Here is a 57,671-nt window from a genome sequence, read left to right on the forward strand (position 1 = left end):
ATCCTGGCCGTCGCGGACCGCCTTCACCCCCGCCGGCCCCGATTCCCCGCGGATCCGCTCACTTCCGCCGCTTTTCGTCCCCTTGACGACAAGCAGCCCCTCCCATTATCGTCGTACTGACGAAATCCGGTGCGAGGCACGACGTCCAGGGGGGACCCTTTTCATGGCCGACATCACCCGGCGCCTGGGCTGGCGCCACCTGCGGGGCGCCCCGACGGCCCACATCCGCCACCACCGCTCCGGCAAGCTCGCGCACGACGGGCCGGGCCTCAGCTTCTGGTACCGCTCGCTGACCGCCGCGCTCTCCGAGATACCGGTCGACGACCGGGAACTGGCGATGACCTTCCACGCCCGCACCGCGGACTTCCAGGACGTGACCGTGCAGGCGACGGTGACCTACCGCGTCAGCGACCCCGCCGTCGCCGCCGCCCGCCTCGACTTCTCGATCGACCCCGACACCGGCGGCTGGCGCGGCGCGCCCCTGGAGCAGCTCGGCACCCTGCTGACGGAGACGGCCCAGCAGCACGCGCTGGACGTCCTCGCCCGTACGCCGCTGTCGGCGGCCCTGGTGGACGGGGTGGCGTCGGTGCGGGAACGCGTCGCGGCGGGACTGGCGGCCGAGCCCCGGCTGCCGGCCACGGGCATCGAGGTGGTCGCCGTGCGGGTCGTCGCGCTGCGGCCGGAGCCCGAGGTGGAGCGGGCGCTGCGCACCCCGGCCCGCGAGCAGATCCAGCAGGAGGCCGACCGGGCGACGTACGAGCGGCGGGCGGTGGCCGTCGAGCGGGAGCGGACCATCGCCGAGAACGAGCTCGCCAGCAAGATCGAACTGGCTCGGCGCGAGGAGCAGCTGGTCGAGCAGCGCGGCACCAACACCCGGCGGGAGGCGGAGGAGAGCGCCGCCGCGGACAGGGTCCGGGCGGACGCGGAGGCGTCCCGAACCGTGCGGCTGGCGGAGGCGGAGGCCGCGCGCTCGGTGAAGCTCGCGGAGGCGGAGGCGGCGCGGGCCGTGAAGCTCGCGGAGGCGGAGGCCTCCCGGGCCGTGAAGCTGGCCGAGGCGGAGGCCGACAAGCAGGTCCGGCTGGGCGACGCCGAGGCCCGGCGCACGGAGCGGCTGGCCGAGTCGGAGGCGGCCCGCGCGGTACGGCTCGCCCGCGCGGAGGCGGAGGCGGCGCGCGAGGTGGGCGAGGCGCGGGCCCAGGCCCAGGCGGCGTGGCTGCGGGTGCACGCCGACGTCGACGTGGCCACGCTGCACGCCCTCACCGGGACCCGGCTCGCGGAGAACCTGCCGCACATCGACAGCGTGACCGTCTCGCCGGACGTGCTGACCGGGCTGCTGGCCCGGCTCGGCGCCGGGGGCCGGGAGTGAGCCTGGCCCCGCGGGCCGTGGTCGTCCACCGCACCACGGAGTACGAGGAACTGGTGGCCCGGCACGGCACGCACGGCCAGGCCGCCTTCTTCCTCGCCTCGCGCGGCCGGGACATCGAGGAGGTGGCCGAACGGCACCGCGGCACCCGGCGGGCGCTGGCCGAGGTGACCGCCGCCATTCCGCTGACGTGGCGGCAGACGCGGGTGGAGCGGGCCGACCTGGACCGCTTCCTGTTCGGGCCCGAGGACGTGGTGGTCGTGGTCGGCCAGGACGGGCTGGTGGCGAACGCCGCCAAGTACCTGACCGGGCAGCCGGTGGTGGGCATCGACACCGACCCCGGGCGCAACCCGGGCGTGCTGGTCCGCCACCGGGCGCGGGACGCCGGTGCGCTCCTGCCGGCCGCGCTCGCGGCGGCCGGCCCGCGGGTGGACGAGCTGACCATGGTCGAGGCCGTCGCCGACGACACGCAGCGGCTGGTGGCCCTGAACGAGATCTATCTCGGCGCGGCCGGCCACCAGACCGCCCGGTACCGCCTGGGCCTCGAGGGCGACGGGGGTGTCGTCGAGGCCCAGGCCTCCTCCGGAGTGCTGGTGGGGACCGGCACGGGGGCGACCGGATGGCTCCGGTCGGTGTGGCGGGAGCGGGGCGGCGGGCTGCGCCTGCCCGCGCCCACGGACGAACGCCTGCTGTGGTTCGTCCGCGAGGCCTGGCCGTCCCCGGCCACCGGGACCTCCCTGGTGGCCGGGGAACTCGCCCCGTCGGCCCACCTCCGCCTCACCGTCGAGTCCGAACGCCTGATCGCCTTCGGGGACGGCGTGGAGACCGACGCCCTGGAACTGACCTGGGGCCAGACGGTCCGGGTGGGCGTGTGCGAGCGGCGCCTCCGGCTGGTGGGCTGAGGACCGGCTCCGCGGGCTGCACCGGCTCCGCGGGCCGGGCCTCAGGGCGGCAGGCGAGTGAGCCTTCGGCTCCGGGCCGTCAGGCTTTCAGGTGCCGGGCAGCCGTGGTGGCCGGGGGTCAGGAGCCGGGGCCGGGCCTGAGGCCAGGAGCCGGGGCCGGAGGCCGGGGACCTGGGAGCGGGCCCAAGGCCTGGGCGCGAGGGCCGGGGCCCGGGGTGGGGCCGGACCCGAGGCCTGGGCCGGTGGGGCACAGTCTCAGGTCCACCGGTTCCGGCTCCAGGGCCAGCACCTTCAAAGGCCGGGGGCCTGAGGGCCGGGGTCCAAAGGCTTGGTGGCCGCAGGCCTGGGACCTGGGGGCAGGACCGAGGGCCGGGGCCGACGGCCTGGCCCAAAGCCCGAGGCGGGGATCCGAGGCCCGAGGCCGAGGCCCCAAGCCCGAGACCGGAACCCCAAGCCAAAGCCCGAGACCTGGGCCCCTGGCCCGAGACCTGGGCTCCTGGCCCGGCCCGGCCCGGTGGGTCACAGTCTTGGGTCCACCGGTTCCGATTCCAGGGCCAGGACGCCGAACACCGCCTCGTGGACGCGCCACAGGGGCTCGCCCTCGGCCAGGCGGTCCAGGGCCTCCAGGCCGAGGGTGTACTCGCGGATCGCGAGGGAGCGCTTGTGGTTGAGGAAGCGCTGCCGCAGGCGGGCGAGGTTGTCGGGGCGGGTGTACTCCGGGCCGTAGATGATGCGGAGGTACTCGCGGCCCCGGCACTTGATGCCCGGCTGGACCAGGCGGCCCTGGTCGCCGCGGACCACGGCGCCGAGCGGCTTGACGACCATGCCCTCGCCGCCGCGGCCCGTCATCTCCAGCCACCAGTCGACGCCGGCCCGCACCGACTCGGGGTCCGCCGGGTCGACGTACAGGCGCCGTGTCGTCCGGAGGAGCCCGGTGCCGTCGTGTTCCACCATCCGGTCCAGCAGGGCGAGTTGCTCGTCGTGGGGCAGGCCGGCGAGGCTGCGGCCCTGGACGGCGAGGATCTGGAACGGTGCCAGGCGGACGCCGTCGAGGCCGTCCGTGGTCCAGCAGTAGCGCCGGTAGGCCTCGGTGAACGCGGCCGCGTCGGCGGCCCGTTCGCGCTGGCGGGCCAGGAGGCCGGCGACGTCCACCCCGCGGGCGGCGGCGCCCTCCAGTGCGGCGAGGGCGCCCGGGAAGACGGCTCCCGAGGCGGCGCCCACGGCCGCGTACTGCGAACGCAGCAGCCCGGCCGCCTTCAGCGACCACGGCATCAACTCGGCGTCCAGCAGCAGCCAGTCGGTGTCGAGTCCGTCCCACAGTCCGGCCGCGCCGACCGCCGTGCGGACGCGGTCGAGGATCCGCTCCGTCACCGACGCGTCGTCGAAGAACGGACGTCCGGTCCGCGTGTACAGCGAGCCGGTCGGCCCGTCGACGCCGAACCGCCTGCGGGCCGCCTCCGCGTCCCGGCACACCAGCGCCACCGCCCGCGAGCCCATGTGCTTCTCCTCGCACACGACCCGCGCCACCCCGTCCTCGGCGTACTGCGCGAACGCCTCCGCCGGGTGCTCCAGGTACCCGTCCACCCTGCTGGTGGCCGTCGGCGCCATGGTCGGCGGGAGGTAGGGCAGCAGACGCGGGTCGACGGCGAAGCGGCTCATGACCTCCAGGGCCGCCGCCGCGTTCTCCTCGCGGATCGAGATACGGCCCTGGTGCCGGGTCTCGACGACCCGCCGCCCGTGCACGTCGGACAGGGCCAGCGGCCGCCCGTCGTGCCCGCCGGGCGCCTCCGACCGCAGCGGCCTGGCCGGCTCGTACCAGACCCGCTCGGCCGGTACGTCGACCAGTTCCCGCTCCGGCCAGCGCAGCGCGGTCAGCTTGCCGCCGAAGACGGCGCCGGTGTCCAGGCAGATGGTGTTGTTCAGCCAGGTCGCCTCCGGAACGGGGGTGTGGCCGTAGACGACGGCCGCGCGGCCCCGGTAGTCCTCCGCCCACGGGTAGCGCACCGGCAGGCCGAACTCGTCGGTCTCGCCGGTGGTGTCGCCGTACAGGGCGTGCGAGCGGACGCGGCCGGAGGTGCGGCCGTGGTACTTCTCCGGCAGGCCGGCGTGGCAGACGACGAGCCGGCCGCCGTCGAGGACGTAGTGGCTGACCAGTCCGTCGATGAACTCCCGCACCTCGGCGCGGAACTCCTCGCTCTCCCCCGCCATCTGCTCGATGGTCTCGGCGAGGCCGTGGGTGGGCTGCACCGCGCGGCCGCGCAGGTGGCGGCCGTACTTGTTCTCGTGGTTGCCGGGCACGCAGAGGGCGTTGCCCGACTTGACCATCGCCATCACGCGGCGCAGCACGCCGGGGCTGTCGGGGCCGCGGTCGACGAGGTCGCCGACGAAGACGGCCTGCCGGCCGTCCGGGTGCACGCCGTCGGCGTACCCCAGCTTGCCGAGCAGCGCCTCCAGTTCGGCGGCGCAGCCGTGGACGTCGCCGATGATGTCGAAGGGGCCGGTGAGGTGGGTCAGGTCGTTGAAGCGCTTCTCGGTGACGACGGTGGCGTGCTCGATCTCCTCCACGCCCCGCAGCACGTGCACCTTGCGGAAGCCCTCGCGCTCCAGGCCCCGCAGGGACCTGCGGAGTTCGCGGGTGTGGCGCTGGACGACCCGGCGCGGCATGTCGGCGCGGTCGGCGCGGGCCGCGTTGCGCTCGGCGCACACCTGCTCCGGCACGTCCAGCACGATCGCTATGGGCAGCACGTCGTACCGCTTGGCCAGGTCGATCAGCTGGCGGCGGGCGTCCTGCTGCACGCTGGTGGCGTCGACGACCGTGCGCCGGCCGGCCGCGAGCCGCTTGCCCGCGATGTAGTGCAGGACGTCGAAGGCGTCCCGGGTGGCGCTCTGGTCGTTCTCGTCGTCGGAGACCAGACCTCGGCAGAAGTCGGAGGAGATGACCTCGGTGGGCCGGAAGTGCCGGCGGGCGAAGGTGGACTTGCCCGAGCCGGAGGCGCCGATCAGCACGACGAGGGAGAGGTCGGTGACGGGCAGGACGCGGCCCTGCCGCGGGGTGGTGGCCGGGGTGTCGGTCATGCCGCCTCCGCCTCCTTCTTCTCGTCCGGTGTGCCGGTCTGCGCGGGTGTGCCCTTCTGGGGCGGTGTGCCCTTCTGGGGCGGTGTGCCCTTCTGGGCCGGTGTGCCCTTCTGGGCCGGTGTGTGCTTCGGGGCCGGTGTGTCGTTCGGGGTGCTCAGGGTGAACACGGCCATCTGGGTCGGCGGTCCCACCTCGGGGTCGTCCGGTCCGACGGGCGCGTGGCGCACGTCGTAGCCGTGCCGCGCGGCGACGGTCTCCGCCCAGGTCCGGAACTCCTCGCGGGTCCACTCGAAGCGGTGGTCGCCGTGCCGGACGTGACCGGCCGGGAGAGACTCCCAGCGGACGTTGTACTCGACGTTCGGGGTGGTCACCAGGACCGTGCGCGGACGGGCCGCGCCGAACACCGCGTACTCCAGGGCGGGCAGCCTGGGCAGGTCGACGTGCTCGATCACCTCGCTGAGCACGGCGGCGTCGTACCCCTTGAGCCGGTCGTCGGTGTAGGCGAGGGACCCCTGGCGGAGGGTGACGCGGGAGGCCTGGCGCTCGCCCATGCGGTCCAGCCCCAGCCGGCGGGAGGCGATGGCGAGCGCGCGCATCGACACGTCGAGGCCGACGATCTCCGTGAACCGGGCGTCCTTCAGCAGCGCCTGCACCAACTGGCCCTGGCCGCAGCCGAGGTCGAGCACCCGGGCGGCTCCGGCCGCCTGGAGCGCCGCGACGATCGCGTCCCGGCGCCGCACCGCGAGCGGGGTCGGCCGTTCCTCCGTCTCCGCCTCCGCCGCGACCGCGTTGTCGATCTCCTCGACCTCGGTGTCGTCGGCCTCGGCGAGCCGCACCAGTTCCAGCCGCTCCCTCGCCTGCCGGGTCAGCGACCAGCGGCGCGACAGATAGCGGCTGGTGATCAGGTTCTGCTCCGGGTGACCGGGCAGCCAGCCCTCACCGGCGCGCAGCAGCTTGTCGACCTCGTCGGGGGCGACCCAGTAGTGCTTGGCGTCGTCGAGCACGGGCAGCAGCACGTACAGGTGGCGCAGGGCCGCGGCGAGCGTCAGCGCCTCGGACTCCAGCACGAGACGGACGTACCGCGAGTCGCCCCACTCCGGGAACCGCGTGTCCAGCGCGACCGGTTCGGCGGTCACCGTCCAGCCGAGCGGCTCGAACAGACGCCGTACGAGGCCGGGGCCGCCGCGGGCGGGCAGCGCGGGCACCTCGACGCGCAGGGGGCGCGCCCGGTCGGGCAGTTCGGGCCGGGCGGCGCAGACTCCGCGCATCGCGCTGGAGAACACGCCGCTGAGCGCGACCGCGAGCAGCGAGGAGGCCGCGTACGGGCGGTCGTTGACGTACTGCGCGAGGGCGGCGTCGGGTGCGCCGCCGCGGCCCTTCCCCTTGCCGCGCCGGACCAGCGCCATGGGATCCACCTCCAGCAGCAGCGCCGCCGTGCAGCGCTCGGTGTCCGCCTCGGGGTAGAGGACGTGCGCCGTGCCGTAGGAGGTGGAGAACGCCTGCGCCCGGTCGGGATGCTTGTGCAGCAGGAAGCCCAGGTCGGTGGCGGGGCGTTCGGGGGTGCCGGTGGTGGTGACGGTCAGGAACACGGTGGGCTGCCTCGAAGGGCTCGAAGGGCTCGAAGGGCTCGGAAGGGGCCGGACGGAGGGTGCGAAGGGGGTGGAGGAAGGGGTCGGGGGACACGAATGCGCTGGTGGTGTGCCCGCGGCACACCGTCAACGTACCGAGAAAGGGTGCGGGAGCACCCGGCATTTTCCGCGCCGCCCGGTCGCCCGCTTCCAGGGTCCGGCCCCGAGCTTTCCGATGCCGAGGTGACGGGCCGGGCGGTACCCGGCGGGAGGGGTGTCCGACGGGCCGGACAACGATGTCCGGCCCGTCGGACCGGGCGTCACGACAGCTGCGACTGCACCTGGGCGGAGATCAGCTCCAGGTGGTCCAGGTCGTGCAGGTCGAGGACCTGGAGGTAGATGCGCCGGGAGCCGACCTCGGCGTAACGGCCGATCTTGTCGACGACCTCGCCCGGGGTGCCCGCCAGGCCGTTCTCCTTCAGCTCGTCGACCTCGCGGCCGATCGCGGCGGCGCGGCGGGCGACCTCCTGGTCGTCCTTGCCGACGCAGACCACCAGGGCGTTGGAGTAGGTGATCGCGTCGGCCGGGCGGCCGGCCGCCTCGGCGGCGGCCCGGACCCGGCCGAACTGCCGCTCGGTGTCCTCGACCGAGCTGAACGGCATGTTGAACTCGTCGGCGTACCGTGCCGCCAGGCGGGGCGTGCGGCTCGCGCCGTGCCCGCCGATCAGCACCGGGATCCTCGCCTGGGCGGGCTTGGGCAGCGCGGGCGAGCCCTTCAGCTCGTAGTAGGTGCCCTGGAAGTCGAAGGTCTTGCCGGTCTCCGTGCCCCACAGGCCGGTGACGATCTCCAGCTGCTCCTCCAGGCGGCCGAACTTCTCCTTCGGGAAGGGGATGCCGTACGCCGTGTGCTCCTCCCCGAACCAGCCCGCGCCCAGGCCGAGCTCGACGCGGCCGCCGGACATCTGGTCCACCTGCGCGACCTGGATCGCGAGGACGCCGGGCAGCCGGAAGGTGGCGGCGGTCATCAGCGTGCCGAGGCGGATGCGCTTGGTCTCCCGGGCGAGGCCGGCGAGGGTGATCCAGGCGTCGGTGGGGCCGGGCAGGCCGTCCACGTCGCCCATCTTGAGGTAGTGGTCGGAGCGGAAGAAGGCGTCGAAGCCGAGCTCCTCGGTGGCCTTCGCCACGGTGAGGAGGGTGTCGTACGTCGCCCCCTGCTGGGGCTCGGTGAAGATGCGGAGGTCCATGCCCCCATCCTGCACTCCGGACGACCGGTCGCCCCCACCGGTCCCGTCCTGCACTCCGGACGACGACCCGTCGCCCCCCACCGGTCCCCCGCCCGCGCAGCCCGCGCCCGGACGGGGCGTCACCGCTCCGGGAGCGCCCCCTCCCGCGCCGCCAGTTTCCGCAGCATCTCCATGACCCGGTCCCGGGCCTCGTCCGCCGCGTCGATGGCCTCCATGCACTGCCAGTACGTGCCCTCTCCGTCCGCCGCGCTGGCGAGGCCGACGAGCGCGATGCCGACCTCGCCGAGCAGACCGCCGAGGCAGAGCAGCGCCTCGCGGGCGTCGTCCAACTCGGTGAGCTGGGCGGCCCGCAGGTCCCCGGGGTCCAGGACCGGCGCGTCCAGCACCCCGCAGCCCCGGCCCGCCAGCTCGGTCAACCCCAGTGCCTCACCGCGCAGTTCGGGCGGTCCGGAGACGGCGAGGCGACTGCCGATCGCCTGGGCCAGGGCCTGCGCCTGCCACACCTCCGTCAGGGTCCGAGGCCCGTCGTCGCTGCTCGCGAGAGCGCGCCTGCTCGTCAGGATGAGCCGCACCGCGTCCATGCGCCGCCCCCGTCCGTCCCGGACGTGCTCCTCGCACATCCGTCACCCGAACTCGATTGTCCACTACCCAGAGTGAGGGTCTGTGGGACGAAAAGCCAGAGGAAGACGGAAATCTGTGGACAACAAATCGGTTTCGATCGTCCGAACAACTCCGGAGAGTGATAGCGGATGATCGTGCTCCTGTGGCGTCGCCCCGCGGCCTCACGGCCCCGCGGCCCCGCCTCACGGCGCCGGGAACCTGCCCTCGTTGCGGTCGATCTTCGCGTCCAGCGCCGCGAGGGGGTCGACCCCGAGCACCTCGCACAGTTGCAGCAGGTACGCGAGGACGTCGGCGATCTCGTCCGTCACCCGGTGCGCGCTGTCCGGGTCGTCCATCACCCGGGCCGACTCCTCCGGTGTCAGCCACTGGAAGATCTCGACCAGTTCGGAGGCCTCCACGCTGAGCGCGGAGGCGAGGTTCTTCGGGGTGTGGAACGGCTGCCAGTTCCGCGCGGCCGCGAACTCGGCCAGCCTGCGCTGCAACTTCGCCACGTCGAGGTGTTCTGTCACGGGTCAAGGTGTACCACCGTGACGCCGTCGGTCCCGGCGGCCCAGGAGGCGTCGCTCACCGCCCCCACGCAGCGGAGGTGCCCGCGCCGGCCCGCGCGGACCGCGAGCCGCAGCAGTTCCCGGCGCTGGCGTACGTCCAGCGCGCGGTCGAAGCCGTCGGCGAGGACGGTGAGGGCGCGCATCGCGTCGGGCACCTCGCCGGGCGGGTCCACGTCCAGCACGCCGGGGCCGGTCAGCAGCACCAGGGCGAGCGCCAGGTAGCGCAGTTCGCCGTCGCCGAGGCGGGCCAGCTCGGTACGCCGGGCGGTACCGCGGTCGAGCACGGCGCGGACCGTGCCGTCGCCGAGAGGTTCGGCCCGCACGTCGGTCACCGGCCCGGCACAGCCGCCCCGGACGGCGGCGACGAGCTGCGCGTGCCGTCGGGCGCACTCCGCGCGGGTGCGCCCGACGACGTCGGCGAGGTTGTCGCAGCCGCCGAGCAGCCGCCCGGAGCCGGCGGGCACGGGACCGCGCATCCGTTCGGGCCGCGGGTCGCAGGCGAAGACGGAACGCAGGGCCACCAGCATCTGTTCGGCGGCGGCGAGGACACGGCGCTGCCCGTCGGTCCGGCCGGCCACGCGCAGCGGGAGCAGGGCGGTGCCCAGGCGGTCGTCGGGGAGCGGGGCGCGGGTGACCTCCGACGGGCCGGCGGTGTGCCAGGCGGCCTGCACGGTGCGCCGGCCCGGATCGCGCAGGGCCGTCTCCAGCAGGACGAGACCGCCCGCGCTCAGCCGCTCCCCCACCACGCGCAGGTCCGGTTCGGCCTGGACGGCGAGGTCGAGCCGGACCGGGCCCGCGGGACCGTCGGCCGTGCAGCCGATGCGGAAGCCCCGCCGGCGCCGGCCGTCGGACCGCGTCCCCTCCGGCACACAGGCCGCCGGATCCGGGAACACCTCACCGAGCCGCGCACCGGCCGCGAGCCGGGCGAGCGCCTCGTACGCCCGCAGCGCGGTCGTCTTGCCGCTGCCGCTGGGCCCGGCGAGGAGGGTCACCGCCCCGATCGGCACCCCGGCCCCCCGGTGCCCGGCGAAGGCGGACAGCCGCAGCTCGGTGACACAGGGGCGGGCGGGGCGCGGCACGGGGAGGACCGCGGGGGTGGTGGACGCGGTGCCGGAGGGGGACGGGAGGGCCATACGCGGACCGTAGGGCTCCCGGCGCGCGGCGAACCGTTCCACCCTCGTGGGCTTCCTACGAACGGGCGACCGCGGCCGCCGCGGAGGGACGCGCCGGGGCGCGCCGCCTCACACGCCGGGGACCCCGGCGCCCTGCATGATCCCGCTGACCTCGGTCCCCGGCGGGGTCAGCAGGAACACGTTGCGGTCGACCCGGTGCATCCCGCTGGCCAGGCCGAAGACGACGCCCGTGGAGAAGTCCAGGACGCGTTTGGCCACCTCGGTCTCCGCGCCGGTGAGGTCGAGGAGGACCGGGATGCCCGCCATGAGGGTCTCCGCGACCTCACGGGCGTCCGCGAAGACGTTGACCCTGAGGACGACGAAACGACGGCGGGCCGCCGTCTCCGCGTCCGGCAGGGCCCGGTGGCCGACCGACGACGGCCAGGCGTCCCGGCCCCGCAACGGAACGACCTGAGCAAGCCCCTCCCACTGTTCATCGGTGACGTCGTAACGGTTCACCGGCACCCCCCGGACTCGCTCTCACTCAATGCCTGCACCAGCCAATTCTTACGCCAAGTCACCCGTTCGGCCCAACAACGACACGGTCCGCGACATTTCCCCGCAGCGATGCCACGAACTTCTCCAGCCGGGCGACGCCCTCACGGAGCTCGTCGGCCGACGCCGCGTACGAGAGGCGCACATGGGTGTCCGCCGTGCGCACGCCGAAGTCCCGGCCCGGGGTGAGGGCGACGTGCGCCTCGTGCAGCGCCCGCTCGCAGAACTGCCACGAGGTGAGGCCGGTGCCGCTGACGTCGAAGTAGACGTAGAACGCCCCGTCGGGCGGGACCGGGACCGGCAGCCCGGCCCGCTCCAGGCCGTCGAGGACGATCGCGCGCCGCCGCAGGAACGCGGCGCGGCGGTCCTCGCAGACGGCCAGCGACTCGGGGGTGAAACAGGCCAGCGCGGCGTGCTGCGCGGGGGTGGAGGCGCAGAGGAAGTAGTTCTGGGCCAGGCGTTCGATCGCCGGGACGAGCGGCTCCGGGACCACGCACCAGCCCAGTCGCCAGCCGGTCATGCCGAAGTACTTGGAGAAGCTGTTGACGACGACGGCGTCGGGGTCGTGCGTCAGCGCGGTGCGCGGCGGCCTGCCCCGGTCGTCGTGGTCGCCGAGGTCGAGGTAGATCTCGTCGACGAGGCGCCACGCGTCGCGCTCGCGCGCCAGGTCGCACAGCTCGGCCAGTTCACCGGCCGGGACCGAGGTGCCCGTCGGGTTGGACGGGGTGGCGACCATGAGGCCTCGGGTGGCGTCCGTCCAGTGCGCGCGCACGGTGGCCGCGTCCAGCTGGTAGCGGGTCCCGGCCGTGGTGGGCACGAGGGTGACGCGGGCGCCGAAGCTCTCGACGATCTGCCGGTTGCAGGGGTACGAGGGGTCGGCGATGAGCACCTCGTCGCCCTGGTCGACGAGGGCGGCGGTGGCCAGCACCAGGGCGGCCGAGGCACCGGCGGTGACGACCACCCGGGCCGGATCGACCTCGACTCCGTGCCGGTCGCCGTAGAACCCCGCGATCGCCTGTCGGAGGGCGGGCAGGCCCAGCGCGGCGGTGTAGGCCATGGGCCTGCCGTCCATGGCCTCGCGCATCGCCTCCCGCACGGCCGGGGGTGCGCCGAAGTCGGGTTCGCCGAGGTTGAGCTTGACGACGTGGTGCCCCTGGGCCTCCAGCGCGGCGGCGTGCTTGCCGAACTCCATGGCGTAGAAGGGGGCGACGGCCCGGGCGCGTTGCGAGATCCTCATGTGGCGGTCTCCGGCTGGCTCGATGACGAACGGACGAACAGGTGTCAGGACGAGCCGGCGGTGCGGACCGTCCCTGCCATCGTCGCCGACGCGCCCCCGGTACGGCTCCGCGGGCCCCGACCCTACGGGGGGAGGGCAGGCCTCTGCGCTTTGGGCGGGGGCGTAACCGGAGCACGGGGGCGGACCCGGAGCGGGGGCAGAACGGGGGCGGGAGCGGAACCGGTGCGGAGCCGGTGCGGGGGCGGTGCGGGGGCGGGGCGGTGCGGGGGCGGGACAGGGCGTGCACGGGCTCGTGCGTCGGCGCGAGCGGCGTCGGCGCGAGCGGCGCCGACGGGGGCACGTGCCGTGCCGTCGGATCTCGGCGAGAGCCGGACGACGCGGGCGTGACCCGTGCCCCGTACGTCGGTGCAGGCCGGGGACGCGGGCGCGTCCCGCGCCACCGGACGAGGTCCGGCACGCCGTACCCCGTACGCGACCGGCGTCGGCGGCTCGGTCGCGCGCGCCTCGGGCCCCCGGGGTGAGCCGGCCCACCGGTGGGGTGCGCCGCACCTGCACACGTGCCGGCCGACGGGGAAGGGCGGTGAGGAGAGCGCAGGGCGCCCCCACGAGGCGGCCGGGGCGGAGGACGACCGCACGCGCCCATGAGGCCGCCGCCCAGAAGACCGGTCGCCGACAGGGCACGACGGCCGGTCCCGGCGGCCCGGCCCGGCAGCCGGTACGGCAGCCCGCACGGCATCCCGTACGACGGCCGGTACGGCGGCCGGTACGACGGCCGGTACGACGGCCCGCACGGCAGCCGGTACAGCGACCCGTACCGCAGCCGGTAGAGCGGCCCGCACGACAGCCCGTACGGGGTCCACCCCCGGCAGCCGACCCCCGCGAACAGTCCGTCCCCGCCCGCACAACCGCACGGCCCCGGCGGAGCCGCCACCCGCACGACCGCACGGCCCCCCGCAGGAGCCGCCCCCGACGGTCGGGCGGTGGCTCGCGCTCGGGCCGCCCCGCGGTCGGTGCGGTGTGGGAGGCGCGTCGCTCAGTGCGTCAGGTGGTGGACCAGTGCCCCGGCGCCCCGGGAGGCCAGGGCGACCGAGGTGAGGGTGGGGTTGCAGGCGGTGGCGGTCGGGATGACGTTGTTGCCGGCCACCCAGAGGCCGACGGTGTCCCAGACGCGGCTGTGGGTGTCGCAGACGCTGGTGCCGTCGTCGGCCGGGCCCATGCGGGTGGTGCCCTGGTAGTGCAGCGAGCTGCCCGCGGGGAGGAGTATCGGGGCCTCGCCGAGGGGGATGCCGAGGGTGGCTCCGGCCTCCGCGACGGCCTTCTTGGCGGCCTCGATGGTGGCGAGGTCGCGGTCGGTGTAGCGGTAGTGGATGACGGGGGCCGGCATGCCGAAGGCGTCCTGTTCGCCGTCGCTGAACGTGACGCGGTCGTCGGCGGTGATGTCCTTGGCGCAGAACCAGCCGAGTCCGACGATGCTGCCCGGTTCGACGAGCGCGTCCCCGGCGAGGGGGACGGGGGAGGCGTCGAGCTGCATGACCTGCCCGTGGAAGGGCCGGTCGTCGGTGAAGGGGACCCAGCTGACGCCGCTCTGCGGGATGATCCCGCCGTCGTCCTGCCGGGTGCGGTCGGTGACGGCGCGGTGCGCGGTCACGAGGTCGTCGGGGAGCCGGACGGCGTGGACGATCTGCGGCTGGTCGTTGAGGTGGCGGCCGAGCGCGGCGGGGCGGATGCCCGAGGCGTGCAGGATCTGCGGGGTGCGCAGGGCGTCCGCGGCGACCACGACGGCCCATGCGGTCACCGTCGCCTCCCGGCCCTCCCCTCCGTCCCCTCCGTCCCCTCCGTCCTCCAGGTCGCGGACGGCGACGCCGGTCACGGTGCCGTCGTCGTGCAGCACGCGCACGCACAGGCACCGGTCGACGATGTCGACGCGGGGGTCGTCGGCGGCGGGGCCGAGCACGACGTCGGTGCCGCTCCAGACGCCCGTGCCGTCGGGGCGGGTGGTGACGGCCAGGGGCATGGGGGCGACGCGGCGGGACGCGGGGCGGCCGGTGTCGAAGTGGTCGGCCAGGCGGCGCCGCACCTCGTCGGCGAAGGGCGCCGTGTCGAAGGCGTGGGCGCTGACGTGCAGGAGCTGTTCGGCCCGGGTCAGGTGGCGGTCCATCTCGTCGGCCGGGACGAAGGGGATGCGTTCGCCGCCCCCGGGGCGGGGGCAGGCCGCGGTCCAGTGGGCGCCCATGCCGCCGACGTTGGTGGAGACGGCGGCGGCGGGCATCTCCGGGGTGCCGAGGAGGCGGGTGCCGGGGCGGCCGGGCGAGGCCGGCGAGGGGCCTTCGGAGGCCCGCTGGGCGCGGGCGCGCAGCCCGTCGTCGGCGATGTTCTTCACATGGCCGCCGGGCGGGTCGGTGATCCGCGGTCCGGCCTCGACGAGGAGGATCCGGGCGGTGGGGTGCTGTTCGAACACCTCGCGGACGTAGGTGCAGCCCGTGGGGCCGCTGCCGACCACGACGACGTCGTAGTCGTATGCCGGGGGGAGGGACATGGTTCGGCTCCTGGGTCTGGGGCGGCCGGGCGGTTCGGGGTCAGCCGGTGATGAGCGGCCGCAGGGTGTGGTGGGCGATGGTCAGTCCCTGGCACACCTTCTCCGGGGTGCCTCCCCACAGCGGGTCCTCGTGCTCGACGGAGAGGGTGCCGGTGAAGCCGGCCTCGTAGAGGCGGTCGACGACGCGGGGCCAGTCGACCTGTCCGCGGCCGGGGACCCGGTAGCGCCACCAGCCGGTGGCCCAGGGGTCGCCCTTCTTGTCCGTCGTCCCGAAGAACCCGTAGCGGTTGCGGGCCACGGGGTCGATCTCGATGTCCTTGGCCTGGGCGTGGGCGATGCGGTCGGCGTACGGGGCGATGGTCGCCACCGGGTCGATGCCGATCCACATCAGGTGGGAGGGGTCCCAGTTGAGGTGGAGGCCGAGGGAGAACATCCACTCCCACAGCTCCGGCGAGTAGGCGATGTTGCCGGGGTGGCCGTCGGGGTGCCAGCCCTCCATGACGCAGTTCTCGATGACGATCCGCACGCCGCGTTCGCCCGCGTACTCGACGAGTTCGGGCAGGACGCGCTCGGCCTCGCGCTGGTTCTCGGGGACGCTGCGGGCCGGGTCGCGGCCGATGAACGTGCCGACGCAGGGGACGTCGAGGGCCTGGGCGGCGTCGATCGCGCGCTTGAGGTGCTCGCGGATCTCCGCACGCCGGGCCGGGTCGGGGTGCAGGTTGTTCTCGTAGTAGGCCAGGGCCGAGATACCGAGGCCGGTGCGGTCCAGGAGGGCGCGGACCCGGTCGGCCTCGCGGGGGCCGAAGCGGGCGACGTCGATGTGGGAGGCCTCGAAGTCCCGGCTGCCGGTGCCGGGCCAGACGGCGACCTCCAGACGCTCGTATCCGGCGGTGGCGGCCCAGCCGGCGATGCGGTCGAGCGACCAGGTGGGCAGACAGGCGGTGAGCATGCCGAGGTTCATCCGGGGATCTCCGTCCAGGTGGAGCCGGCGGCCGCGGAGCGCGTCACGGCGTCGGTGACGCGGGCGGCGCGCAGGCCGTCGGCGAAGGTGGGCAGGCCGTCGGGCGCGTCGCCGCGGACGGCGGCGTAGGTGTCGGCGACGAAGTCGGCGAAGCACTCGTGGTAGCCCTGCGGATGTCCGGCCGGCAGGGCGCCGGGGCGCTCGTGCGGGCGGGCCGGGTCGCGCAGCAGGACGCGGTTCTCGGCGCGCCCGCCGATCCGCAGCCGCTCGGGGTCCTCCTGGTCGAAGGCGTAGGAGGCGTCCGGGCCGTCGAAGGAGAAGGTGAGCCGGTTCTTGGCGCCGGCGCTGGCCTGGCTGACGACCAGGGAGCCGATCGCCCCGGCGTCGGTGCGGAAGGTGACGACCCCGCCGTCCTCGGTGGTGGTCCGGCGCCCTCCGCGGACGGGGTGCGCGGTGCCCAGGGTGGCCTGGAGGGCGGTGATGCGCTGGCCGGTGACGAACTCCATGAGGTCGCACCAGTGGACGCCGATGTCGCCGAAGGCGCGGCTGGCGCCGCCCAGGGCCGCGTCGACGCGCCAGTTGTCGGCCGCCGGGTCCGCGAGCCAGTCCTGGAGGTAGGTGCCGTGCAGCAGCCAGGGGGCCCGGGCGTCGGCGGCGAGGCGGGAGCGGGCCAGGCGGACGGAGGAGTAGAAGCGGTACACGAACGGGACGGTGGCGACGGCCCCGGTATCGGCGGCCAGGCCGGCCAGGTCCGCGGCCTGCTCGACGGAGACGGCCAGCGGCTTCTCGCACACCACGTGCTTGCCGGCCTCCAGGACCCGCCGGGCCATGGGGTGGTGCAGGTGGTTGGGCGTACACAGGTGTACGACGTCCACGTCGGAGTCGAGCACCCGCTCGAACTCCACGGGTTCGGCTCCCGGTACGGAGGCGGCCAGGGCCTTCGCCCGGTCGGCCGAGGAACCGGCGACCAGACGCACCTGCCCTCCGGCGGCGCCGACGGCCCGTGCGTGCACGGCTCCCATGAATCCGGTGCCGACGATGGCGGCCCTGACCGGCTGTGGCATACGGCTGCGTCCTTGCTGCTCCGCTGGGCTCGGCAGTGCTCTGCTCTGCCGAGCCCGGCAATGCTCTGCTCTGCTGTGCTGTGCTCAGTTACGGGTGAACACCCCCACTATTGCACGCGGCATGCAAAAGTCGTCAAGGGTTGGGTCCACGGCGGCAGAAGTACGCGATGATTCCCGGTATGACACGCCGTACTCCCACCGCAGTCGACCACTACGACGCCCTGTCCGCCGTCGTGCGCATGGTCCGCTCGGGACGCGCCCGCACCCGGCCCGAGCTGGGCGCCGCCTCCCTGCTGGGCCGCACGGTGATCTCCCAGAGGGTCGAGCAGGCCATCGAGCTCGGCCTGCTGGAGGACGCCGAGACCGGCCCGTCCAGCGGCGGCCGCGCCCCGCGGCAGTTGCGCTTCAACGCCGGGCGCGGGCTCGTCCTCTCCGCGGTGCTGGGAGCCGCCGCGCTGGACGTGGCGGTGACCGACCTGGACGCCCGCGTCCTGGAGCACCGGCATCTGGAATGGCCGATCGCCCGCGGCCCCGAGGAGACCCTGACCGCCCTGGACGCGGAGTTCACCGGCCTGCTGGAGACCCGCCGGGACACCCCGCTGTGGGCGATCACCCTGGGCGTCCCGGGCCCGGTGGAGTTCTCGACCGGGCGCCCGTCACAGCCGCCGATCATGCCGGGCTGGGACGGCTTCGACATCCGCGGCCGGCTCCAGGGACGGCACCGGGCTCCCGTGTGGGTGGACAACGACGCCAACCTGCTGGCCCTGGGCGAGGCCCGCGCCAGCGGCACCGGCGCCGACGAGATGATCTTCGTGAAGGTGGGTACGGGCATCGGCGCCGGCCTCGTCAGCGGGGGGCGCGTGCACCGGGGCAGCAAGGGCGCCGCCGGTGACATCGGGCACGCCCGGGTCCTGGAGGACAACTCGGTCATGTGCCGGTGCGGGCGGACCGGGTGCCTGGAGGCGCTGGCGGGCGGCTGGGCGCTGGCCCGCGACGCGGTGACGGCCGTCCACGAGGGGCGCAGCCGCTACCTCGCCGAGATCCACGGCGCGCACGGCGAGATCACCCCGGCCGACATCGGCCGCGGGGTCACCGTGGGCGACGCCTGGTGCCTGACGGCGGTCGCCCGGGCCGCGGAGCGGGTGGGCAGCCTCATGGCGACGCTCGTCAACTTCTACAACCCCGCCCACCTGGTCTTCGGCGGCGGCGTCCTGACGGTGGGGGACGCCTTCCTGCGCGTGGTGGACCACACGGTGCGCAGCCGCTCGCTGCCGCTGGCGGCGACGGACCTGGTGATCCGCGGCTCCACGCTGGGCGACCTGGGCGGCGTCGCGGGCGGGGCGCACCTCGCCGTGGAGACGCTGCTGTCGGCCGACGCCATGGCGGCGTGGACACCGCTGGGCAGCCCGTCCGCGGTCGACCCGGACCGCCTGACGGCCGGCGCCTGATCCCCGAGGACACCCCGCGGCACCCGGGACACACTGCGACACCCGGGGCACCCTGCAAGGAGGGAAACGGCACACATCCAGCACATCACCACCCCGAACCATTGACTTTGGCTTGCGGCAAACATAAGTTCCGTCACCGACGGGCGATTCCGGACGAGTCTCGCCCGTCGTCAACGGCAGCCGCCCCCGTCCCCCGGCCTCATGCCCCTCCAGGCGGCGCGCCCCCTCCCCATCGAAGGGACTCGACGATGAGTGCCGCATCCTCCCCCGCCACCGGCGCGCCCGCCGGCGCTCCTCCCGCCGCCGTACGGCCGCTCGGCCGCGCCGCACAGCTGGGATACGGGCTCGGAGACCTGGCGTCCAACCTGACCTGGACCACGCTCACGGCCTTCCTGCTGTTCTTCTACACCGACGTCGCCGGCCTCGCCGCCGCCGCGGCGGGCACCGTCCTGCTGCTCGGCCGGATCGCCGACGCGGTGATCGACCCGCTCGTCGGCCTCGCCGTCGACCGCACCCGCAGCCGCTTCGGACGCGCCCGCCCCTACCTGATCTTCGGCTCCCCGGTGCTGGCCGCCGCCTTCGCCCTGGCCTTCACCTCCGTGGGCAGCGGCACCACCGCGGCCGTCTGGGCCGGGGCGACCTTCGTCGCCGTCGGCATCAGCCACTCCCTGGTGAACGTGCCCTACGGCGCGATGCTGCCGATGCTGACCTCCGACAACGACACCCGTCTGAGGATGAGCGGCTACCGGTTCGTCGGCGCCTCGCTCGGACTGATCGCGGTCTCCGTGGCGGTCATGCCGCTGGTCGGCCTGCTGGGCGCCGGCGACCTCGGGCGCGGCTTCACCGGCATGGCCGTCGTCTTCGGCGTCGCCGGCACGCTGCTGTACTGGGCGGTCGCCGCACTGTGCCGCGAGCGGGTCGCACCCCAGGCGCCCGGCGAGGACACCGCCACCGGGCCCGCCGTCAAGGCGCTGTTCGGCAACCGGCACTGGCTGGGCGTGTGCCTCTCCTCGCTGGCCGCGTTCGTACGCCTCGGCGTGATCACCGCCGGAGCGGTCTACTACGCCCGGGACGTCCTGCACGACACCTGGGCCACCACCTACATCCTCCTCGCCTTCTCCCTCTCCGCCCTGGCCGGCTCCCTGGTCACCCCCTGGGTGCTGCGCCGCACCGGCAAGCGCCGGGGCATCGTCCTGGGCCTGGTGGCCACCGCGGTCCTCTACGCGCTGCTGTTCCCGCTCCACGACAGCCCCGCCGCGTTCCTCGCCGTCTTCCTCGTCGCGAACCTCCTCGGCGGCTTCGGCCTGGTCGCGGCGCCCGCCCTGGTCTCCGACACCGTCGACCACCACGAGTCCCTCACCGGCCGCCGCGACGAGGGCCTGCTGTACGCGGGCTACAGCTTCGCGACGAAGGTGGGCACCGCGCTGGGCGGCACCTTCTTCGCCTGGGCGCTCGCCTGGGGCGGCTACCACGCCGACGAGGTCAGCGCCGGCGCCTCCACCGCCATCGAGTGGGCCTTCGTCGGCCTGCCGCTGGTGCTGTGCCTGGTGCAGGCGGCGTGCATGGCCCTGTACGACCTCGACCGCCCCGCCCCCTCGCCGACGGCATGACGCACGGGCTGCCCCGCCACCGGCCGGACAGCCCCGCCACCGGCACGGGCAGCCCCCGCCCCCCACGGCTCCCGCACCCCCGCACACTCCCGCCCCTCCCTCATCTCCCCCCATGAGCAGTCCGAGAAAGGACGAGCCGACGGTGCTCGAACGCAACATCATCCAACAGCGCGGCTTCCGCAACGTCGTCGAGAACGGCGCCGTCACCGGCTTCCAGCTGCACCTGCGCAACCCCAACTACCGGGGCATCGCCGGAAGCCTCGTCGACGGCGTCGAGGTGATCGTCGACGGCGAGAAGCACCCCGCGGACCGGACCCGGTGGACCCTTCAGGGCCGTACCTTCACCCTCGACGAGCTGCGCGCGAGCACGGACGTCCGCTGGGAACTCGACGAGGTCGCCGTCGTCACCGTGCCCCGGCCGGGCGGGCTGGCCGCGGGCACCCACCGCATCGACGTCGCCGTCCACCTGCGCCGGCCGTACATCCCCGAGGTCGCCGGCCCCTCCGTCTTCCGGTCCTCCGCGACCGGCACCGTCGTCCCCGCGACCGGCGGCACGAGCGGCCTCACGGCCGGCGGCACGAGCGGCCTGAGGTACGGTGTCTCGCTCTACAGCTACTCCGGCGACCTCTACACCTCGATGACCCTCGAGGACGCCATGGCCGACATCGCCGACCTGGGCGCCACCGGCATCGAGATCCTCGGCGAGGGCAACATCCCCGGCTACCCCCGCCCCGACGCCGCCTGGGTGCGCGACTGGCACGGCCTGCTGGAGCGGTACGGCCTGACGCCGACCAACTACGGCTCCTGGGTCGACACCTCGATGTGGCGCGAGCGGGACCTCACGGCCGAGGAGGGACGCGCCCAGCTGGAGACGGACCTGCGGCTGGCCAAGGAACTCGGCTTCACCTCGATCCGCCCGAAGTTCGGCGTCGTCTCCCCGGAGCTCGAACCCCACCCGATCTGGCAGCCGGCCGTCGAACGGGTCCTGGACCTCGCCGCCGACCTCGACATCGTCATCTGCCCGGAGATCCACAGCCCCACCCCGATCAAGAACCCCGTCACCCAGGGCTACCTCGACTTCATCGACCGCACCGGCAGCGAGCACTTCAAGCTGCTCATCGACACCGGCATCTTCCAGACCGCCCCGGTGGACGACGGCCACGAGGGCTTCGAGGGCAAGAAGCGCCCCCCGTTCCTGGAGCCCCTGGCCGTCCCGATGGCCGACCTCGTGGACGTGCTCCCCCACGTCCACTTCATCCAGGCGAAGTTCTTCGAGATCGACGACCGGCTCCACGACCTGCACATCCCCTGGGACGACATCGTCACCACCCTGCGCGACGCCGGCTGGAGCGGCTGGCTGTCCAGCGAGTACGAGGGCCGCCGCGAGCCCTACCGCGGCCGCGACCAGGTACGCCGCCAGCACGCCCTGCTCCGCACCCTGGACGCCTGAGGTCCGGCCGGCGTGCGCGTCGGCCGCACCGGCCGGGAACGCGGACGGACCCTCCCCGTTCCCGGCCGGTCCGTCGGCGGAGCCGCTAGCCTCACCGCATGCCCGACGACACCCCGCAGGCCGGACGCGACGACAGACCCGACGAGGCCCGGCGGGCGCGGCTGAGCCGGATCTTCGACGAGGACGCGGAGCTGTACGACCGGGCCAGGCCCGGCTACCCGGCGGAGCTGTACGACGATCTCGCCGGCCTCACGGGGCTCCGCGGCGGCAGCCGCGTCCTGGAGGTGGGCTGCGGGACCGGACAGGCGACGGTGCCCCTGGCCCGGCGGGGCTGCCGGATCACGGCCGTCGAGGCGGGACCGCAGATGGCCGCCGTCGCCCGCCGCAACCTGGCCGGGGCGACCGCGGTGGAGGTGGTCACGGCGCGGTTCGAGAGCTGGCCGCTGCCACCGGAGCCGTTCGACGCGGTCGTCTCGGCGACGGCGTTCCACTGGATCGCCCCGGCCGTGCGGGTGGCCAAGGCCGCCGACGCGCTGCGTCCGGGCGGGGCGCTCGCCGTGGTGCGCACCCAGCACGTGCGGGGCGGCACCGAGGAGTTCTTCGCCGAGGTCCAGCGCTGCTACGAGCGCTTCGACCCGGACACGCAGCCGGGGCTGCGGCCGCCCGCGGCCGCCGGCGTCGACGGCTCGGACCACGCGCGGGAGGTCGCGCGCAGCGGCCGTTTCGGCCCCACGGTCTTCCGCCGCCACGAGCGGGACCTCACCTACACCACGTCCCGGTACCTGGACCTGCTGCGGACCTACTCGGGCCACCGCGCTCTGCCGGAAGCCGCCCGGAACGGGCTGCTCGCCTGCATCGGGGCCCTGATCGACGGGACGTACGGCGGCCGGGTGACCAAGCGCTACCTCATCGAACTGGGGGTGTCGTACCGGCGGTGACGCCGGACGGTCACCCGGGTGGGAGGGACGCGCGGGCGGCGCCCCGAATGACGCGCGGGTGACATCGGGCGGTCCGGCAGGCGAACAGCCGATCGGAGCCCGGCCGGCGGGGGCCTTGATCCCCTACGCTGCGCTGCGGATCGCGTGCCTGGGGGGCGCGCGTCCCTTCCCGAGGGGGGATACCCGTGTTCGTGCTGTCCATCCTGCTGCTCATAGCGGCAGTCGTGCTCTTCCTCGTCGGCCGCGGCCGCACCACCGTCGGCGGCCTGCGGATCGGCGCCGCGATCAGCGCCGTGGCGGGGGCGCTGGCGGGCGTCTTCTCCTGCGTCCACGTCGTGAGCGCCTACGAGGTCGGCGTACCGGTGACCTTCGGCAGCGTTGGCGCTCCGCTGACCTCGGGCATCCAGGTGAAGTCACCGTTCACCGAGGTCACGACCTTCTCCACCCGGCCGGTGGACCTCAACCTGAACGACAAGGACACCGTCGAGGTCCGCTCCTCGCAGGGCGGGGTGCTGTACGCGGACGTCACCGTCAAGTGGGCCGTGGTGCCGGCGAAGGCGGTCGCGCTGTACCGGCTGGCGGGCAGCGAGGAGGGGGTCGAGGAGCGGCTGGTGCTGCCGGACAGCCGCGAGATCATCCGCAACGTCTTCGCGCGGCACACCAGCGAGGAGGGGTACGCCTCCGCCCGCGAGCGGATCGGCTCGGAGATCGCCGCCCTCATCAAGGCACGTCTGGCGCCCCGCGGCATCGACGTCACGGTCGTCAACCTGCGCAACGTGAAGCCGTCGGCCGAGCTCCAGAAGCAGATCGACAAGAAGATCCAGCAGGAGCAGGCGACGGAGCGGGCCGTGGAGGCGCAGCGCACCGCCACGGCGGAGGCCGAGCGCAAGCGCATCGAGGCGGAGGGCACCGCCGCCGCCAACAAGATCCTCGAACGCTCGCTGACCGACAAGGTGCTCTACAACCAGTGCCTGGCCGCCTACCGCGAGGCCGCCAAGGCGAACCCGGTCTACGCCGTCCCCTGCGGCACGGACTCCGGCGGCACCCCGGTCATCGTGGACGGGACCGGCGACCAGTAGCCCGACGGGGGTGCGGGATAATGCCCGCATGCGGATCTCAGCCAGGGCGGACTACGCGGTACGTGCCGCGTTGCAGCTCGCCACGTCCCGGGACGACGAGCCGGTCAAGGTGCTGGCCATCGCCGATGCCCAGGGCATCCCGCACAAGTTCCTCGAAGGCATCCTGAACGACATGCGCCGCGGCGGGCTCGTGATCAGCCAGCGGGGCGGCAACGGCGGCTACCGGCTGGCCAAGCCGGCCGGGTCGATCAGCATCGCCGACGTCATCCGCGTCGTGGACGGACCGCTCGTCTCAGTACGTGGAGTCCGTCCACCGGAACTGTCCTACAACGGGCCCGCCGCCTCGCTGCTGCCCCTGTGGATCGCGCTGCGGTCCAACGTGCGCGAAATCCTCGAAGGCGTGACGCTCGCCGACGTCGCCTCGGCCGAGCTGCCTGCCGGTGTGTCCGCCCGGGCCGACGCCCCGGGCGCGTGGACGAACCCCTGAAAAACCGGCCCGGACCTCACTGATACCAGAACGTGAGACGGGGGCGTCCGCGATACGAGAAGCCCCTTGGTAAGGGCGCCGCCTTCTGCCACGATCCCTATCAACCAGGTGGGGAAACTAGGGAACTGAGGGGGTGGCCATGAGTACGCTGAACCACGCGGTCCGCACGCGGCTCCTTCTGACCTCCCGTCGGCACATCGACCTGGTCCGTACGTCCAGCGCCATCTGTCGAGCCGTCTGAGGCCGGTCCTTCCACCGGCTCCCCCACGCACGGCTGTGCTCGTCACCGCCCCGCCGCCCTCGGCGGGCGCCTTCTCCGCCTCGTCACGCCGCCGTCACTCCCCGCCTCCCCATGACCGCACGCCCGCGCGTGCGCCGTGGCCGCGACGGAGTCCCGGCATCCGCCCCGAGGCACCCGACACCCGGCACCGACAACCCTGCGCTCCTCGCCCCGCGACGGCGGACCGTCGCCGGCGACGGGCGTGGGCGCGCGTGCCGACAGCCCTGCGTCCCGTACGCCCGTACCTCCCTGAACACCCATTCCTCCTGGAAAGGACACCTCCGTGTCTGCCGCAAGACCGCTCACCGCCCTGCGCGCCCTCGCCGCCATAGCGGCACTCCCCTTCCTGCTGACGGCCTGCGGCTACGGTTCCGAGTCCACCGACGACGACAAGCAGACCCAGGTCGCGGCGGACGCCGAGAAGCTCTCCGCGGACACGGTGAAGATCGGCTACTTCCCGAACCTCACCCACGCCACCGCCCTGGTGGGCGTCCAGGAGGGCATCCTCCAGAAGGAGCTCGGCGGCACCAAGATCTCCACGGCGACCTTCAACGCGGGGCCGTCCGAGATCGAGGCCCTCAACTCCGGCTCCATCGACATCGGCTGGATCGGCCCCTCCCCCGCCATCAACGGCTACACCAAGTCCTCGGGCAAGAACCTCCGCATCATCGGCGGCTCCGCCTCCGGCGGCGTCAAGCTCGTCGTCAACCCGGACAAGATCAAGTCCGTGAAGGACGTCAAGGGCAAGAAGATCGCCACCCCGCAGCTCGGCAACACCCAGGACGTCGCCTTCCTCAACTGGATCTCCGACCAGGGCTGGAAGGTCGACGCCGAGAGCGGCAAGGGCGACGTCTCCGTCGTCCGCACCGACAACAAGATCACCCCCGACGCCTACAAGTCCGGCTCCATCGACGGCGCCTGGGTGCCCGAGCCCACCGCCTCCAAGCTGGTGTCCGAGGGCGCCAAGGTGCTCATCGACGAAGCGGACCTGTGGCCCGACAAGAAGTTCGTGATCACGAACATCATCGTGTCGCAGACGTTCCTCAAGGAGCACCCCGACGTCGTCGAGGCCGTGCTGCGCGGCTCGGTGAAGACCAACCAGTGGATCAACGCCAACCCCGACAAGGCCAAGACCTCGGCGAACGCGGCGCTGAAGGAGCTCTCCGGCAAGGCGCTGCCCACGGAGGTCCTGGACCCGGCGTGGGAGTCCATCACGTTCCTGGACGACCCGCTGGCCTCGACCCTCGACGCCGAGGCGGAGCACGCCGTGAAGGCGGGTCTGCTGGAGGAGCCGAACCTGAACGGCATCTACGACCTCGCCCCGCTCAACAAGGTCCTCAAGGCGGCGGGCGAGGACGAGGTCGACGACGCCGGTCTCGGCGCCGAGTAGCACCCGGCACGCAGTCCCGATGAGTTCCCAGGAGGTGACGACCATGGCCACCACGATCGCCAAGGCCGGCGAAGGTGGCGCCGCCACGGCGGCCCGGGCCGCCCGCGTCGAGCACGTCTCGAAGTCCTTCGACGGCCCCGCCGGACAGCAGCTCGTCCTGGACGACATCACCCTCGATGTCGCCTCCGGCGAGTTCGTCACCCTCCTGGGTGCCTCGGGCTGCGGCAAGTCCACGCTGCTCAACCTGGTGGCGGGACTGGACCGGCCGTCCGCCGGCACGATCGGCACGGACGGCCCGCCCGCCCTGATGTTCCAGGAGCACGCCCTGTTCCCGTGGCTGACCGCGGGCAGGAACGTCGAACTCGCCCTGAAGCTGCGCGGCGTCGCCAACCCCGAGCGCCGCGCGGAGGCCGAGCGGCTGCTCGAACTCGTGCGGCTGAAGGACGCCTACGGCAAACGGGTGCACGAACTCTCCGGCGGTATGCGGCAGCGCGTCGCGCTGGCCCGGGCGCTGGCCCAGGGCAGCAGGCTGCTGCTGATGGACGAGCCGTTCGCGGCCCTCGACGCCATCACCCGGGACGTGCTGCACGACGAACTGACCCGCATCTGGCGGGAGACGGGCCTCTCCGTCCTGTTCGTCACGCACAACGTGCGGGAGGCGGTACGACTGGCCCAGCGGGTGGTGCTGCTGTCGTCCCGGCCCGGGCGGATCGCCCGGGAGTGGACGGTGGACATTCCGCACCCGCGCCGTATCGAGGACAGCGCGGTCGCCGAACTGTCCTCGGAGATAACCGGACAACTACGGGAGGAGATCCGCCGACATGGCCGGCACTGACACCGGGCCCGACCTGAGGAAGGACGACGGCACACAGGACCTGGCGGGGCTGGAGGCCGGGCTCGACGCGCTGGACGCGGTGCAGGCCGGCCGGACGCCGCTGCGGCAGACCCTGGTGCAGAAGGTGGTGCCCCCCGTCAGCGCGGTCCTGCTGGTCCTCGCGGTCTGGCAGGCGCTGGTGTGGGCGCAGGTCGCCCCCGACTACAAGCTGCCCTCACCGTCCGCGGTGTGGGACGAGGTGTCCGACGCGTGGCTGCGGGGCACCCTGCTCGAATACGTCTGGACCTCCGTCTCGCGTGGCCTGCTCGGCTTCTTCCTGGCGCTCGTCATCGGTACGCCGCTCGGACTGCTGGTCGCCCGGGTGCGGTTCGTACGGGCCGCGATCGGGCCCGTCCTGTCCGGACTCCAGTCCCTGCCGTCCGTGGCATGGGTGCCGCCCGCCGTGATCTGGCTGGGGCTGAACGACAGCATGATGTACGCGGTGATCCTGCTCGGCGCCGTGCCGTCCATCGCCAACGGCCTGGTGGCCGGTGTCGATCAGATCCCGCCGCTGTTCCTGCGCGCGGGGAAGACGCTGGGCGCCACGGGACTGCGCGGGGCCTGGCACATCGTGATGCCGGGGGCGCTGCCCGGGTACCTGGCCGGCCTGAAGCAGGGCTGGGCGTTCTCCTGGCGGTCGTTGATGGCCGCCGAGATCATCGCGTCCTCGCCCGATCTGGGCGTCGGACTCGGCCAGTTGCTGGAGAACGGCCGCAACAACTCCAGCATGCCCCAGGTCTTCCTCGCCATCTTCCTGATCCTCGTCGTCGGCATCGCCATCGACCTGCTGGTCTTCAGTCCGCTGGAGCGACGGGTGCTGCGCGGCCGGGGACTGCTGGTCACCCGCTGAACGACGGCACCGCGACCGGCCGGCACGGGACAGCGCGGCCCGCCGGCACGGACCGGAACATCTCGCGCACCGCACCCGCTCCACCGCACGGGCACCGCCCGGTGGAGCGGGTGCCGCCGTGTGCGCCCCCTCCTCCGGGGAGGGGGCCGGTGCGCGCGGTCAGGCGGGGAGGGTGAACGGCGGGTGCGCCCCGCTGAGGAAGTAGTCCCCGATGTCACGGAGCCGGTGGGCGACGGGGTGGTACAGGGTGTGGGTCCGGGCGTTGCGCCAGAAGCGGTCGAATCCGTACCGCGAGGAGGCGGAGCCGGGGCCGATGACGTCCAGGGTGCGGGCGGTGATGTCCTGCGCCGCCCGCGCGGCGGCGGCCTCGGCCGCGGCCGCGAGGACGCAGATCTCGGCGCACTCGTCGTCGGTGAGGTCGTCGCCGCGCAGGAGTCCGCCGTCCAGGGCTTCCACCGCCTGATCGGTGAGAGCGGACGCCGCGCGGGCGGCGACGGTCAGCTCTCCGTAGGTGATCAGCACATGCGCGTCCTGCGACCGGCTGTCCGGCCAGGACGGGTAGGCCGAGTAGGACGGGGAGGACTGCGGGGGCGGCCAGGAGGGCCGCCAGGACGGGTTCCCCGCCCTGGCGTACTCACGGGCCTCGCCGAGCACTCCCTGGGCGATGCCGAGGCAGAGATGGGCGGAGACGAGACGTCCGGTGGCGGCGGCCAGACCGGCGAACGGCGGCAGGGCGCCCTCGTCCGGGGAGAGCGACCCCAGCACCTCGTCGTCGGTGACCGGCACGGCGTCGAACTCCATGCTGCCGCCGGCCGACAGCCGCTGGCCGAAGGTGTCCCCGTCGTCGCCGCAGACCACGCCGGCGCGGGTGGGATCGACGATCACGGCCAGCGGTTCACCGGTGTCGAGCCGGGCGGCGCGGACCGCCAGCCGGTCGGCGACCCGGATGCCGGTGGCGCAGCTCTGGCGCCCGTTCAGCAGATGACGGCCGGGGCCGACCGGCGTCAGGATCAGGGGCGGTTCATGGGCGGCGAAGCCTCCGCCCCAGCACCACTGGCCCGCCGCGGACTCCCGTTCGATCCGGGCGTTGAGGTCCGCGCCGGCGAAGAACCGGGCGCTTCCCGACAGGACGTAGTGGCTGCCGAGCAGTTGGCCGATCGCCCCGTCGGCCGCGGCGACCTCCCGGACGACCGCGTAGGCCGTCGCCCAGTCCGCGCCTCCCCCACCGTGTTCGGCGGGTATCAGCAGCGTGAGGAGCCCTGCCTCACGCAGCCGGGCCACCTCGTCGAACGGGGGTTTGCCGGCCTGGTCGCGGACGACCGCGTCCGTGGCCAGGTCGTCGGCCACTTCGCGGGCGATGTGCAGCCAGCGGGTGCCGCTCTGCTGATCGACCGTGAACAGGTCCTCCACGGTCACGGCCGCTCCCCCCGCCGCGGGCGGGTACAGGAAGAGGACGCGAGGGCGCCGGACGCACACGCTGGGGCAGTTCCCACTGACGTTCCTCCTCAAGACTTCCCTATAAATCCGGTAGGAATACTAGAGAATACCCTGTCATCCCCGCTCAGGGGCAGGTGTTCGATCGCGGAATCCCGTCTTCCCCCGGCGAGTTGGCCGACACCGACCGGCCCCCGGAGCCGGTGGCGGAAAGGCCCGGACGCCGGTCAGGGCGGCCCACCGGGCGCCCGGAAGGGTCGGCGCACGGCCCTCGGGTCCCCTACTGGTCGGTCCGGGGCAGGCCGGGCGGGTTGATCTCCGACTTGGTCACGGCCTCGTCGGACAGGTTCCACCGCTCGAGCACCTCGGCGTACGTCCCGTTCTCGATCACGTGGTCGATGGCGTCGGCGAGCGCGGTGACGAGCCCGCTGTCCTTCTTGGTGGTGGCCGCGATGAGGCCCTGGAGGGTCTCACCGGCACCGGAGTACGTGCCCACGACCTCCGTCTTGCCGGTGGTGGCCACGTGGTAGGCCGCGATCGGGTTGGGGCCGAGGTAGAGGTCGATCCGGCCGGACTGGAGAGCGAGGTAGGTGTCGCTGTCGTTCTGGTAGTACTTGATGTCCACCGGCTTCCGGCCGGCCTTCTCGTTCTCCTCGCTCCATTCGACCAGCAGCTTCTCCTGGTTGGTGCCGCTCTGCACGGCGACGGTCAGGCCCGCCACGTCCTCGGGCCCGTCGACCTTCAGCCCGCTGCCCTTCTTCGCCTCGAAGCCCAGGTTGTCCTCGCGGTAGGTGGCGAAGTCGTACTTGTCCTTGCGCTCCTCGGTGACGGTGATGTTGGCGAAGCCGACGTCGTACTTGGCGCTGTCCAGGCCGACGAAGATGTTCTCCCACGACACCGTGTTGATGTGCGGCTTCAGTCCGAGCACGTCGGCGACCAGGTACGCGATGTCGGGCTCGACGCCGATGACGGTCTTGTCGTCGGTGGCGTGGAAGCCCAGCGGGGCCGCGGAGGTGGACGACTGGACGATCTCCAGGGTGCCTCTGTCGCGGATCTCCTCCGGGACCTCGGCGGCTATGGAGTCGACCTTGTCCGTGGTGACGCGGTCCTGGTCCGGGCTGAGGTTGATCTTCGCCTTGGCGCCGGACGTGTCCGCGACCTCGGTGGTGCCGCCGTCGGAAGGGTTGGCGCAGCCGGCGAGGACGAGGGCGGCGGCCAGTCCGAATGCTGCTGCGGTGGTACGGCGGGCGAGGGTGGACACGGTGGGTCTCCTTGCGTGCGGAGGGGGCGGGGGACGGTAGGAACGGGTCGGACAGGACGGAAATCCTGTGCGGTCAGAGGACCTTGGAGAGGAAGGCGCGGGTGCGCTCGTGCCGCGGGGTGTCCAGGACGGCCGCGGGCGGCCCCTGCTCCACGACGACTCCGTCGTCCATGAACACCACGGTGTCGGCGACCTCGCGGGCGAAGCCGATCTCGTGGGTCACGACGATCATGGTGGTTCCGGTGCCGGCCAGGTCCTTGATGACGTCGAGGACCTCGCCGACCAGCTCCGGGTCGAGCGCCGAGGTGGGCTCGTCGAAGAGCAGCACCTTGGGTTCGAGGGCGAGCGCGCGGGCGATGGCCACGCGCTGCTGCTGGCCCCCGGAGAGCTGCCGGGGATAGGCGTCCGCCTTGTCGGCGAGACCGACCCGGTCGAGGAGCCGCCGGGCGGTCTGCTCCGCCTGCGCGCGGGGGCGGCGCAGCGCGGAGACGGGGGCCTCGACGAGGTTCTCCAGTACGGTCAGGTGCGGGAAGAGGTTGAAGTTCTGGAACACGAACCCGATGTGGGTGCGCTGCTTCAGGACGTCCTTCTCCTTCAGCTCGTGCAGCTTGCCGCCGGAGCGGCGGTAGCCGATGAGCTCACCGTCGATGCTGATCCAGCCGCGGTCGACCTTCTCCAGGTGGTTGACGGTGCGCAGCAGCGTGGACTTGCCGGAGCCGGACGGGCCGAGGATCACGGTGACCTCGCCGGCGCGGACCGTCAGGTCGACGCCGCGCAGCACTTCCAGCGGGCCGAAGCTCTTGTGGACACCGCGGATGTCCACCATCGCCTCACTCATCGGATGTCTCCCGGGGTCTTCAGGGGTACGACGGGCTGGTCGCGCCGGGCCGCCGCCGCGCGCAGGGTGCGGACGAACCGCCGGGCACGCTGGAGGGGGGTGGGCGGCGGGGTGCGGTTCGCGCCCCGGGCGTAGTGGCGCTCCACGTAGTACTGCGCGACCGACAGCACGGAGGTCAGGACCACGTACCAGGCGGTGGCGACGAGCAGCAGCGGGATCACCCGGCCGTTGCGGCCGTAGACCACCTGCACCTGGTAGAACAGCTCGCCGATGGCCATCACGTAGACCACCGAGGTGCCCTTGAGCAGGCCGATGATCTCGTTGCCGGCCGTGGGCAGGATGGCGCGCATGGCCTGCGGCAGCACGATCCGGCGGATCTGCCGCAGCCGGGGGATGCCCAGGGCCGCGGCGGCCTCCAGCTGGCCGTGGTCCACGGAGACGACTCCGCCGCGGACGACCTCGGCGGCGTAGGCGGCCTGGTGCAGCGACAGCCCGATGACGGCGGCGCCGATCGTGCCGATGAGGGTGTTGCTGTCGACGGACCAGAACACCGGCCCGAAGGGGATGCCGACCCCCAGCTCCTTGTACAGGGCGCTGAGGTTGAACCAGAACACCAGCTGGACGATCATCGGGATGGACCGGAAGATCCAGATGTAGGCCCAGGCGACGGCCTGGAGCAGCGGGCTGCGCGACAGCCGCATGAAGGCCAGGACGGTGCCGAGGAGGAAGCCCAGCACAGTGGCGTAGACGGTGAGCTGGAGGGTGACCCACACCGCCTCGACGATCGTCTCGGACAGCACGTAGCCGCGGAAGACCTCCCACTCCCAGACCGGGTTGGTGACCAGACCGTGGACGAACTGGGCGACCAGCACGGCCACGGCGGCCGTCGCCACCCACCGGCCGTAGTGGCGGGCGGGGACGACCTCGAGGGAGGCCGGGTCGTCCTCGGCGGGCGGGGCGTGCGGGCCCGCGTCCCGGAGGGCCGCTCCGGGCGGCGTGGACGCGGGGTCGGTGGTGAGTCCCATCGTGGTGTTCCTGCTTACGTCTCTACGTGTGATCGGGCGGGTTGATGCGCGACGCGTCGGTCGCGAAGCCGGTGGTTCCCCGCTCGTCGGGGATCCGGGCATGGGCGCCGTCCTCGGCCGGCGCGTCGACGGCCGCCTCTGCTGACGGTGCCGGTGCCGGGCCGCGGGTGGGTGCCGGGGCGGTCAGGTGCTTCTCGAAGGGCAGTGGCCCGATGGTCTCCGGATCGGCCTCGGTGTCGAACAGGGGTGTGTAGCCGGTGGCGAGGTACAGGCCGCGGGCCTCCGGCTGGCGCGGTCCGGTGGTGAGGTAGACCCGCCGGTAGCCGCGGGCGCGCGCCACGCGCTCCAGTTCGGCGACGACGCGTCGGGCCAGGCCGCGCCGCCGGTGGGCGGAGTGCGTCCAGATCCGCTTCAGTTCGGCGGTGGCTTCGTCGTACCGGCGGAAGGCGCCGCCCGCGACCGGCTCGCCGTGCTCCAGCAGCAGGAGCAGCACGCCGCCGTGCGGTGCGGTGAACTCCTCGTCGGGGTAGCGGGCCAGCTCGGCGTGGGCGTCCTTGCCGTAGCGGGTGGAGTACTCGTCGCCGAGTTCGCGCAGCAGGGGCTCCACGCGCGGGTCGGAGACGGGGACCTGGACGACCGTCAGCGCGGTCGCGTCGGCGGGCGGCTGGGCGACGGACGTCATGCGCGCACCGCCGCGAGGTCCTGGGGGCCGCGCGCCGCGCGCTCGGCGTCGCGCTTGGCGACCTCTTCGCGGACGATCGGGATGACGTACCGCCCGAAGTCGATCGCGTCGCCGAGGAGGTCGTAGCCCCGGGCGGAGAGGATGTCCACGCCGAGGTCGTAGTAGTCGAGGAGCGCCTGGGCGACCGTCTCCGGGGTGCCGACCAGGGCGTTGGAGTTGCCCGCGCCGCCGGTGGCGGCGGCGGTCGGGGTCCACAGCGCGCGGTCGTAGCGCTCGCCCGCCTCGGCGATGGCGATCAGCCGCTGCGACCCGGCGTTCTCCGGGGCGCCGCTGCCGTGGTGCCGTACGAGACCGGCCTCGCGCCGCTGCCGGATCGCGCCGACCGTGCGGTGGGCCTTCTCCCAGGCCAGTTCCTCGGTCGGGGCGATGATCGGGCGGAAGGCGGCCTGGATGCGCGGAGGTTCGGTGCGGCCCGCGGCCCGCGCGGCGGCCTTCACCGCCTCGATCTGCTCGGCGGTCCGCTCCAGGGGTTCGCCCCACAGGCAGTAGATGTCGGCCTCGGCACCGCCGGCGGCGTACGCGGCGGGCGACGAGCCGCCGAACGAGACGTTCGGGCGGGGCTGCTGGACGGGGAAGACGTCGCTGACGAAGTCGTGGAAGCGGTAGTGCTCGCCCTCGTGGTCGAAGGGCTCGTGGGTGGTCCAGATCTTCTTGACGATGCGGATGTACTCGCGGGTGCGGGCGTAGCGCTCGTCCTTGGTGAGCGTGTCGCCCTCGCGGCCCTGCTCGTGGTCGTTGCCGCCGGTGATGAAGTGGACCGTCAGCCGGCCCTCGCTGATCTGGTCGAGGGTGGCGAAGGTCTTCGCGGCGAAGGTGGGGTACGAGACGTTGGGCCGGTGGGCGAGCAGGATCTGGAGGCGGTCCAGCCTGCTCGCGACGTACGCGGCGGCCGGGGCGGGGTCCGGTGATCCGGATCCGTAGGCGAAGAGCACCCGGTCCCAGCCGTGGTCCTCGTGCGCGCGGGCGAGCCGGAGGGTGTAGTCCTTGTCGAAGGCGCCGCCGGAGCGCGCCGTCGTCTCGGACCCGTCGTGGGTGGCGGCTATGCCGAGGAACTCCACGGGCATGGGAGATGGCCTTTCCTCAAGTCTTCGGGGGTGCTGGTCCGCACGCGGGCAGGGCGCGGCGGCCCTCGTGACGGCCGTGCGGGGACGGTGTCCGTGACGGCCGTGTGCGTGACGGCGTCCGTGACACCGGGCGTGACGGTGTTTCAGAGAGCTGTTGGCGCGGGGTGCTGGGGGTGCAGGTGTGATGACGCCGGGGCGGGGGCCTCGGGCGGGTGGAGCGGCGGCAGCGCGCGTCCGGTTCCGCATGGCCGCCCGTACGCCGGTCGGGGCCCGCGTACGAGGGTGGTGCGGAGGGGGATCTCGGCCCGCGACGGGGGCACCGAGGGAGGGAAGGGCCGGTCAGACAGCCCGCTGCCGATTCAGCCGCGACACGCCGCGGACCACACCCGACCGAAGTCGATGTGGCCCCGGGTAACCAGGCGCTGATCAGCATTCATGCGCTTAATTGAGCAGTACATTCTGCCTCCCGTCAACCACTGACCACGTGACGGACCGGTACCGACCGATCGGCACGCACTGTTGACAGGTCCGTGCACCGGGCACATACGATCGGCGACGGACGGGCTGCGCCGCGTGCGGCAGCGGCCCCTCCGGCCGCGTTGAGGGACGCGGCGCTCGTGATGACACCGGCACCCGGCCGCCGCCGGGTGGTCACCGACGCCCGCGACTCCCTCCCCCGGAGAGCCCCCGATGGTCCCGCCTTCCGACGCCACCGCTCCCGACGCCCCGCCGCTCCCGCCCGTCCCCCGGGGGAAGGCGCCCGGCGCCGCGTCCGGCTGCGCGTCCGGCTCCGTGTCCGACTCCGCCGACTCCGTGTCCGACGGCCTGCCCGCGCTCGTGCCGCGCCGGCGCGCCGGCCGGCGGCCGGCCGCGGCCACCGCGAGCGCCCGGACCGCCACCCGGGCCACCGTACGGACCACCGTCCGGACCGCCGCCGACGCCCGCCCCGCGAGCGCCTGGCGCGCGATCGGCGGTGACCGGTGAACGCCGTCCCCGCGGCCGTCCTGGTCGTCGTCGGCGCGGGCCCGCGCGGCACGGGCCTGCTGGAGCGCATCGCCGCCAACGCTCCCGAACTGTGGGACGGACGGCGGACGTTGACCATCCATCTGGTGGACCCGTACCCGCCGGGGCCGGGACGGGTGTGGCGGCACGAGCAGTCGCCGCTGCTGCGGATGAACTCCATGGCCGAGGACGTCACCATGTTCACCGACGAGACCTCCGAGATGGACGGTCCCGTACGGCCCGGCCCCTCGCTGGCCGAGTGGGCGTCCCGGTTCTCCGGCCGGGGTCCACGCCTCACCCCCGACACCGGACCCGCCGACCCCGAGGTCCTGGCCGAGCTGCGCTCCCTGGAACCGTCCGACTTCCCCACCCGACGGGCCCAGAGCGCCTACCTGGACTGGGTGTTCCGCCGGACACTGGCCGAACTGCCGCCATCCATCGGCGTCGTGTGGCACCGCACCGTCGCGACCGCCGTCACCGGCCCCGCGGACGGGCCCCAGCAGGTGCACCTGGCCGACCGCGACACCCCTCTCACCGCCGACCTGGTCGTCCTCGCGCAGGGTCATCTGGACGCGGCCCCGGAAGCCGGCCACCACGGCCACGCCGCCTTCGCCGCCCGCCACGGCCGCTTCCACCTCCCGCCCGAGTTCTCCTCCGACGCCGACCTGTCCGGCCTGCGCCCCGGCGAACACGTCGTCCTGCGCGGCTTCGGGCTGGCCTTCGTCGACCTGATGGTGCTGCTCACCGAGGGGCGCGGCGGCACCTACCGCACCGAGCCCGACGGCACCCTCACCTACCTCCCGTCCGGCCGCGAGCCCGTCCTCCACGTCGGGTCCCGGCGCGGGGTGCCGTACCACTCCAAGACCCGCTACCGGCTCCAGGGCCCCCGGCCACCGCTGCCGCGCCACTTCGGCCCCGCGGCCGTCGACGCCCTGCTCGCCCTCGACCGCCCCCTCGACCTGCGCCGCGACGTGTGGCCGCTGATGGCCAAGGAGATCGGCTTCGGCCACTACCACGAGCTGTTCCACGCCCACCCGGAACGCACCACCCTGCCCTGGGCGGACTTCCTCACCGCCTACGACCGCCTCGACTGGTACTCCGACGCGATGGCCGCCCTCGTCGCCGCGGCCGTGCCGGACCCGGAGGACCGCCTGGACTTCGAGGCCCTCGACCGCCCCCTGGCGGGCCTGACGTTCCCCGATCCGCACTCCTTCCAGCACCACCTGCGCGACCACATCACCCAGGACGTCGGCCGCCGCGAGGACCCCGCCCACAGCGCCGACCTAGGCGCCTTCCTCGCCCTGCTCTCCGTCTACGGACAGCTGCCCGGTCTCGTCTCCGCCGGCCGGCTGACCGCCCGCTCCGTCGCCGAGGGAGTGGACGGCTGGTGGCAGGGCTTCTTCAGCTTCCTCGCCTCCGGCCCGCCGGGCTTCCGGCTGCGCCAGCTGCTCGCCCTGTCCCGGGCCGGCATCGTCCGCTTCCTCGGCGCGGACCTCCAGGTCGGCACCGACGACTCCACCGGCACCTTCACCGCGACCAGTCCCACCGTGCCCGGACACACCGTCCACGCCACGGCCCTGATCGAGGCCTACCTGCCCCGCCCCACCCTCGACCGCACCGGGGACCCGCTCCTGCGCGCCCTGCACCGCTCCGGCGCCCTCACCGAGGAGGTCCTCACCGACCCCACCCACACCCACCGCTCGGGCCTGCTGACCGTCACCCCCGCGCACGGCCACGTCCTCGACCCCACCCTCGGCGAGGCCCACCCCCGCCGTATCGCCATCGGCGCCCCCACCAACAGCCGCGCCGTCGCCGCCTTCGCCCGCCCCCGCACCAACGCCCCCGCCTTCCGCCAGAACGACGCGGTGGCCCGTGCGCTGCTCCGGGCACTGGCGGCGGAGGGAGAAGCGGCCGTCCCCCGGGCCCGGACCACCATCCCGGAACACGACGCCCCCTCCCTCACCACCCCCACCGCCGAGGACACGGACGCCGAGAACACGATGCGGGACCGCTCGACGCCCGGACCGAGGGTCGCGACGCGCTCGACGTGAGACGCCCGGTCGGGACGGCCGGGGCCGCGCGTCGCGCTCACCCGTCGGCAGGGCCGAACTCACACGGTTGGGCCGCTGACTCGTCGAGCCTCGGGAACCGGCCCCGACCCGGTGGCGCAGGGCTTGCCTTGCATCGTGACCGTGACCGCCGATTCTTCCGGCCTCCACGAATGCCGCACCTCACCGTCGGAGAGGGAAACGGGAAACAGCATCGATCGCCTTGTCCCTCCGGGTCGGGGTGCCGCACTCTTTCGTGCAGCGCCACCTCGGCCCGGACGGATGGGCTTGGGAGGTTTCCGTGCCACAGCCGTCCACCGAGTTCGGCGAGGAGCTGCGGAAGCGGCGACTGGCGGCGGGATTGAGCCTCACGGCCTTGTCCGGCGCCGTGCATTACAGCAAGGCGCAGTTGAGCAAGGTCGAGCGAGGCCTCAAGGCACCCAGCCGCGACCTCGTCCGGTTGTGTGACGCCGTCCTCGGTGCCGACGGAGCACTGATCGCCCTGGTCGCCCGAGCCACCGCTGACGCACCTGCCGAACCTGCGCCGGGTCAAGTCGACGAGGAGGACTGGATCATGCAGTTGTCGCCGGACGGCCCGAACCGGTTCCGGCCCATGGGCCGGCGAGAGGTGATGGGTGCCGGCGTGGCGTCGCTGATGACATGGCGGCCGGACGGCCCGGGCGCAGCCTCCCCTGCCTCCGGCACCGGGATGCTGGAAACCTCTCGCTCGCTGTTCACTCACTACCGCAGACTCGGTCAGAGCGTGGAGCCCGGTCTGCTCCTGCCCGTCCTGATCGCCCAGACGCACACCCTGCGGGAACTGTCCGCTCGCACCGACACCGACACCCGCCGACAGTTGCTGGCGCTCGGCTCACGGTACGCCGAATATGTCGGCTGGCTGGTGCAGGAAACCGGGGACGAAAGCGCGGCACTGTGGTGGACACGGCGCGCGGTCGATCTGGCAGCAGCCGGCGGTGACCGGACCCTGGCCGGCTACGCACTGGTCCGCAGGGCTTTGGTCACGATGTACCGGGATGACGCCGAGCAGACGGTAGCTCTGGCCCGCCGCGCGCAGAGCGGCGCGCTGCCCCCACGCATCCGCGGGCTGGCCGCCCAACGCGAAGCGCAGGGGCACGCACTCGCGGGCGATCTCCACGCATGTCTGAGTGCCTTGGAGCGCGCCCGTACGCTCCTGGCCCGCCAGGACGACCGCTCCGACGAGCCGGTGATCGGCACCATGCACCTTCCCGACCCGGTCGGGATGGTCACCGGATGGTGCCTGGTCGATCTCGGCCGGCCTCGGGAAGCGAGCGAGGAACTCGACCGGCAACTCGCCTCGGTCGGCGAGAACGCGGTGCGTACGCAGGTCCGGTACGGCGTGCGCCGTGCGCTCGCCTACGCCTCGGCCGGCGAGATCGACCACGCGTGTGCGCTGACGGCACCCCTGCTCGACGGTCTGGCGGCCGTGCGTTCAGCGACCGTCACGACCGATCTGCGGCGCCTCGCCCGGGTCCTGGCTCGCCATTCGGACCACCCTTCGGTACGTCAGCTGGGGCCGCGCCTCGGCACGTTATCGCGCCTGTCCACTTCCTGAGGGGAGACGTCACCGTGAACGAAGTCTTCATCAACTACCGTACGGGCGACGGGGAAAAGACCGCCGCCCTGATCGACCAGGAGCTGTCCCGCCGCTTCGGCGGGGAACGCATCTTCCGTGCGTCGAGGTCCATCACCCCCGGTGCGGCCTACCCCGACACCTTGCTGGCCGCGCTGCGACGCAGCTCCCTCCTGCTGGCCGTCGTAGGGCCGGACTGGACGAACTTCCGCACCCGCCTGCACGACCCGCAGGACTGGGTGCGCAGGGAGATCGAGGAGGCGTTCACCTGTGAACTGCCGGTCGTTCCCATCCTGGACGGCCGGAAGACGGATCGGCTGAACAAGGCCGACCTGCCGCCCGAACTGGCGCGGCTCGCCGATCTCCAGTCCATTCCGTTCGACACCCACGACACCGAGGCCGGTGTCGGACGTATCGGTGATCTGGTGGCCGAGATGATTCCCGGACTGAAGGATCTCACCCGGGCCGACGAGACGTCACCCGCGTCGGACACCGTGAGCAATTCGATCAGGGAAGTGAGCGGAACAGCGGTACAGAGCCGTGATTTCACCGGGGACGTCGGCGGCACTGTCGTGAAGGGCTCGCACGGCCCGGTCCACACGGGCAACGGCAACATCTACCAGAACTCCCGCCACGTGTCGGGCGGCCGGCATTTCTCGGGGAACGACATGACGTACTTCGAAGGCGACAACCACGGCACCGTCCAGCGTCGGTTCGGCGCACCCGACAGCCGCGGGGACGACAGCCGGTGAACCAGTACACCAGTACACGGGTCGAGAACCCACAGGGCTTCCTGCACACCGGCCTCGGCGACATCCACGTCCACGTGGGCGCCCACTTGCTGGACTCGGACAAGCCGGCCTTTCGACGCGTCGCCGAGGACCAACTCGGCCGATTACGACGCGTGCTGGTCGCCCCGTCCGGCATGGGTGAGGCCCGCGCCCTTCTCGCCGCCACCGGCACCGTCATCCTGGACGGCACGCCAGGCAGCGGCCGCACCTCTACGGCCCGGGTACTCCTGCACGAACACCACCAGGACGACGGCGGCTTCCACGAGCTTCTGCCCGGTGAGGAAGGAGAGTTGTCCCTCCACGATCCTGCTCTGGTCGAGAACGGTGACCGGTTGCTGCTGGACCTGTCCGCCGCCGACGACCACCAGTGGTCCGCGGCACGGACGGACCTGCCCGCCCTCCGCAAGACCGTCCACGAACGGCACGCGCATCTTGTCGTCGTCATGCCGCGCGACGGCACCCTCGACCCCGACCTCCAGTACTACCGGGTCGAGATCCAGCGGCCGCGCGGCCTGCACGTCCTCAGACGCCACCTCCGCATGCACGGCGTGCCGTACGAGCAGTACGTCCGGCCCGACGTCACCGTCACCGAGTTCCTGCACGATCGACGGCCGATGCGGGAGATCGCGGAATTCGCCGACCTCGTGCGCCGTGCCCGCGAGAGCGCTGGACCCGGCGAGGGGTTCGCACAATGGTGCGCGACAGCCAGGAGAGCGCGCAACGACCGGCGGAAGGAGGTCGCCACTCGCGTCGCCGCACTGCGCGAGGCCCCTCAGCGGGCTCTGCTGATCACCGTCTCCATGCTCCACGGGGCGCACGCCGACGTCGTCCACCGTGCGGCCGGGCTTCTGCTGCGCACTCTCGACTCCCCGTCGGAAGGAAGTCCGCTCCTCCAGGACAAGGATCTCGCTGAGCGGCTCGCGGAGATCTCAGCCGATACCGGGCCGGACGGACTCGTGCGGTTCATCGAACTGGACTACGACTCGGCAGTCCGCGCGCATTTCTGGGACCACATGCCCGACCTCCGTCCCCACCTCGGCACCTGGGCGGCGGACGTCGTGGAACTGAACGACCCGCACGTCGTCCCCGCCGTCCGTGACGCTCTGGTGGAACGTGTGGCCGGCGAGTACCTGCGGACCGGGCGCGGGGACGGTCTGGCGTCCCTGGCCGAACGGTGGAGCTCCGGGGCGGCGGGCAGGGTGCGGCTGGAAGCCGCTGTCCATGCACTCACCTGCGCCCTTGACGATCCGGCTCACGCCAGGGACTTCCGCGAGCGGATCTATCAGTGGTGTGCGTACCGGCGCCTCAGGGGGGAGTTCGCACAGGTACTCGTGCGGATCTGCGCCGACGTCCTCGCGGCCAGTCACCCGGACCAGGCCCTGCTCCGGCTGTACTACCTGGCCCGGCGCGAGCGCGGCTCGGTACGTGCCCTGCAAGCGTTGTGCGACCTGGCGGCCGGGAGCCGCCGGCTACGTCGCAGACTGCTCGACCGTCTGGCGCGATCCGACCTGTCGCCGTCCGATCTCACCGTCTTCTTCCGCATCTGCGATCCCGTGCCGCTGACGGACTCCCCGGACAGCTCACGTGCGCTGGTGGAGGAGAACGGTGTCCAGCGATGCCTGACCACCTGCTGGCGTGCGGCACTGGCCGAACTGCCGCGGGCAACCTGGCAGCCCCACGCGGAACGCTGGCTCCGCTGGGCAGCCGACGACGGCGGACACCGCGGAGAGCTCCTCCTCGACCTCCTCGTCAGCGCGGCCGAGCGGTGCGAGGACAGACGAGGTGAGGTCTTCGCCGCGCTCTACGCGAGCGCCCGAGCAGCCGAGCGCACTGCTCCGGGAAGCACGGCGCGCTCCGTCGGAACGACCGAACTGCTACTCCACAAGATCAGCGCGGCGCAGGGCCTCGGCCCCACAGCCCCGCCGCCGGCATCAGCCAGGGGGACCCGACCGTGACGACCGCACGCAAGACGACCACCGTCTTCCTCACTGTCCTGTGCGGCCTGCTGCTGGCCATCGTCGGGCTGACGCAGCGGTGGCCCGCGTGGACATGGCCGGTGCTGACCGTGCTCCTCATCGTGCTCCCCGTCGCGGCGTTCCGGATCGCCTCCCTGCGCCGCGGCCCCGTGCCGGTGAGCTTCGAAGAACACCTCACGGCTTCCCCTGTGGAACGCACGGATCACCACGTCAGCCAAGTGGCCCTGCCCAGTCTCTGGGAGGACTACCACTTCGTCTTCTCGGCGACCGTGCGGTGGTGTCTCATCGCATCACCCGGAAACACTCCCGTCCTCAATCCGGCAGGACTCGCTGTCGAGGCCGTCCTGAACCGTGCACGCGCCCTCACCGAGAAGCGGGAGCCGGGCCAAGCCTCACTCGTTCAGCATGAGCTCAGCGGTGCCCTGAGTCGTCTGTGCCCGGAACCCACAGGGCATCTCCAGGCCATGGCGGAGAACATCAACCTCACGTTGCTCCAGCAGGACCAGGAGCGTTTGGACAGACTCGCCGACGTCCGCAAGGACAAGGCGGTCTGGGAGCACCAACGCAAGTACGAGCAGAGCAGGCGCCAGTACCTGGGCGAGGACGTGCTGAAGGACACCGGCAGCGCCGTGGTCTGGTGGCTCGCCAAGAACGACGAGCGCGTGGAGAAGACGGTGGCGGACCTCGCTCTGCTGGCGCAGCTCACGTCCGCTGCCAACGACACAGACATTCCCGAGCGACTTCAGAACCTCGTGTCGCAGCAGCTCGGCGAGCCGGTCGCCGCGGAGCCGCCGGAGGGAGATCCGGCTCCGGCACCACGGCAACCGACGGCTGCGGATCATCTCTCGGGATTCTTCGACGCCATGGGCTTCACGGAGGGAGACGTACGGCGGGGGATGCTGGCCCAACAGTTCTCCCACATCATCAGAGAGCAGAACCGCCACGAGACAGCCGAGGACCTGCTGCGCCGGTTCGATCCGCCGACAGATCCCACCCCGGATGTCAGTGAGGAGCAGAGCTCCCGCACCGACGCGCCCGATGAGACCTCCGCGTTCCCCCTCACCTAGGAGAAGACGATGGACAGCGAGTTGGCCGTTCTCGCAGCGTCGGGAGCAACCACGCTGGTCTCCCTCATGGTCACCGACTCCTGGACTCACGCCCGTGAACTCGTCGGACGCTTCCTGGCGCGTACCGCGTCGGACACCGCCGCATTCACCGACCTGGACCAGGCGAGGAACCGGCTGATCACCACCGAGGCCGCTGAGGACGAACAGGCCGCATCCGACGTCAGAGCTCAGTGGCACGCCCACCTTCAACAGCTCGTCGAAACCGGGGCTGCCACCAGTGACGACCTACGTGTCCTGCTCGCCTCGCTCCAACGGCTCGCCGCTGCCTCGGCGACGCGTCGGGCGATCGTGCACAACGACATCAACGGCGGCGTTCAGCACGGTCCCGTCATCCAGTCAGGCCGCATCTCCGGGCTCACGTTCCACACCCATCAGCCCCCGGCCCCCGGTCCGGACGGGCACCGGCCGCGGTGATGACCCGTGAGGTAATCGCCGCCCCGGGCGTTCCCGGTTACGTTCTGGTCGTCGTTCCCCGACCGGTACGAACGGAAGAAGGAGCCCGACCATGTCCGCCTATGGCTTCGCCCACCTCCACAGCCGCCACCACCATCCCGACATCATCGAGTACCTGGAGCGCATCCAGGCCACGCTCGACCCCTTCGCGGGCCGGTTCGTCATTCACGGACCGCCGGCCGAAGTGGTGGAGGGGACGTGGCCCGGCAACATGGTGCTGATCGAGTTCCCCGGCCTGGACGAGGCCCGCGCCTGGTACCGGTCGCCGGAGTACCAGGACATCCTGCGACTGCGTACCGACCACATCGAGGGTGACGTCCTGCTGATCGAAGGCGTGGGACCGCGCTACGACCCGACGCGGCGGGCCGCCGCACTCCGTGCCGAGGCCGAGCGGACGGAGCAGTCGGCCGCGTCTCCCGCCGCGCCGAACTGAGGACACGGCCCGGAGCGCCGGTCGTCTCACCGAGGGGCGCCGCGGTCGGTCTTCTCCTCCGAGACGGTGGTGAGGTGCTCGCGCAGGGCTTCGGCCGCCCGGGACCGGTGGCCGGACAGGAGCAGGTCGGCGATCTCCACGTGTTCCGTGCAGCGGACGACGGCCCGGTCGCGTCTGAGTGAGCGGCGGTACTCGATCAGCCGCCGGAGCCGGTCGACGCGATGGAGGGCGTCGATGAACATCGAGTTGCGGCTGCACGCCATGACGACCTCGTGGAAGCGGCTGTTGAGGTCGTAGAGCTGCGCGTTGCCGATGGTCCAGATGTCCCCGTCGACCAGGCGCTGCTGCTGAGCCCGGACGTTCTCCAGGGCGGGCCGGTCGAGGAGGAAGCCGGGTTCGAGGACGGCCGCGGGTTCGATGGTGAGACGGAACCGGTAGCTGTCCTCGTACGCGGTCATGGTGGTGAGCATGGGCTGGAACTCCCAGCCGTAGCCGGGGAGCCGTTCGATCCAGCCCTCTACGGCGATGCGGCGCAGGAGGTGGGTGAGCTGCCCCGGCTGGAGTGCGTACCGGCGGGCGAGCGCGTTCTCGGTGACACGGTCCGGCAGGTGTCCGTCGAGGCGGTCCGCCGCGATGCGCAGGTAGACCTCCTCCAGGGGGTCCTGCGCCGGGCCGCGTGCGGCGCTCCCCGCGATGTCGGTACGGACGACGGCCACCGCGTACCCGCCCCGCTCCGCGGGTTCGACGACGCCTTCCCGCTCCAGCAGGCGCAGGGCCTGGCGGACCGGTGAGCGGGAGACCTTCAGCAGTTCCGCCAGGGACCGCTCGACGAGTCGGGTTCCCTTGGCGAGGCCGCTGCTGCCGATGTACTCGGCGATGCGGTCCGCGGTCTGCCGGGTGAGCGGGGTCACGGCCACGTCCGCGTCGGTGGTCTCGTCGCGCACCGTGGGCGGGGTCATGGCGTCGCCTCCGCGGGAAGGGCCGGGGCGGCCGGGACCGGGCGGTCCCGGCCTCGGTCATGGGGCGAGGACCGAGTATAGGTGTTCGATCTGCGGCGGGGCGGCACAGACCGGCGGCGGGCCGGCACAGTGGACACCGGGCCGGCGCCCGCCACCGCTCGCAGCCCGTGGACCGGCGGAAGGGGCGGGTGTGGTGTGCCACCGCCTCCCACCGCACCATGAGCCGGTAGCGGCCGGGGGGGGCGGGTTCGGTGCCGCGGTGCAGGCCGATCCCCTGGCGGCCCTCGGCTCCCGGCCCTCAGCTCCGGGCCCTCGGCCCTCGGCTCCCGGCCCTCAGCTCCGGGCCCTCGGCTCCCGGCTCCCGGCCCTCAGCTCCGGGCCCTCGGCCCTCGGCTCCCGGCTCCCGGCTCCCGGCCCTCGGGAACGAAACGGCGCGGCGCGGGCCGGGGCACCGCGTCCTCCACAGCTCTGCCCCACCTCGCCCCCGCCCTCCTGACCGGCCGCCATCAGCACCGACCAGGACGTGTTGCCGTGCACCTCGCGGCAGCCCGGCGCGGGCGGGCGTCGTCGTCAGCGCGGCCCGGTCTTCCAGAAGCCGGAGAAGGTGATGCGGTCCTTCGGCATGCCGGCGCGGTGCAGATGGCGGCGCCCCTCCGTCGCGAGCGTCTGCTCGCCGACCACGAAGGCGTACCCGTGCGGGTCGACGTCGTCGCGGTCGCGCAGCGCGGCGAGCGCCGCGGTGCCGGGCACCGCGTGCGGGTCGGCGCGCGGGATCCAGTCGACGCGCACGCCGGGCGGTCCGGCCAGGGCACGGCGGTCGGCATCCGTCGGCACCTCCTGGAGCACCCGGCCGACCGTGTCGTCCGCCAGTGACCGCAGGATGCCCGCGACGGCCGGCAGGCCGCTCTCGTCGGCGACGAGCAGCACGCTCGAGGCGTCGGCGGGCGCGTCGAACATGACGCCCTGGTCGAGCAGTGCCAGCTCTTCGCCCGGCTCGACCGAGCACGCCCAGATCGCGACGCCGCCCTCGATCGCGCCGTCGGCGCCCCGGTGCACGACGACGTCGATGTCGAGTTCGCCGGTGCGGGCGCGGAAGTCGGCCACGGTGTAGTTGGCGCAGTAGGGCCGCGCCTCGTCGGGCATCGCGAGGTACGGCTTCCACCACGTCGCGCCGGCGACCTCGGGCACGTGGAAGCGTTCCTGGTGCGGGTGGCGGAAGAACAGCCGGAACCAGTGGTCGTAGCCGCGCCACGGGAACGCCCGGAGCGCCTCACCGCGCACGGTCACACGCTGCATGCTGGGCGTGAGGCGCGTGCTCGACACGACCGAGGCGGGGAACAGGCGCGGATCGCGCGGCTTCGTACGCACGGTGGAGGGCACGGTGGAGGTCACGGTGGAGGTCATGAAGGTTAGGCTAAGCTAACTTCGTGATCACAGCCATGGCGCCGACCGAATCCGCACGCCGGACGCGCCGGCCGGGATCCTCGCCGGCCGCGCGCACCGGCATCCTCCTCGCCCTGCTCCTGGCCGTCGCCGCCGTGTGCCTCGCGAGCATGCTGCTGGGCAGCAACCGGCTCGCCCCCGCGGCGGTCCTCCACGGCCTGCTCCATCCCGGGGCGGGCACGGACGCCGACGTCGTCTACGGCTCACGCGTCCCGCGCACGGTCATCGGCCTCCTCGTCGGCGTGTGCCTCGGTGTCGGCGGGGCCGTCATGCAGGGCCACACCCGCAACCCCCTCGCGGACCCCGGCCTCTTCGGCGTGTCCGCGGGCGCCGGCCTCGCGGTGGTGCTCGGCATGGTCGTGCTCGGGGTGGCGGGCACCGGTGCGGCTACGACAGCGCCCAGCTGAAGAAGCAGCCCACGATCGCGGACAACGCGGCGCTCGCCGCCGGCCAGGTGCACCCGTGGGTCTCCGCGGCACTCGACTACGTGTCGCAGGCGGACTACATGGAGCAGCTCGCCGGCTGGATCACCGACGCCGAGACGGTCACCGGCTGACCGTCCGCACCCCGGCGTCCGGACCGAGGGACCGGGCAACTGCCACCGGGCCCCTCCCCACCGGGCCGGCCGTCGGGGAGGGGCCCGCGCCAACCGCACAGGGCCCGTCTACGCGGCCGCAGCCGACACCGCACGTGCGTCTTGGCCGGAGCACATGATCAGACGAAGGCCGCCCCAGCGTCCGCCGACCGCCGACCGCCGACCGCCGTCCGCCGTCCGCCGTCCGCCAAGATGTCGCCGCCTCGTCGGCCTCCCCGTCTCGCTCGGTACGTCGCCGAGGCGCAAGAGAGCGTTGCGGCGACCTTGCACTGCGGCCCGCGAGAACTCAGGCCGGGAGGCCCAGTTCCCTCGCGATCAGCATGCGCTGGACCTCGCTCGTGCCCTCGCCGATCTCCAGGATCTTGGAGTCCCGCCACATCCGCGCCACCGGGTACTCGTTCATGAACCCGTACCCACCATGGATCTGCGTCGCCTCACGCGCGTTGTCCACCGCCACCGTCGAGGAGTACAGCTTCGCCACCGCCGCCTCCCTCTTGAACGACTCCCCCCGCACCAACCGCGACGCCGCGTCCCGCCAGCCCACCCGCGCCATGTGGGCCCGCATCTCCATGTCCGCGATCTTGAACTGGATCGCCTGGTAGTCACCGATCGGGCGCCCGAACGCGCGACGCTCACCCACGTACTTCACCGACTCGTCCACACACCCCTGTGCCAACCCCGTCGCCAGCGCCGCGATCGCCACCCGCCCCTCGTCGAGAATCCGCAGGAACTGCGCATAGCCGCGACCCTCCTCACCCAGCAGATTCCCACCCGGCACCCGCACGTCCGAGAACGACAGCCCATGCGTGTCCGACGCGTTCCAACCCACCTTCGAGTACGGCGCCGCCACCGTGCATCCCGGCGTCCCCGACGGCACGATGATCGACGAGATCAGCGGCCGCCCGTCCGGCTTGCGACCCGTCACCGCCGTCACCGTCACCAGACCCGTGATGTCCGTGCCCGAGTTGGTGATGAAGCACTTGGACCCGTTGATCACCCACTCGCCCGTCGCCTCGTCCCGCACCGCCGTCGTCCGCGTCCCGCCCGCATCCGAACCGCACTCCGGCTCCGTCAGCCCGAACGCCCCCAGCATCTCCCCCGCGCACAACTGCGGCAGCCACTGCCGCTTCTGCTCCTCCGTACCGAACCGGAACACCGGCATCGCACCCAGCGAGACACCCGCCTCCAGCGTGATCGCCACCGAGGAGTCCACCCGCGCCAGCTCCTCCAACGCGATCCCCAGGGCCAGGTAGTCCCCTCCCATCCCGCCGTACTCCTGCGGGAACGGCAGCCCGAACAGCCCCATCCGCCCCATCTCCCGCACGATCTCGTACGGGAACTCATGTCGCTCGTACAGATCCCCGATCTTCGGGGCCACCACGTCCTGGGCGAAGTCGGCGACAGTGCGGCGTAGTTCCTCGTGCTCGGGGGTGAGGCGATGGTCCATGGTGTCGTCGGTCCTTGGGTGAGAGGGTTCGTATGCGGATCAGGTCTGCGCAGTCCGGTCTGTTCGAGACCGAGGAACTGCTGGAGCCGCGGACAGGGAGTGAGTGCGGCGGTGCCCGCTCACAGCCGCAGCAGGACGGTGCCCGGGTCCTCCACGAGTGCGCCCAGTGCGGTGAGGAAGGCCGCGGCCTCGGCGCCATCACACACCCGGTGGTCGAACGCGCAGGTGAGCTTCGCAGTGGGCCGTACAACGAGCCGGTCGCCGTCCACGACATGGGGGCGGGGACGGATGGACCCCACGCCGAGGATCGCCGCCTCAGGGTGGTTGACGACCGGCACGCCCTCGTCCAGGCCGAGTGCGCCGAAGTTGGAGACCGTGAAGGTGGAGCCGGTCAGCTCGCGGGGGGTGAGTGTGCCCACGCGCGCCCCGTCCGCCAGCCGCGCCACCTCCTGGGCGAGCCGTACGGTCGACAGGTCCTGGGCGTCGCGCACCACGGGCACGACCAGGCCGCGCGGTGTCGCCGCGCCGATGCCCAGGTGCACCGCGTCGTACGTACGGACCGCGGGGCCGTCCTGGACGTACGTCGCGTTGAGCCTGGGGTGCTCGCGCAGAGTGAGCGTCAGGAGCCGCAGCAGGAGGGCGAAGGGAGTGGCGGCGTGCTCGGCGTCCTGCGCGCGCAGCCTGTCACGCAGGACCAGCAGGCGGGAGAAGTCGACGACGAGCGAGCAGTGGGCGTCCGGGATCTCCCGGCGCGCACGCTCCATGTGCGCTGCCGTGCGTGCGCGGACGCCGAGCACGGGGATCGAACGTGTCCCGGAGCCGCTCCCGCCGTCCCCGGCGGTCCCCGTGGTGAGGGAAGCCGCCGCCGCGTGGACGTCCGTGCGGGTGATGGTGCCCTCCGGACCCGAGCCGGCGCCCAGCGCGGCCAGGTCCACCCCGAGCCTGCGGGCGAGATGCCGTACGGGCGGCTTGGCGCGGGGGCGCCCGGTGTCGGTCGGCGCAGTGGACGGCGAGCGGCGGGGAGCGGGGCGTCTGCGGACCTCGCGCCGCCCGGTGTCCGTCCCTGCCCGCGTACCGTATCCGACGAGCACCGGTCCCGGATCAGCGCCGGTACGGTCGGCGCTGTCCGCACCGACGGCCGTGTCCGGCCCGGCACTCGTGGCCGCACCTGGGTCCGCGGCGACGCCCGGGCCCCTGCCGGTGCCCGCGGTCGCCCCGCTGTCGATGAAGGTCAGCGGTGTGCCCACCGGCAGGGTCTGTCCGGGCTCGCCGCACCGTTCCACGACGGTGCCGGCGTACGGGGACGGGATCTCCACCTCGGCCTTGGCCGTCTCCAGGACGCACAACGGCTGGTTGACGGTGACGGTGTCCCCCGGCACCACCAGCCATTCGACGATGGTCGCGTCGAGCAGCCCCTCCCCCAGGTCGGGCACGAGGAACTCCCGGATCGTGCGGTCCGTGGCGTCAGTCATGGCCGTACCCGAAGGACCGGTCGATGGTGTCGAGCAGCCTGTCGACGCCCGGAAGCCATGCCTTCTCCCATCGCGCGGGTGGATAGGGTGTGTCGAATCCCGTGGCTCTCAGCACGGGAGCCTCCAGGTCCCAGAACAGTTCCTCCTGCACCCTGGCCGCGATTTCCGCTCCCAGCCCCAGCGTGCGTGGGCCCTCGTGCAGCACGACGCAGCGTCCGGTGCGGGATACCGACGCGGCGATGGTCGCGAAGTCCATGGGCGCCAGGGAGCGCAGGTCGACCACTTCCAGCTCCCAGCCGTGCTCGCGCCGGGCGGTCTCCGCGGCGTCGAGCGCGGTGCCGACGGTGCCGCCGTAGGTGACCACCGTGACGTCCGTACCGCTGCGGCGGACCAGCGCTTGCCCCAAGCCCGCCGCAGGCGTTTCGGCCGTCGTGTCACCGCTCTGCCAGTAGCGCCGCTTGGGCTCCAGGAAAAGCACCGGGTCGTCGCAGTCGATGGACTGCCGGAGCAGGGCGTAGGCGTCCGCCGCCGTGGCGGGGGTCACCACCCGCAGCCCCGCCGTGTGCGCCCAGAACGTCTCGGTGGACTCCGAGTGGTGCTCCACCGCGCCGATGCCGCCGAAGGACGGGACGCGCAGCGTCACGGGCACCGAGAGCTGTCCGCGGGTGCGGTTGCGGTACTTGGCCAGGTGGCTGACGATCTGGTCCAGTGCGGGGTAGGTGAATCCGTCGAACTGGATCTCGGGCACCGGCCGCAGTCCCCGCATCGCCATGCCCAGGGCCACTCCGACGATCGCCGACTCGGCGAGCGGTGTGTCGAAGCAGCGCTGCGGGCCGAACTGCTCGGCGAGGCCCTCGGTCACCCGGAAGACTCCGCCCTGGCGAGCCACGTCCTGGCCGAAGACGACGACGCGCTCGTCCTCGGCCATGGCCTCGCGCAGCGCCGTGTTGATCGCTTCCACCATGGTCGCCGCCACGGCTCACTCCTTCTGGGACAGTTCGGCGAGCAGCTGTCCTGACTGCTCCAGCAGGTCCTTCGACGGCTCGTGCAGTACGTGCGCGAACAGCTCCGCGGGCGGCACGTCAGGGGCGTCGAACACGCCCTCTCTCAGCTCGGCGCACATGCGGGTGGCCCGGTCCCTCGCGCGGTCCTCGGTCTCCTCGTGCCACAGGCCCCGGTGGGTGAGGTAGCGCCGGTAGCGGGGCAGGGGGTCGAGCCGCTCCCAGCGGTCGACCTCGTCCTGTGTGCGGTACCGGGTCGGGTCGTCCGAGGTGGTGTGCGGGGCGAGCCGGTAGGTGACCGCCTCGACAAGGGTCGGGCCGCCGCCCGCCCTGGCTCGTGCGGCGGCCTGTGCGGTCACCGCCCGGCAGGCGAGTACGTCGTTGCCGTCGACCCGTACCCCCGGCATGCCGTAGCCGACGGCCTTGTGTGCGAGGGACGGGGCCCGTGTCTGCTCGGAGAGGGGCACGGAGATCGCCCACTGGTTGTTCTGGATGTAGAACACACACGGTGCCGCGTTCACGGCGGCGAAGTTCAGCGCCTCGTGCACGTCTCCCTCACTCGTCGCGCCGTCCCCGATGAAGGCGACGGTCAGGGAGTCCTCGCCGAGCCTGGGCGCCGCCATGGCCGCGCCGACGGCGTGCAGGGCGTGCGTGCCGATGGGGATGGACATCGCCGCGCAGGCGTGCTCGGGAAAGCCCCAGCCGCCGTGCCAGGTACCGCGCCACACCGCACCGACCGCGGAGGCGGGAATCCCGCGCATCAGGAACAGGCCGAGCTCGCGGTACTGCGGGAAGAGCCAGTCGTCGCGGCGCAGGGCGGCGGCGCAGCCGACCTGGGCCGCTTCCTGTCCCCTGCACGAGGGGTACAGGGCCAGCTGCCCCTGTCGCTGGAGGTTGACGAACTCCTCGTCCACGGCGCGGGTGACGACCATCCACTCGTACAGTTCGGTCAGTTCCTCCGATGACAGCGTGACGTCGAACTGCGGGTGGTCCACCGGCAGGCCCTCGGGGGTGATGAGGGCGACCGGCTGCGGATCGAAGTCAGCCACCGGCCACAGCCTCCTGGCGTGGCCGGATGACGGCGGGGACGGCACGGACGCCGTCGAGTGCCGGCGAGTGGACCGGTTCTACCTCGTCCCTGGGGAAGGCCGGTTCGGCGTCGAAGCGGTCGAAGAACGCCGGGAGCGCTCTGTGCGCCTCGATGCGGGCCAGCGGCGCACCCACGCAGAAGTGCGGGCCAGCGGTGCCCGTGTACGGGGCGGTGATGATCTGCATCAGGGGCCGGCCTGCGGGGACCTCACCGCGCTGAAGCGCTCCCCGGTTGCCGGGGTGCATCGAGAAGCCCGGGTCCTCGAAGATCTGTTGGTCGACGGCGTGGCGGGTGACCGCCCGGTCGGCCGCCGGCAGCCTCTCCGCTTCCGCTCGGGCGTCGGCGGCGAACGGGGCGAGGGCGAACAGCGGTGGAGACAGATCCATGATGTGCTCCTGTGAAAGGTGCGGAGACGGGTGCTCCCGCGAGCGGGCACGTGTGTGCCCACTCGCGGGTCGGCCATCAGCCGTCATGGGGTCTGGTCAGCCCAGTGGGGGCCAGGTGAGGACCGCTTCGTTCTGACTGGTGAGCTTGGACAGCGGTGTGAACCGGAAGTAGAGGTCGCGCGCCAGGGCGGGAAAGAGGCCCTCCAGCTGCTCGGTCTCGCTCAGCGCACGGGCCGCGGCGACCAGCCCCTCCGTCCGCGGCCTGCGCTCGTCCTCGTAGCCGCGCAGCGCCGCGACCGGGTCCGCTGTCGCGCGCAGGTGCTGGGCGAGGACGACGGCGTCCTCGATGGCCAGCGCCGCCCCCTGGCCCAGACTCACGAGCATCGGGTGGGCCGCGTCGCCGAGCAGGGTCGTGCGTCCGGTGCCCCACCTCTGGAGGAACGGGCGGTCCTGGGCGGTGATGCGGACGATCGATTCCTCGGGGGTGGTGCGGATCGCCTCCTGCACCTCGTCGGCCCAGCCCGCGAAGAGGCCCGCGAGCCCTTCCTTGCCGCGCCGCAGGTGTCCGGAGGCGCCCGGGGGCACGTTCTTCGTCGCCCACCAGTAGGCGCGGCCACGGCCGATGTCGGCGAGGCCGAAACGCTGTCCACGCCCCCAGTAGTGCGCTGCGTAGCCCTTGCTCATCCGCGGGTGCGTGAAGGGCACCGTGGCCAGCCAGCACGCGTAGTTGCCGGGCCGCGGCTCATCGGCGCCCGCCACCTGCCTGCGCATCGCCGAGTTGAAGCCGTCCGCTCCGATCAGGAAGTCGCCCGAGGCGGTCCTGCCGTCCTCGAAGGTGACCTCGACCCCGTCCTCGCCGCTGACGAACTCCACCGCCGCGGCGCCGAGTTCGATGACGCTCTCGTCCCCGAGGGCGTCCAGCAGCGTCTGCTGGAGATCGGCCCGGTGGACGGCGTAGTTCGACGCCCCCAGCCGGTCCGAGACTTCCCGGAACGGAAGCGCCCTGATCGGACGGCCCCGCCGAGTGAGGAACTTGAGCTCGTCGAACACCGCACCACGCTTGTCCAGGCCCGGGGCGATGTCGATGTCGATGCTGCGCAGTGCCAGGACCGCGTTGCACATCAGCGACACCGCCGTGGTACCCGGCCGCAGCTCGGGAGCCCGCTCGAAGACCTGTACCTCGACGCCCACACGGCGCAGCGCCGCGGCGGCGGCGAGGCCGCCGATGCCCGCTCCGATGACAAGGGCCTTGCGCGGGGGGGACTCCGTCATTTCCCACTCCTCTCCGACAGTCGTCGGCCCGGTCGGCCGGCCACCGCCTGTGCCACCTTCTCGGCAACGACGTTCACGTGCGGTTCCTCCAGGAGCACCAGGTGGTCACCGGGGACGTCGACCACCTGGAGCCGGCCCGTGGTCAGGTCCCCCCAGCCGTTGGTGGGGTCCGCATGCAGGCTCTGTGCTGCTCCGTGCATCGGCTGGAGGATCTCCGGCAGCTCCGAGGTCGCGCGCAGCAGCACCACGTCCTCGTCGCCCGGTTCGGGCTGGTAGGTGAGGATCGCCCACCAGTGCGCCTTGAACATCCGGAACAGGCGCCGCACGGTGGTGCGCGAGCTGCCCGCGGGCAGGACGCCCGCCTGCGTGGCGTGTCCGACGATGAAGTCGAACTTCGCCTCCTCCTCCAGACCGTCCGGCAGCGAGACCACCGGTGCGGTGCCACCGCGCTCCATCCACAGCAGTTCCCAGAAGAACCACTCCAGCAGCGAGTGGTCGGCGACGTCGGGCCGCTCCCCCTGCTTGACGGCGATCGGGTCGATCAGCACGGTGCCGTGCAGGGCGTCCGGGTCGCTGCGCCGCAGCTGTCGCGCCATCTCGAAGGCGATGAAGCCGCCGAAGGACCACCCTCCGATCACGTAGGGCCCCTCGGGGCACACGCGTCGCACGGCTTCCAGGTAGCCCGCCGCCATCTCGGGGATCGAGCTGAGGGGCTCGGTGCCCGCCACGGTCCCCGACGCCTGGAGCGCGTAGACCGGCTGGTCCTGCGGCAGGTGACGGGCGAGGCGTACGTAGCACAGCACATGGCCGCCCAGCGGGTGGACCAGGAACAGCGGCGGCTTGTCGCCCTCGGTGCGGATCGGCACGACCGGGTCGAACCGGGCCGTGGAGCCGCTGCCCCGCAGGTGCTGTGCCAGACCGGCGACGGTCGGGGCGGCGACGAACGCGGAGAGCGGGACGTTGACGCCGTAGCGCTTCTCGATCGTCATCACCAGCCGCATCGCGGTCAGTGAGGTGCCCCCGATGTCGAAGAAGTTGTCCCGCACGCCCACCGCGGGCAGTTCCAGCAGTTCCGCCAGGATGCCCACCAGTGCCTTCTCGTGCTCGTCGGCGGGCGGGGTGGCGTCCGACGACGGCGCGGCCAGCGGAATGCGGCGCAGCAGCGCGTCGTCCCGCTTGCCGCTGGGCGTCAGGGGCAGGCTCGCCAGCCACTCCAGGTGCGAGGGCATCATGTAGTCCGGCAGCACCGCGCGCAGTCGGCTGCGCACCTCGTCCAGGTCCACGACGTCGGCGTCGCCGACCAGGAACGCCGCGAGGAACGCGTCGCCGCCCTCCCGGCGCCGCGCCACCACCGCCACCTCTCGGATACCGGACGCCGACTGCTCCTCGGCGAGCTTGGCGATCGCGAGTTCCACCTCGGCCGGCTCGACCCGGAAGCCCCGCACCTTCACCTGGGAGTCGGCGCGGCCCAGCCATGCGAGGTTGCCGTCGGGCATGACCCTGGCCAGGTCGCCCGTACGGTACAGACGGGCGCCCGGCCGACCGGACGGGTCCGGTACGAACCGCTGCTCGGTCAGGTCGGGGCGGTTGCGGTAGCCGTGGGCCAGGCACACCCCTCCGACGTATATCTCGCCCTTCGCGCCCGGCGGCACCGGCCGCATCAGGCCGTCGAGCAGGTGCAGCTCGATGCCGTCCACGGGCACGCCGACGGGCGGCAGGTCGGGGAAGAGGGCCGGGTCGCCGGTCATCGTGTGATGGGTCAGCAGGTGGGTCTCGGTGGGCCCGTACTGGTTCTCCAGGACCGTGTCCGGCCGCGCCGCACAGAACTGGCGGATCTCGTCGGTGATCCTCAGCTGCTCCCCGGAGGAGATGACCACCCGCAGGGCAGCAGGGCGGATGCCCAGCGCCTGGGACGTCTCCGCGAGCTGCTGGAGCGCCACGTAGGGCATGAAGATCCGCTCCACCCCCTCGCGGTCCAGAAGCCGCAGCAGCGCCGGCATGTCCTTGCGCTCGTCCTCGGCGAGCAGTTGCAGGGTGCCGCCGCCGCACAGCGTGGAGTAGATCTCCTGGAACGCCACGTCGAAGCTCAGGGGGGCGAACTGGAGGGTCTTGCCGCCCGCCGCGCCGCTGGCGGAGGGCACCTGCCAGCGCATGTAGTTGGCGAGCACCCGGTGCGGGAGTTCGACGCCCTTGGGCTCGCCGCTGGACCCGGAGGTGAACAGTAGGTAGGCGACGGTCTCGCCGGTGATCTCCGGCAGTTCCGCGGCGCCCCCCGGGTCCGGTTCGGCCTCGAGCAGCCCGTCCGCGTACAGCAGCCGGGAGGAGTCGTCGAAGAGCGGTGCGTGCGTCTCGTCGGTGACGATCCACAGCGGATCGGCCTGGGCGGTCATCACCGCGAGCCGGGCCCGCGGGTAGCTGACGTCGAGCGGAACGCAGGTGGCTCCGGCCTTCCCCACGCCCAGGACGGTCGCCAGGGTCTCGGGCGAGCGGTCCATGGCGATGCCGATGGTGGAACCGGTGCGCACTCCGGCGCCGATGAGGCCGTGGGCTATCCGGTTCGCGGCCGCGTCGAGCCGGGCGTACGTCCAGCTGCGCGCACCGCAGCTGACGGCCACCGCATCGGGCGTACGGGCGACGTGCTCGCCGATCAGCCTGATGACGTCCGCGGGCGCCTCCCCCGCGAGCTGCGCGGCGGGTACGCGCCCGCCGCCCAGGAAGGCGAAGTCCACGTCCTCTTCGGGTCGCTCGGTGATCCGCCGGAGGATGGCGACGTACGTCTGTCCGATGCTCTCGATCTGGGAGCGCGAGAAGGTGCGTCCGTCGCAGTCCATACGCAGCCACAGGCGCTCGTCCACCGGGTCGACCACGGCGTTGACCAGGAGCTTGAAGTTCGTCTCCTCCCAGGTCCTGAACTCGGTCAGCTCCATGCCGATGCCCTCGAAGAGCGAGGTGAGCACGTGCGGGTGGACGTAGTTGAAGGCCGTGTCGAAGACGACGTCCCCGCCGCGGTCCTCCTGGATGGCGCTGAGCGGGTAGCGCCGGTGGGGATGGCTCTCCCGCTCCTGTGCGTACACCTCGCGCGCCGAGTCCAGCCAGGAACGCGGCTGGGCGTCCAGGCGCAGCGGCAGCGTCTCCAGGAACAGCCCGGTGATCCGTTCGGCGTCGGCCTGCTCCGGCCGTCCGCCGGTGACCAGGCCGGTGGTGATGTCCGGCAGGCCGGAGAACAGCCGCAGCGTCAGGCAGTGCGCTGCGAGCAGCAGGGACTTGACCGGCAGGTCGTGGGTGCGCGCCAGGCGGCCCACCCGGTCGGCCAGGCCGTCCGGCAGCTCCACCTGGTGCACGATGAGACCCGTGTCGCCCGCGGCCTCGTACGGCCGCAGGCCGTCGATCTGGGCCAGTTCGGCGCCGTCGAGCAGCCGCTGCCAGTACTGCCTGCTCTCCTCGGAGGCGAGGGCCCGGCGCTCCTCGCGTACGTACAGGGCCGGCGAGGGCAGCTCCTGCGACGGGACGGCGGCGACGGGCTGTCCGGCGTGGTGGAGGAAGTCCTGGAGCAGTTCGCGCACCAGCGTGGCCACGCTCCAGCCGTCGAGGATCGCGTGGTGGAAGCTGAACACCAGCTCCAGGCGGCGGTCGCGCAGGACGTGCATGCGGAACAGGTACAGCGGCGGCCGGTCCAGGCGGTACGCGTGGTAGCGCCGTTCCTGGACGTGCCGGTTCACCTCGTCCTGCGCCTCCTGCTCGCCGCGGCCGCGCAGGTCCACGATCTGCAGTCCGCCGTCGGCCTGCCGGTGCACCAGCTGGAGCGGCTCGGAGCAGCCGCCGAGGTCGAAGGCGGAGCGCAGCACCGGATGGCGCCGTACCAGGCCGTCGAAGGCGCGGCGCAGCGCCTGCTCGTCCCACGGCGACTTCAGCGAGTAGCGGAAGACGTCGTGGTAGACGGCCGACCTCTCGTGCTCCCGGCTGTGGTAGAGCAGGCCCAGGTGCAGCCGGGTGGCCGGGTAGGCGTCCGCCAGGCCGGTCAGCCGTGCCCGGTCAACGCCCGAGACCAGGGCGAACGGTGCCGGCGGTGCGTCCTCTTCCTCCCGCGGCGCGGTCGTCGCGGCCGCCGCGAGCGCGGCGACGGTGGGGTTGCGGACCATGTCGGCCAGGGTGAAGTGGACCCCCGCACGCCGTGCCTCCGCCTGGATGCGGAGCATCTGGATCGAGTCCCCGCCCAGGGAGTAGTAGTCCTGGTCGACGCCGACCGCGTCGGTTCCCAGTACGGCCGCCCAGGCCGCCGCGAGCTTCGCCTCGGTCTCGTTGGACGGCGTCTGCGCGCCGGGGTCCGTCTCCACCCTGGGAGCGGGCAGCCGCCGACGGTCGGCCTTGCCGTTCGCGGTCAGCGGTATCCGGTCGATCCGCACGAAGTACGCCGGGATCATGAACTCCGGCAGAGAGTCCAGCAGTCGGGCCCGCAGGCCGGCCGCCCCCACCTCCTCGTCCGCCACGTAGTAGCCCACCAGGTGCACGCCGCGGCCGGGCGCGGTCCGGTCCACCACGAGGGCGTCCCGCACGCCCGGGCAGGCCGCCAGGCGGTTGCCCACCTCGCCCAGCTCCACGCGGTTGCCGCGGATCTTGACCTGGTCGTCCAGCCGGCCCAGGTACTCCAGGGTGCCGTCCGCCAGCCACCGCGCCCTGTCGCCGGTCCGGTACATGCGCCCGCCCGGCGTGAACGGGTCCGGCCCGAACGCCGCGGCGTCCAGCTCGGGCCGGTCCAGGTAGCCGCGCGCCACGCCCACGCCCGCGATGCACAGCTCACCGGCGACGCCGGCGGGCTGAAGGTCCCCGTGCGGCCCGACCACGTACAGCCGGATGTTGTCGATCGGCCGCCCGATCGGCACCCGGCGCACCTCCCCGTCCGTTCCGCCGGGGCAGTCGTAGTACGCGACGTCGACCGTGGCCTCGGTGGGACCGTAGAGGTTGACCAGCCGGAGAGCCGTGGCACCGGCGGCCGCGAACACCCGGTTGA

At 72.9% G+C, this 57,671-nt stretch carries 47 protein-coding genes and 1 pseudogene (1 of these 48 running past the window's edge); 22 read left to right on the forward strand and 26 right to left on the reverse strand.

Annotated features, from left to right (window positions below):
- Window positions 1-163 precede the first annotated feature (163 nt).
- Complete coding sequence (locus ACZ3KJ_RS21910; RefSeq protein WP_467529242.1) at window positions 164-1,366, forward strand: SPFH domain-containing protein; 1,203 nt, start codon at window positions 164-166, stop codon at window positions 1,364-1,366.
- On the forward strand, window positions 1,363-2,265 hold the full coding sequence (locus ACZ3KJ_RS21915; protein WP_467529244.1) for a hypothetical protein: 903 nt from the start codon (window positions 1,363-1,365) through the stop codon (window positions 2,263-2,265). The genes ACZ3KJ_RS21910 and ACZ3KJ_RS21915 overlap by 4 nt, the downstream gene beginning before the upstream one ends.
- Before the next feature lie 519 nt (window positions 2,266-2,784).
- Here ACZ3KJ_RS21915 and ACZ3KJ_RS21920 read toward each other — a convergent pair.
- From ACZ3KJ_RS21920 to ACZ3KJ_RS21955, 8 genes are all read right to left on the reverse strand, one after another.
- Window positions 2,785-5,340, reverse strand: a complete 2,556-nt coding sequence (locus tag ACZ3KJ_RS21920; RefSeq protein WP_467529246.1) for a polynucleotide kinase-phosphatase — start codon at window positions 5,338-5,340, stop codon at window positions 2,785-2,787.
- Window positions 5,337-6,929 carry a 3' terminal RNA ribose 2'-O-methyltransferase Hen1 gene (locus ACZ3KJ_RS21925; protein ID WP_467529248.1) on the reverse strand — a complete coding sequence of 531 codons (1,593 nt, stop codon included), beginning with the start codon at window positions 6,927-6,929 and terminating at the stop codon, window positions 5,337-5,339. Before ACZ3KJ_RS21925 ends, ACZ3KJ_RS21920 begins: the two co-directional genes overlap by 4 nt.
- 299 nt (window positions 6,930-7,228) lie before the next feature.
- Complete coding sequence (locus tag ACZ3KJ_RS21930) at window positions 7,229-8,152, reverse strand: LLM class F420-dependent oxidoreductase (protein ID WP_389515575.1); 924 nt, start codon at window positions 8,150-8,152, stop codon at window positions 7,229-7,231.
- Between the two features lie 119 nt (window positions 8,153-8,271).
- On the reverse strand, window positions 8,272-8,733 hold the full coding sequence (locus ACZ3KJ_RS21935) for a DUF6099 family protein (protein WP_467529250.1): 462 nt from the start codon (window positions 8,731-8,733) through the stop codon (window positions 8,272-8,274).
- Window positions 8,734-8,955: 222 nt separating this feature from the next.
- Window positions 8,956-9,282 (reverse strand): nucleotide pyrophosphohydrolase, encoded by a 327-nt coding sequence (locus tag ACZ3KJ_RS21940; protein WP_467529252.1) that lies wholly within the window; start codon window positions 9,280-9,282, stop codon window positions 8,956-8,958.
- Complete coding sequence (locus ACZ3KJ_RS21945) at window positions 9,279-10,454, reverse strand: AAA family ATPase (RefSeq protein WP_467529253.1); 1,176 nt, start codon at window positions 10,452-10,454, stop codon at window positions 9,279-9,281. The genes ACZ3KJ_RS21940 and ACZ3KJ_RS21945 overlap by 4 nt, the downstream gene beginning before the upstream one ends.
- 108 nt (window positions 10,455-10,562) lie before the next feature.
- Window positions 10,563-10,958 (reverse strand): cell division protein SepF, encoded by a 396-nt coding sequence (locus ACZ3KJ_RS21950; RefSeq protein ID WP_389515582.1) that lies wholly within the window; start codon window positions 10,956-10,958, stop codon window positions 10,563-10,565.
- A gap of 52 nt (window positions 10,959-11,010) precedes the next feature.
- Window positions 11,011-12,225 carry a pyridoxal phosphate-dependent aminotransferase gene (locus ACZ3KJ_RS21955; RefSeq protein WP_467529255.1) on the reverse strand — a complete coding sequence of 405 codons (1,215 nt, stop codon included), beginning with the start codon at window positions 12,223-12,225 and terminating at the stop codon, window positions 11,011-11,013.
- Between the two features lie 641 nt (window positions 12,226-12,866).
- Between ACZ3KJ_RS21955 and ACZ3KJ_RS21960 the strand changes: the two genes are divergently transcribed.
- Window positions 12,867-13,052 (forward strand): hypothetical protein, encoded by a 186-nt coding sequence (locus ACZ3KJ_RS21960; protein WP_467529257.1) that lies wholly within the window; start codon window positions 12,867-12,869, stop codon window positions 13,050-13,052.
- 206 nt (window positions 13,053-13,258) lie between these two features.
- Here the strand turns inward: ACZ3KJ_RS21960 and ACZ3KJ_RS21965 are convergent, their stop codons facing one another.
- The 3 genes from ACZ3KJ_RS21965 to ACZ3KJ_RS21975 are packed head-to-tail and all read right to left on the reverse strand — an operon-like array spanning window position 13,259 to window position 16,786.
- Window positions 13,259-14,761 carry a GMC oxidoreductase gene (locus tag ACZ3KJ_RS21965; protein ID WP_467529259.1) on the reverse strand — a complete coding sequence of 501 codons (1,503 nt, stop codon included), beginning with the start codon at window positions 14,759-14,761 and terminating at the stop codon, window positions 13,259-13,261.
- Window positions 14,762-14,801: 40 nt separating this feature from the next.
- Window positions 14,802-15,722, reverse strand: coding sequence for a sugar phosphate isomerase/epimerase family protein (locus ACZ3KJ_RS21970; protein ID WP_467529260.1), 921 nt, complete (start codon window positions 15,720-15,722; stop codon window positions 14,802-14,804).
- Window positions 15,719-16,786, reverse strand: a complete 1,068-nt coding sequence (locus tag ACZ3KJ_RS21975; protein ID WP_467529261.1) for a Gfo/Idh/MocA family protein — start codon at window positions 16,784-16,786, stop codon at window positions 15,719-15,721. The genes ACZ3KJ_RS21970 and ACZ3KJ_RS21975 overlap by 4 nt, the downstream gene beginning before the upstream one ends.
- Window positions 16,787-16,965: 179 nt before the next feature.
- On the opposite strand from ACZ3KJ_RS21975, the gene ACZ3KJ_RS21980 reads away from it, so the two are divergent.
- From ACZ3KJ_RS21980 to ACZ3KJ_RS22025, 10 genes are all read left to right on the forward strand, one after another.
- Window positions 16,966-18,234 (forward strand): ROK family protein, encoded by a 1,269-nt coding sequence (locus ACZ3KJ_RS21980; RefSeq protein WP_467529262.1) that lies wholly within the window; start codon window positions 16,966-16,968, stop codon window positions 18,232-18,234.
- A gap of 248 nt (window positions 18,235-18,482) precedes the next feature.
- Window positions 18,483-19,844, forward strand: a complete 1,362-nt coding sequence (locus ACZ3KJ_RS21985; protein ID WP_467529264.1) for an MFS transporter — start codon at window positions 18,483-18,485, stop codon at window positions 19,842-19,844.
- A 112-nt stretch (window positions 19,845-19,956) separates the two neighbouring features.
- Window positions 19,957-21,294, forward strand: coding sequence for a C-glycoside deglycosidase beta subunit domain-containing protein (locus tag ACZ3KJ_RS21990; protein ID WP_467529266.1), 1,338 nt, complete (start codon window positions 19,957-19,959; stop codon window positions 21,292-21,294).
- Between the two features lie 98 nt (window positions 21,295-21,392).
- Window positions 21,393-22,232: a class I SAM-dependent methyltransferase gene (locus ACZ3KJ_RS21995; protein ID WP_467529268.1), complete on the forward strand. Its 840-nt coding sequence runs from the start codon at window positions 21,393-21,395 to the stop codon at window positions 22,230-22,232.
- Between the two features lie 185 nt (window positions 22,233-22,417).
- The gene (locus ACZ3KJ_RS22000; RefSeq protein ID WP_467529270.1) at window positions 22,418-23,311 is read left to right on the forward strand and encodes a prohibitin family protein; all 894 of its coding nucleotides are present in this window, start codon (window positions 22,418-22,420) and stop codon (window positions 23,309-23,311) included.
- Window positions 23,312-23,339: 28 nt separating this feature from the next.
- Window positions 23,340-23,798 (forward strand): RrF2 family transcriptional regulator, encoded by a 459-nt coding sequence (locus ACZ3KJ_RS22005; RefSeq protein WP_467529272.1) that lies wholly within the window; start codon window positions 23,340-23,342, stop codon window positions 23,796-23,798.
- 139 nt (window positions 23,799-23,937) lie between these two features.
- Entirely contained in the window at window positions 23,938-24,039 is a 102-nt protein-coding gene (locus ACZ3KJ_RS22010; RefSeq protein ID WP_389515601.1) for a putative leader peptide, read from the forward strand.
- 322 nt (window positions 24,040-24,361) lie between these two features.
- Complete coding sequence (locus tag ACZ3KJ_RS22015) at window positions 24,362-25,468, forward strand: ABC transporter substrate-binding protein (RefSeq protein ID WP_467529274.1); 1,107 nt, start codon at window positions 24,362-24,364, stop codon at window positions 25,466-25,468.
- 43 nt (window positions 25,469-25,511) lie between these two features.
- Window positions 25,512-26,303 carry an ABC transporter ATP-binding protein gene (locus ACZ3KJ_RS22020; protein WP_467529460.1) on the forward strand — a complete coding sequence of 264 codons (792 nt, stop codon included), beginning with the start codon at window positions 25,512-25,514 and terminating at the stop codon, window positions 26,301-26,303.
- A complete protein-coding gene (locus tag ACZ3KJ_RS22025) occupies window positions 26,290-27,192 on the forward strand; it encodes an ABC transporter permease (RefSeq protein ID WP_467529276.1) in 903 nt (300 codons plus the stop codon). Before ACZ3KJ_RS22020 ends, ACZ3KJ_RS22025 begins: the two co-directional genes overlap by 14 nt.
- Window positions 27,193-27,351: 159 nt before the next feature.
- Here the strand turns inward: ACZ3KJ_RS22025 and ACZ3KJ_RS22030 are convergent, their stop codons facing one another.
- From ACZ3KJ_RS22030 to ACZ3KJ_RS22055, 6 genes and pseudogenes are all read right to left on the reverse strand, one after another.
- Window positions 27,352-28,608 carry an acyl-CoA dehydrogenase family protein gene (locus tag ACZ3KJ_RS22030; RefSeq protein ID WP_467529278.1) on the reverse strand — a complete coding sequence of 419 codons (1,257 nt, stop codon included), beginning with the start codon at window positions 28,606-28,608 and terminating at the stop codon, window positions 27,352-27,354.
- A gap of 298 nt (window positions 28,609-28,906) precedes the next feature.
- On the reverse strand, window positions 28,907-29,887 hold the full coding sequence (locus ACZ3KJ_RS22035; RefSeq protein WP_467529279.1) for an ABC transporter substrate-binding protein: 981 nt from the start codon (window positions 29,885-29,887) through the stop codon (window positions 28,907-28,909).
- A 73-nt stretch (window positions 29,888-29,960) separates the two neighbouring features.
- Window positions 29,961-30,725 carry an amino acid ABC transporter ATP-binding protein gene (locus tag ACZ3KJ_RS22040; protein WP_467529281.1) on the reverse strand — a complete coding sequence of 255 codons (765 nt, stop codon included), beginning with the start codon at window positions 30,723-30,725 and terminating at the stop codon, window positions 29,961-29,963.
- Window positions 30,722-31,750 (reverse strand): amino acid ABC transporter permease, encoded by a 1,029-nt coding sequence (locus ACZ3KJ_RS22045; RefSeq protein ID WP_467529283.1) that lies wholly within the window; start codon window positions 31,748-31,750, stop codon window positions 30,722-30,724. The genes ACZ3KJ_RS22040 and ACZ3KJ_RS22045 overlap by 4 nt, the downstream gene beginning before the upstream one ends.
- 169 nt (window positions 31,751-31,919) lie before the next feature.
- Window positions 31,920-32,432: pseudogene (locus ACZ3KJ_RS22050) on the reverse strand (GNAT family N-acetyltransferase); the annotation flags it as partial.
- The gene (locus ACZ3KJ_RS22055) at window positions 32,429-33,556 is read right to left on the reverse strand and encodes an LLM class flavin-dependent oxidoreductase (RefSeq protein WP_467529284.1); all 1,128 of its coding nucleotides are present in this window, start codon (window positions 33,554-33,556) and stop codon (window positions 32,429-32,431) included. The gene ACZ3KJ_RS22055 and the pseudogene ACZ3KJ_RS22050, both read right to left, overlap by 4 nt.
- 690 nt (window positions 33,557-34,246) lie before the next feature.
- Here ACZ3KJ_RS22055 and ACZ3KJ_RS22060 point away from each other — a divergent pair.
- The 8 genes from ACZ3KJ_RS22060 to ACZ3KJ_RS22095 all read left to right on the forward strand — a co-directional run bounded on the left by ACZ3KJ_RS22060 (window position 34,247) and on the right by ACZ3KJ_RS22095 (window position 42,998).
- Entirely contained in the window at window positions 34,247-34,540 is a 294-nt protein-coding gene (locus ACZ3KJ_RS22060) for a hypothetical protein (RefSeq protein ID WP_467529286.1), read from the forward strand.
- On the forward strand, window positions 34,537-36,609 hold the full coding sequence (locus tag ACZ3KJ_RS22065; protein ID WP_467529287.1) for an FAD/NAD(P)-binding protein: 2,073 nt from the start codon (window positions 34,537-34,539) through the stop codon (window positions 36,607-36,609). The genes ACZ3KJ_RS22060 and ACZ3KJ_RS22065 overlap by 4 nt, the downstream gene beginning before the upstream one ends.
- A 298-nt stretch (window positions 36,610-36,907) precedes the next feature.
- A complete protein-coding gene (locus ACZ3KJ_RS22070; RefSeq protein WP_467529289.1) occupies window positions 36,908-38,200 on the forward strand; it encodes a helix-turn-helix domain-containing protein in 1,293 nt (430 codons plus the stop codon).
- Window positions 38,201-38,214: 14 nt separating this feature from the next.
- Window positions 38,215-38,970, forward strand: coding sequence for a toll/interleukin-1 receptor domain-containing protein (locus ACZ3KJ_RS22075; protein ID WP_467529291.1), 756 nt, complete (start codon window positions 38,215-38,217; stop codon window positions 38,968-38,970).
- The gene (locus ACZ3KJ_RS22080) at window positions 38,967-40,964 is read left to right on the forward strand and encodes a hypothetical protein (protein WP_467529292.1); all 1,998 of its coding nucleotides are present in this window, start codon (window positions 38,967-38,969) and stop codon (window positions 40,962-40,964) included. The genes ACZ3KJ_RS22075 and ACZ3KJ_RS22080 overlap by 4 nt, the downstream gene beginning before the upstream one ends.
- Complete coding sequence (locus ACZ3KJ_RS22085; RefSeq protein WP_467529293.1) at window positions 40,961-42,052, forward strand: hypothetical protein; 1,092 nt, start codon at window positions 40,961-40,963, stop codon at window positions 42,050-42,052. The genes ACZ3KJ_RS22080 and ACZ3KJ_RS22085 overlap by 4 nt, the downstream gene beginning before the upstream one ends.
- 9 nt (window positions 42,053-42,061) lie before the next feature.
- On the forward strand, window positions 42,062-42,526 hold the full coding sequence (locus ACZ3KJ_RS22090; protein WP_467529295.1) for a hypothetical protein: 465 nt from the start codon (window positions 42,062-42,064) through the stop codon (window positions 42,524-42,526).
- Window positions 42,527-42,617: 91 nt separating this feature from the next.
- Window positions 42,618-42,998 (forward strand): DUF1330 domain-containing protein, encoded by a 381-nt coding sequence (locus ACZ3KJ_RS22095; RefSeq protein ID WP_467529296.1) that lies wholly within the window; start codon window positions 42,618-42,620, stop codon window positions 42,996-42,998.
- Window positions 42,999-43,024: 26 nt separating this feature from the next.
- On the opposite strand, the gene ACZ3KJ_RS22100 is transcribed toward ACZ3KJ_RS22095, so the two are convergent.
- A complete protein-coding gene (locus ACZ3KJ_RS22100; RefSeq protein WP_467529298.1) occupies window positions 43,025-43,957 on the reverse strand; it encodes a GntR family transcriptional regulator in 933 nt (310 codons plus the stop codon).
- A gap of 570 nt (window positions 43,958-44,527) precedes the next feature.
- Window positions 44,528-45,337, reverse strand: a complete 810-nt coding sequence (locus ACZ3KJ_RS22105; protein ID WP_467529462.1) for a siderophore-interacting protein — start codon at window positions 45,335-45,337, stop codon at window positions 44,528-44,530.
- Between the two features lie 47 nt (window positions 45,338-45,384).
- Between ACZ3KJ_RS22105 and ACZ3KJ_RS22110 the strand changes: the two genes are divergently transcribed.
- On the forward strand, window positions 45,385-45,807 hold the full coding sequence (locus ACZ3KJ_RS22110) for an iron chelate uptake ABC transporter family permease subunit (RefSeq protein ID WP_467529300.1): 423 nt from the start codon (window positions 45,385-45,387) through the stop codon (window positions 45,805-45,807).
- Between the two features lie 474 nt (window positions 45,808-46,281).
- Here the strand turns inward: ACZ3KJ_RS22110 and ACZ3KJ_RS22115 are convergent, their stop codons facing one another.
- The 7 genes from ACZ3KJ_RS22115 to ACZ3KJ_RS22145 form a co-directional block, all read right to left on the reverse strand.
- The gene (locus tag ACZ3KJ_RS22115) at window positions 46,282-47,442 is read right to left on the reverse strand and encodes an acyl-CoA dehydrogenase family protein (protein ID WP_467529302.1); all 1,161 of its coding nucleotides are present in this window, start codon (window positions 47,440-47,442) and stop codon (window positions 46,282-46,284) included.
- Between the two features lie 119 nt (window positions 47,443-47,561).
- Complete coding sequence (locus tag ACZ3KJ_RS22120; protein ID WP_467529303.1) at window positions 47,562-48,914, reverse strand: dihydrolipoamide acetyltransferase family protein; 1,353 nt, start codon at window positions 48,912-48,914, stop codon at window positions 47,562-47,564.
- Window positions 48,907-49,890: an alpha-ketoacid dehydrogenase subunit beta gene (locus tag ACZ3KJ_RS22125; RefSeq protein WP_467529304.1), complete on the reverse strand. Its 984-nt coding sequence runs from the start codon at window positions 49,888-49,890 to the stop codon at window positions 48,907-48,909. The genes ACZ3KJ_RS22120 and ACZ3KJ_RS22125 overlap by 8 nt, the downstream gene beginning before the upstream one ends.
- Before the next feature lie 3 nt (window positions 49,891-49,893).
- The gene (gene pdhA / locus ACZ3KJ_RS22130; protein WP_467529306.1) at window positions 49,894-50,964 is read right to left on the reverse strand and encodes a pyruvate dehydrogenase (acetyl-transferring) E1 component subunit alpha; all 1,071 of its coding nucleotides are present in this window, start codon (window positions 50,962-50,964) and stop codon (window positions 49,894-49,896) included.
- On the reverse strand, window positions 50,957-51,391 hold the full coding sequence (locus ACZ3KJ_RS22135) for a hypothetical protein (RefSeq protein ID WP_467529307.1): 435 nt from the start codon (window positions 51,389-51,391) through the stop codon (window positions 50,957-50,959). The genes pdhA and ACZ3KJ_RS22135 overlap by 8 nt, the downstream gene beginning before the upstream one ends.
- Before the next feature lie 96 nt (window positions 51,392-51,487).
- Window positions 51,488-52,663 (reverse strand): FAD-dependent monooxygenase, encoded by a 1,176-nt coding sequence (locus tag ACZ3KJ_RS22140; RefSeq protein ID WP_467529309.1) that lies wholly within the window; start codon window positions 52,661-52,663, stop codon window positions 51,488-51,490.
- Window positions 52,660-57,671, reverse strand: the 3' portion of a protein-coding gene (locus ACZ3KJ_RS22145; protein ID WP_467529310.1) for an amino acid adenylation domain-containing protein. 2,203 nt of this gene lie beyond the right edge of the window; only the last 5,012 of its 7,215 coding nucleotides appear in the window; its start codon lies beyond the right edge, outside the window — the gene reads right to left on this strand; the stop codon is at window positions 52,660-52,662. Before ACZ3KJ_RS22145 ends, ACZ3KJ_RS22140 begins: the two co-directional genes overlap by 4 nt.

The organism is Streptomyces sp. NPDC003248 (assembly GCF_055563235.1).

Coding starts and splice junctions, on each gene's coding strand:
- ACZ3KJ_RS22090 (WP_467529295.1), top strand. CDS start 42,062: ATGGACAGCGAGTTGGCCGTTCTCGCAGCGTCGGGAGCAACCACGCTG.
- ACZ3KJ_RS22100 (WP_467529298.1), bottom strand. CDS start 43,957: ATGACCCCGCCCACGGTGCGCGACGAGACCACCGACGCGGACGTGGCC.
- ACZ3KJ_RS22040 (WP_467529281.1), bottom strand. CDS start 30,725: ATGAGTGAGGCGATGGTGGACATCCGCGGTGTCCACAAGAGCTTCGGC.
- ACZ3KJ_RS22010 (WP_389515601.1), top strand. CDS start 23,938: ATGAGTACGCTGAACCACGCGGTCCGCACGCGGCTCCTTCTGACCTCC.
- ACZ3KJ_RS22115 (WP_467529302.1), bottom strand. CDS start 47,442: ATGGACCATCGCCTCACCCCCGAGCACGAGGAACTACGCCGCACTGTC.
- ACZ3KJ_RS21965 (WP_467529259.1), bottom strand. CDS start 14,761: ATGTCCCTCCCCCCGGCATACGACTACGACGTCGTCGTGGTCGGCAGC.
- ACZ3KJ_RS21990 (WP_467529266.1), top strand. CDS start 19,957: ATGAGCAGTCCGAGAAAGGACGAGCCGACGGTGCTCGAACGCAACATC.
- ACZ3KJ_RS22060 (WP_467529286.1), top strand. CDS start 34,247: ATGGTCCCGCCTTCCGACGCCACCGCTCCCGACGCCCCGCCGCTCCCG.
- ACZ3KJ_RS21935 (WP_467529250.1), bottom strand. CDS start 8,733: ATGGACGCGGTGCGGCTCATCCTGACGAGCAGGCGCGCTCTCGCGAGC.
- ACZ3KJ_RS22055 (WP_467529284.1), bottom strand. CDS start 33,556: ATGCCCGTGGAGTTCCTCGGCATAGCCGCCACCCACGACGGGTCCGAG.
- ACZ3KJ_RS22020 (WP_467529460.1), top strand. CDS start 25,512: ATGGCCACCACGATCGCCAAGGCCGGCGAAGGTGGCGCCGCCACGGCG.
- ACZ3KJ_RS22095 (WP_467529296.1), top strand. CDS start 42,618: ATGTCCGCCTATGGCTTCGCCCACCTCCACAGCCGCCACCACCATCCC.
- ACZ3KJ_RS21955 (WP_467529255.1), bottom strand. CDS start 12,225: ATGAGGATCTCGCAACGCGCCCGGGCCGTCGCCCCCTTCTACGCCATG.
- ACZ3KJ_RS21980 (WP_467529262.1), top strand. CDS start 16,966: ATGACACGCCGTACTCCCACCGCAGTCGACCACTACGACGCCCTGTCC.
- ACZ3KJ_RS21920 (WP_467529246.1), bottom strand. CDS start 5,340: ATGACCGACACCCCGGCCACCACCCCGCGGCAGGGCCGCGTCCTGCCC.
- ACZ3KJ_RS21995 (WP_467529268.1), top strand. CDS start 21,393: ATGCCCGACGACACCCCGCAGGCCGGACGCGACGACAGACCCGACGAG.
- ACZ3KJ_RS22120 (WP_467529303.1), bottom strand. CDS start 48,914: ATGACTGACGCCACGGACCGCACGATCCGGGAGTTCCTCGTGCCCGAC.
- ACZ3KJ_RS21945 (WP_467529253.1), bottom strand. CDS start 10,454: ATGGCCCTCCCGTCCCCCTCCGGCACCGCGTCCACCACCCCCGCGGTC.
- ACZ3KJ_RS21975 (WP_467529261.1), bottom strand. CDS start 16,786: ATGCCACAGCCGGTCAGGGCCGCCATCGTCGGCACCGGATTCATGGGA.
- ACZ3KJ_RS22045 (WP_467529283.1), bottom strand. CDS start 31,750: ATGGGACTCACCACCGACCCCGCGTCCACGCCGCCCGGAGCGGCCCTC.
- ACZ3KJ_RS21930 (WP_389515575.1), bottom strand. CDS start 8,152: ATGGACCTCCGCATCTTCACCGAGCCCCAGCAGGGGGCGACGTACGAC.
- ACZ3KJ_RS22135 (WP_467529307.1), bottom strand. CDS start 51,391: ATGGATCTGTCTCCACCGCTGTTCGCCCTCGCCCCGTTCGCCGCCGAC.
- ACZ3KJ_RS21970 (WP_467529260.1), bottom strand. CDS start 15,722: ATGAACCTCGGCATGCTCACCGCCTGTCTGCCCACCTGGTCGCTCGAC.
- ACZ3KJ_RS21960 (WP_467529257.1), top strand. CDS start 12,867: ATGAGGCCGCCGCCCAGAAGACCGGTCGCCGACAGGGCACGACGGCCG.
- ACZ3KJ_RS21985 (WP_467529264.1), top strand. CDS start 18,483: ATGAGTGCCGCATCCTCCCCCGCCACCGGCGCGCCCGCCGGCGCTCCT.
- ACZ3KJ_RS22140 (WP_467529309.1), bottom strand. CDS start 52,663: ATGACGGAGTCCCCCCCGCGCAAGGCCCTTGTCATCGGAGCGGGCATC.
- ACZ3KJ_RS22025 (WP_467529276.1), top strand. CDS start 26,290: ATGGCCGGCACTGACACCGGGCCCGACCTGAGGAAGGACGACGGCACA.
- ACZ3KJ_RS21910 (WP_467529242.1), top strand. CDS start 164: ATGGCCGACATCACCCGGCGCCTGGGCTGGCGCCACCTGCGGGGCGCC.
- ACZ3KJ_RS22005 (WP_467529272.1), top strand. CDS start 23,340: ATGCGGATCTCAGCCAGGGCGGACTACGCGGTACGTGCCGCGTTGCAG.